The sequence below is a fragment of the Nocardiopsis codii genome, assembly GCF_036327455.1.
Lineage (GTDB): Bacteria > Actinomycetota > Actinomycetes > Streptosporangiales > Streptosporangiaceae > Nocardiopsis > Nocardiopsis codii.
This window is the reverse complement of the sequence record NZ_JAUZMY010000036.1, coordinates 1-56,563: the sequence shown is the minus strand read 5'-3', so window position 1 is coordinate 56,563 and position 56,563 is coordinate 1. Positions and strand designations below refer to the sequence as shown.

51 protein-coding genes and 2 tRNA genes (1 of these 53 cut by a window edge) are annotated in these 56,563 nt (G+C 71.1%); 25 read left to right on the top strand and 28 right to left on the bottom strand.

The window, feature by feature from the left end; all coding sequences use genetic code 11:
* A protein-coding gene (gene yicI, locus Q8791_RS27035) for an alpha-xylosidase (protein WP_330094641.1) crosses the window boundary here: on the top strand, positions 1-1,814 show its 3' portion. It extends 532 nt beyond the left edge of the window; 1,814 of the gene's 2,346 nt are visible here — the last part of the coding sequence; its start codon lies beyond the left edge, outside the window; the stop codon is at positions 1,812-1,814.
* 227 nt (positions 1,815-2,041) lie between these two features.
* On the top strand, positions 2,042-3,241 hold the full coding sequence (locus Q8791_RS27030) for a DUF418 domain-containing protein (protein ID WP_330094640.1): 1,200 nt from the start codon (positions 2,042-2,044) through the stop codon (positions 3,239-3,241).
* A gap of 142 nt (positions 3,242-3,383) precedes the next feature.
* Here the strand turns inward: Q8791_RS27030 and Q8791_RS27025 are convergent, their stop codons facing one another.
* Positions 3,384-4,823, bottom strand: coding sequence for an MFS transporter (locus Q8791_RS27025; RefSeq protein ID WP_330094643.1), 1,440 nt, complete (start codon positions 4,821-4,823; stop codon positions 3,384-3,386).
* Positions 4,824-5,149: 326 nt separating this feature from the next.
* On the opposite strand from Q8791_RS27025, the gene Q8791_RS27020 reads away from it, so the two are divergent.
* Both Q8791_RS27020 and Q8791_RS27015 read left to right on the top strand, forming a co-directional pair.
* Complete coding sequence (locus Q8791_RS27020) at positions 5,150-5,833, top strand: TetR/AcrR family transcriptional regulator (RefSeq protein WP_330094639.1); 684 nt, start codon at positions 5,150-5,152, stop codon at positions 5,831-5,833.
* 1,146 nt (positions 5,834-6,979) lie between these two features.
* Positions 6,980-7,519, top strand: coding sequence for a pyridoxamine 5'-phosphate oxidase family protein (locus Q8791_RS27015; protein ID WP_330094638.1), 540 nt, complete (start codon positions 6,980-6,982; stop codon positions 7,517-7,519).
* 691 nt (positions 7,520-8,210) lie between these two features.
* On the opposite strand, the gene Q8791_RS27010 is transcribed toward Q8791_RS27015, so the two are convergent.
* Both Q8791_RS27010 and Q8791_RS27005 read right to left on the bottom strand, forming a co-directional pair.
* On the bottom strand, positions 8,211-9,473 hold the full coding sequence (locus Q8791_RS27010) for an MFS transporter (RefSeq protein WP_330094637.1): 1,263 nt from the start codon (positions 9,471-9,473) through the stop codon (positions 8,211-8,213).
* Positions 9,474-9,684: 211 nt separating this feature from the next.
* Entirely contained in the window at positions 9,685-10,371 is a 687-nt protein-coding gene (locus Q8791_RS27005; protein WP_330094636.1) for a hypothetical protein, read from the bottom strand.
* 1,345 nt (positions 10,372-11,716) lie between these two features.
* Here Q8791_RS27005 and Q8791_RS27000 point away from each other — a divergent pair.
* Genes Q8791_RS27000 through Q8791_RS26985 form a run of 4 tightly spaced genes read left to right on the top strand, consistent with a single transcriptional unit; the run spans position 11,717 to position 17,892 of the window.
* Positions 11,717-14,392, top strand: a complete 2,676-nt coding sequence (locus tag Q8791_RS27000) for a helix-turn-helix transcriptional regulator (protein WP_330094635.1) — start codon at positions 11,717-11,719, stop codon at positions 14,390-14,392.
* A gap of 3 nt (positions 14,393-14,395) precedes the next feature.
* Positions 14,396-15,274: an alpha/beta fold hydrolase gene (locus Q8791_RS26995; RefSeq protein WP_330094634.1), complete on the top strand. Its 879-nt coding sequence runs from the start codon at positions 14,396-14,398 to the stop codon at positions 15,272-15,274.
* A gap of 9 nt (positions 15,275-15,283) precedes the next feature.
* Positions 15,284-16,051 (top strand): ABC transporter ATP-binding protein, encoded by a 768-nt coding sequence (locus Q8791_RS26990; RefSeq protein WP_330094633.1) that lies wholly within the window; start codon positions 15,284-15,286, stop codon positions 16,049-16,051.
* Complete coding sequence (locus Q8791_RS26985) at positions 16,048-17,892, top strand: hypothetical protein (protein WP_330094632.1); 1,845 nt, start codon at positions 16,048-16,050, stop codon at positions 17,890-17,892. The genes Q8791_RS26990 and Q8791_RS26985 overlap by 4 nt, the downstream gene beginning before the upstream one ends.
* A gap of 261 nt (positions 17,893-18,153) precedes the next feature.
* On the opposite strand, the gene Q8791_RS26980 is transcribed toward Q8791_RS26985, so the two are convergent.
* Positions 18,154-18,513 (bottom strand): hypothetical protein, encoded by a 360-nt coding sequence (locus tag Q8791_RS26980; RefSeq protein WP_330094631.1) that lies wholly within the window; start codon positions 18,511-18,513, stop codon positions 18,154-18,156.
* 287 nt (positions 18,514-18,800) lie between these two features.
* Positions 18,801-19,016, bottom strand: a complete 216-nt coding sequence (locus Q8791_RS26975) for a hypothetical protein (RefSeq protein WP_330094630.1) — start codon at positions 19,014-19,016, stop codon at positions 18,801-18,803.
* Between the two features lie 349 nt (positions 19,017-19,365).
* Between Q8791_RS26975 and Q8791_RS26970 the strand changes: the two genes are divergently transcribed.
* On the top strand, positions 19,366-20,505 hold the full coding sequence (locus Q8791_RS26970; RefSeq protein WP_330094629.1) for a hypothetical protein: 1,140 nt from the start codon (positions 19,366-19,368) through the stop codon (positions 20,503-20,505).
* A gap of 164 nt (positions 20,506-20,669) precedes the next feature.
* Here Q8791_RS26970 and Q8791_RS26965 read toward each other — a convergent pair whose 3' ends face one another.
* Together Q8791_RS26965 and Q8791_RS26960 are read right to left on the bottom strand one after the other, a co-directional pair.
* A complete protein-coding gene (locus Q8791_RS26965) occupies positions 20,670-21,074 on the bottom strand; it encodes a DoxX family protein (RefSeq protein WP_330094628.1) in 405 nt (134 codons plus the stop codon).
* Positions 21,075-21,369: 295 nt separating this feature from the next.
* Positions 21,370-22,419, bottom strand: coding sequence for a flavin-containing monooxygenase (locus Q8791_RS26960; RefSeq protein WP_330094627.1), 1,050 nt, complete (start codon positions 22,417-22,419; stop codon positions 21,370-21,372).
* 790 nt (positions 22,420-23,209) lie between these two features.
* Here Q8791_RS26960 and Q8791_RS26955 point away from each other — a divergent pair.
* Positions 23,210-24,154: an alpha/beta hydrolase gene (locus tag Q8791_RS26955; RefSeq protein WP_330094626.1), complete on the top strand. Its 945-nt coding sequence runs from the start codon at positions 23,210-23,212 to the stop codon at positions 24,152-24,154.
* A gap of 121 nt (positions 24,155-24,275) precedes the next feature.
* Here the strand turns inward: Q8791_RS26955 and Q8791_RS26950 are convergent, their stop codons facing one another.
* Positions 24,276-24,398, bottom strand: a complete 123-nt coding sequence (locus Q8791_RS26950; RefSeq protein ID WP_330094625.1) for a hypothetical protein — start codon at positions 24,396-24,398, stop codon at positions 24,276-24,278.
* 186 nt (positions 24,399-24,584) lie between these two features.
* Here Q8791_RS26950 and Q8791_RS26945 point away from each other — a divergent pair, with 186 nt between their 5' ends.
* The gene (locus Q8791_RS26945) at positions 24,585-24,827 is read left to right on the top strand and encodes a hypothetical protein (protein ID WP_330094624.1); all 243 of its coding nucleotides are present in this window, start codon (positions 24,585-24,587) and stop codon (positions 24,825-24,827) included.
* 85 nt (positions 24,828-24,912) lie between these two features.
* The gene (locus Q8791_RS26940) at positions 24,913-25,317 is read left to right on the top strand and encodes a DoxX family protein (protein WP_330094623.1); all 405 of its coding nucleotides are present in this window, start codon (positions 24,913-24,915) and stop codon (positions 25,315-25,317) included.
* A 499-nt stretch (positions 25,318-25,816) separates the two neighbouring features.
* On the opposite strand, the gene Q8791_RS26935 is transcribed toward Q8791_RS26940, so the two are convergent.
* From Q8791_RS26935 to Q8791_RS31915, 3 genes are read right to left on the bottom strand one after another with little or no spacing between them, the layout of a single operon-like run.
* Positions 25,817-26,665, bottom strand: coding sequence for an inositol monophosphatase family protein (locus tag Q8791_RS26935; RefSeq protein ID WP_330094622.1), 849 nt, complete (start codon positions 26,663-26,665; stop codon positions 25,817-25,819).
* Positions 26,662-26,823 carry a helix-turn-helix domain-containing protein gene (locus Q8791_RS31920; protein ID WP_330094621.1) on the bottom strand — a complete coding sequence of 54 codons (162 nt, stop codon included), beginning with the start codon at positions 26,821-26,823 and terminating at the stop codon, positions 26,662-26,664. Before Q8791_RS31920 ends, Q8791_RS26935 begins: the two co-directional genes overlap by 4 nt.
* A complete protein-coding gene (locus Q8791_RS31915; RefSeq protein ID WP_330094620.1) occupies positions 26,820-27,128 on the bottom strand; it encodes a recombinase family protein in 309 nt (102 codons plus the stop codon). The genes Q8791_RS31920 and Q8791_RS31915 overlap by 4 nt, the downstream gene beginning before the upstream one ends.
* 455 nt (positions 27,129-27,583) lie before the next feature.
* Between Q8791_RS31915 and Q8791_RS26920 the strand changes: the two genes are divergently transcribed.
* A complete protein-coding gene (locus Q8791_RS26920) occupies positions 27,584-28,072 on the top strand; it encodes a VOC family protein (RefSeq protein WP_330094619.1) in 489 nt (162 codons plus the stop codon).
* 325 nt (positions 28,073-28,397) lie between these two features.
* Here Q8791_RS26920 and Q8791_RS26915 read toward each other — a convergent pair whose 3' ends face one another.
* Together Q8791_RS26915 and Q8791_RS26910 are read right to left on the bottom strand one after the other, a co-directional pair.
* Positions 28,398-28,985 (bottom strand): FG-GAP repeat domain-containing protein, encoded by a 588-nt coding sequence (locus tag Q8791_RS26915; RefSeq protein WP_330094618.1) that lies wholly within the window; start codon positions 28,983-28,985, stop codon positions 28,398-28,400.
* 190 nt (positions 28,986-29,175) lie between these two features.
* Entirely contained in the window at positions 29,176-29,616 is a 441-nt protein-coding gene (locus tag Q8791_RS26910; protein ID WP_330094617.1) for a hypothetical protein, read from the bottom strand.
* Between the two features lie 1,114 nt (positions 29,617-30,730).
* On the opposite strand from Q8791_RS26910, the gene Q8791_RS26905 reads away from it, so the two are divergent.
* The 5 genes from Q8791_RS26905 to Q8791_RS26885 all read left to right on the top strand — a co-directional run bounded on the left by Q8791_RS26905 (position 30,731) and on the right by Q8791_RS26885 (position 36,071).
* Positions 30,731-31,453: a FadR/GntR family transcriptional regulator gene (locus Q8791_RS26905; RefSeq protein ID WP_330094616.1), complete on the top strand. Its 723-nt coding sequence runs from the start codon at positions 30,731-30,733 to the stop codon at positions 31,451-31,453.
* Between the two features lie 119 nt (positions 31,454-31,572).
* A complete protein-coding gene (locus Q8791_RS26900; RefSeq protein WP_330094615.1) occupies positions 31,573-32,469 on the top strand; it encodes an NAD(P)-dependent oxidoreductase in 897 nt (298 codons plus the stop codon).
* 200 nt (positions 32,470-32,669) lie between these two features.
* The gene (locus tag Q8791_RS26895) at positions 32,670-34,109 is read left to right on the top strand and encodes a GntT/GntP/DsdX family permease (protein WP_330094614.1); all 1,440 of its coding nucleotides are present in this window, start codon (positions 32,670-32,672) and stop codon (positions 34,107-34,109) included.
* Positions 34,110-34,218: 109 nt separating this feature from the next.
* Positions 34,219-35,085, top strand: a complete 867-nt coding sequence (locus Q8791_RS26890) for a transketolase (protein WP_330094613.1) — start codon at positions 34,219-34,221, stop codon at positions 35,083-35,085.
* Positions 35,082-36,071: a transketolase family protein gene (locus tag Q8791_RS26885; RefSeq protein WP_330094612.1), complete on the top strand. Its 990-nt coding sequence runs from the start codon at positions 35,082-35,084 to the stop codon at positions 36,069-36,071. The genes Q8791_RS26890 and Q8791_RS26885 overlap by 4 nt, the downstream gene beginning before the upstream one ends.
* 187 nt (positions 36,072-36,258) lie before the next feature.
* On the opposite strand, the gene Q8791_RS26880 is transcribed toward Q8791_RS26885, so the two are convergent.
* Both Q8791_RS26880 and Q8791_RS26875 read right to left on the bottom strand, forming a co-directional pair.
* Positions 36,259-36,543, bottom strand: a complete 285-nt coding sequence (locus Q8791_RS26880; RefSeq protein WP_330094611.1) for a hypothetical protein — start codon at positions 36,541-36,543, stop codon at positions 36,259-36,261.
* A gap of 17 nt (positions 36,544-36,560) precedes the next feature.
* Positions 36,561-36,634, bottom strand: a tRNA-Pro gene (locus Q8791_RS26875).
* Between the two features lie 345 nt (positions 36,635-36,979).
* On the opposite strand from Q8791_RS26875, the gene Q8791_RS26870 reads away from it, so the two are divergent.
* Positions 36,980-37,447: a hemerythrin domain-containing protein gene (locus tag Q8791_RS26870; RefSeq protein WP_330094610.1), complete on the top strand. Its 468-nt coding sequence runs from the start codon at positions 36,980-36,982 to the stop codon at positions 37,445-37,447.
* 35 nt (positions 37,448-37,482) lie between these two features.
* Here Q8791_RS26870 and Q8791_RS26865 read toward each other — a convergent pair whose 3' ends face one another.
* The 9 genes from Q8791_RS26865 to Q8791_RS26825 all read right to left on the bottom strand — a co-directional run bounded on the left by Q8791_RS26865 (position 37,483) and on the right by Q8791_RS26825 (position 46,974).
* On the bottom strand, positions 37,483-38,469 hold the full coding sequence (locus Q8791_RS26865) for an aldo/keto reductase (protein ID WP_330094609.1): 987 nt from the start codon (positions 38,467-38,469) through the stop codon (positions 37,483-37,485).
* 153 nt (positions 38,470-38,622) lie between these two features.
* A complete protein-coding gene (locus tag Q8791_RS26860; RefSeq protein WP_330094608.1) occupies positions 38,623-39,846 on the bottom strand; it encodes an FAD-dependent oxidoreductase in 1,224 nt (407 codons plus the stop codon).
* A gap of 424 nt (positions 39,847-40,270) precedes the next feature.
* Entirely contained in the window at positions 40,271-41,044 is a 774-nt protein-coding gene (locus Q8791_RS26855; RefSeq protein ID WP_330094607.1) for a DUF1932 domain-containing protein, read from the bottom strand.
* A 133-nt stretch (positions 41,045-41,177) separates the two neighbouring features.
* The gene (locus Q8791_RS26850) at positions 41,178-41,945 is read right to left on the bottom strand and encodes an IclR family transcriptional regulator (RefSeq protein ID WP_330094606.1); all 768 of its coding nucleotides are present in this window, start codon (positions 41,943-41,945) and stop codon (positions 41,178-41,180) included.
* A 42-nt stretch (positions 41,946-41,987) separates the two neighbouring features.
* Positions 41,988-42,587, bottom strand: a complete 600-nt coding sequence (locus tag Q8791_RS26845) for an RraA family protein (protein ID WP_330094605.1) — start codon at positions 42,585-42,587, stop codon at positions 41,988-41,990.
* 254 nt (positions 42,588-42,841) lie between these two features.
* Positions 42,842-43,108 carry a hypothetical protein gene (locus tag Q8791_RS26840; protein WP_330094604.1) on the bottom strand — a complete coding sequence of 89 codons (267 nt, stop codon included), beginning with the start codon at positions 43,106-43,108 and terminating at the stop codon, positions 42,842-42,844.
* A gap of 52 nt (positions 43,109-43,160) precedes the next feature.
* The gene (locus Q8791_RS26835; RefSeq protein ID WP_330094603.1) at positions 43,161-44,504 is read right to left on the bottom strand and encodes a TRAP transporter large permease subunit; all 1,344 of its coding nucleotides are present in this window, start codon (positions 44,502-44,504) and stop codon (positions 43,161-43,163) included.
* Between the two features lie 413 nt (positions 44,505-44,917).
* The gene (locus Q8791_RS26830; RefSeq protein WP_330094602.1) at positions 44,918-45,790 is read right to left on the bottom strand and encodes an HpcH/HpaI aldolase/citrate lyase family protein; all 873 of its coding nucleotides are present in this window, start codon (positions 45,788-45,790) and stop codon (positions 44,918-44,920) included.
* Positions 45,790-46,974: a CaiB/BaiF CoA transferase family protein gene (locus Q8791_RS26825; protein WP_330094601.1), complete on the bottom strand. Its 1,185-nt coding sequence runs from the start codon at positions 46,972-46,974 to the stop codon at positions 45,790-45,792. The genes Q8791_RS26830 and Q8791_RS26825 overlap by 1 nt, the downstream gene beginning before the upstream one ends.
* Before the next feature lie 351 nt (positions 46,975-47,325).
* Here Q8791_RS26825 and Q8791_RS26820 point away from each other — a divergent pair, with 351 nt between their 5' ends.
* Positions 47,326-48,027 (top strand): GntR family transcriptional regulator, encoded by a 702-nt coding sequence (locus Q8791_RS26820; RefSeq protein WP_330094600.1) that lies wholly within the window; start codon positions 47,326-47,328, stop codon positions 48,025-48,027.
* A gap of 179 nt (positions 48,028-48,206) precedes the next feature.
* Here the strand turns inward: Q8791_RS26820 and Q8791_RS26815 are convergent, their stop codons facing one another.
* Both Q8791_RS26815 and Q8791_RS26810 read right to left on the bottom strand, forming a co-directional pair.
* Positions 48,207-48,560, bottom strand: a complete 354-nt coding sequence (locus tag Q8791_RS26815) for a cupin domain-containing protein (RefSeq protein WP_330094599.1) — start codon at positions 48,558-48,560, stop codon at positions 48,207-48,209.
* A 5-nt stretch (positions 48,561-48,565) separates the two neighbouring features.
* Positions 48,566-48,907: a YciI family protein gene (locus tag Q8791_RS26810; RefSeq protein ID WP_330094598.1), complete on the bottom strand. Its 342-nt coding sequence runs from the start codon at positions 48,905-48,907 to the stop codon at positions 48,566-48,568.
* 74 nt (positions 48,908-48,981) lie between these two features.
* On the opposite strand from Q8791_RS26810, the gene Q8791_RS26805 reads away from it, so the two are divergent.
* Positions 48,982-49,971 carry an ArsR/SmtB family transcription factor gene (locus tag Q8791_RS26805; protein ID WP_330094597.1) on the top strand — a complete coding sequence of 330 codons (990 nt, stop codon included), beginning with the start codon at positions 48,982-48,984 and terminating at the stop codon, positions 49,969-49,971.
* Between the two features lie 360 nt (positions 49,972-50,331).
* Here Q8791_RS26805 and Q8791_RS26800 read toward each other — a convergent pair whose 3' ends face one another.
* Positions 50,332-51,171 carry a helix-turn-helix transcriptional regulator gene (locus Q8791_RS26800; protein WP_330094596.1) on the bottom strand — a complete coding sequence of 280 codons (840 nt, stop codon included), beginning with the start codon at positions 51,169-51,171 and terminating at the stop codon, positions 50,332-50,334.
* 473 nt (positions 51,172-51,644) lie between these two features.
* Between Q8791_RS26800 and Q8791_RS26795 the strand changes: the two genes are divergently transcribed.
* From Q8791_RS26795 to Q8791_RS26785, 3 genes are all read left to right on the top strand, one after another.
* A complete protein-coding gene (locus Q8791_RS26795; protein ID WP_330094595.1) occupies positions 51,645-52,589 on the top strand; it encodes an SDR family oxidoreductase in 945 nt (314 codons plus the stop codon).
* 31 nt (positions 52,590-52,620) lie between these two features.
* The gene (locus tag Q8791_RS26790) at positions 52,621-53,982 is read left to right on the top strand and encodes an MFS transporter (RefSeq protein WP_330094594.1); all 1,362 of its coding nucleotides are present in this window, start codon (positions 52,621-52,623) and stop codon (positions 53,980-53,982) included.
* A gap of 135 nt (positions 53,983-54,117) precedes the next feature.
* Positions 54,118-55,299: an oxygenase MpaB family protein gene (locus tag Q8791_RS26785; RefSeq protein ID WP_330094593.1), complete on the top strand. Its 1,182-nt coding sequence runs from the start codon at positions 54,118-54,120 to the stop codon at positions 55,297-55,299.
* A 151-nt stretch (positions 55,300-55,450) separates the two neighbouring features.
* Here Q8791_RS26785 and Q8791_RS26780 read toward each other — a convergent pair.
* A tRNA-Pro gene (locus Q8791_RS26780) sits at positions 55,451-55,524 on the bottom strand.
* A gap of 199 nt (positions 55,525-55,723) precedes the next feature.
* Here Q8791_RS26780 and Q8791_RS26775 point away from each other — a divergent pair.
* On the top strand, positions 55,724-56,563 hold an 840-nt coding region (locus tag Q8791_RS26775; RefSeq protein WP_330094592.1), incomplete at its 3' end, for a helix-turn-helix domain-containing protein.

The following is a 56,563-nucleotide window of genomic DNA, read 5'->3' as shown; positions in this document are numbered from 1 at the left end:
TGGACATCTGGCAGGCCGACGGCGGCACGAACAGCGAGCAGGCCTACAAGAACGTCCCGTTCTACCTGACCAACCGGAACTACGGGGTGTTCGTGGCGCACTCCGGGCCGGTGTCGTTCGAGGTCGGCTCGGAGTCCGTGGGTCGTGTGCAGTTCAGCGTCGAGGACCACTCCCTGACGTACTACGTCGTCCACGGGGCGAACCCCAAGGAGGTCCTGGCCAGGTACACCGCGCTCACCGGCCGCCCCGCGCTGCCCCCGGAGTGGTCGTTCGGCCTGTGGCTGTCCACGTCGTTCACCACCTCCTACGACGAGGCCACGGTGAACCGGTTCGTCGACGGCATGGCGGAGCGGGGCGTACCCCTCAGCGTGTTCCACTTCGACTGCTTCTGGATGCGCGAGTTCCACTGGTGCGACTTCGAGTGGGATCCGGAGGTGTTCCCGGACCCCGTGGGCATGCTCTCCCGGCTCAAGGCCCGGGGGCTGCGGACCTCGGTCTGGATCAACCCCTACATCGCCCAGCGGTCGGCCCTGTTCGAGGAGGGCGCGAGGCTGGGGCACCTGGTCCGGCGGCCGGACGGGACCGTCTGGCAGTGGGACATGTGGCAGGCGGGGATGGCGCTGGTCGACTTCACGTCCCCCGGCGCCCGGGAGTGGTACGCGGGCAAGCTCAAACCCCTGCTCGACATGGGGGTGGACTGCTTCAAGACCGACTTCGGCGAACGGGTCCCCACCGACGTCGTGTGGTCGGACGGCTCCGACCCGCACGGCATGCACAACTACTACACGCAGCTGTACAACGCGACGGTGTTCGACCTGCTGCTCCGTGAGCGGGGCGAGGGCGAGGCGGTCCTCTTCGCGCGCTCCGCCACGGCGGGCGGCCAGGCGTTCCCCGTGCACTGGGGAGGGGACTGCGCCTCGACGTTCGAGGCCGTCGCGGAGAGCCTGCGCGGCGGACTGTCGCTGGGCCTGTCGGGGTTCGGCTTCTGGAGCCACGACATCGGCGGCTTCGAGGGCACCCCCGACCCGGCGCTGTTCAAGCGCTGGCTCGCGTTCGGCCTGCTCTCCTCCCACAGCAGGCTGCACGGCAGCCGCTCCTACCGGGTCCCGTGGGAGTTCGACGAGGAGTCCACCGACGTGGCCCGCGCGTTCACCCGGCTGAAGTGCGCGCTCATGCCCTACCTGTTCGGGGCGGCCGTGCAGGCGCACCGGGAGGGCACGCCCGTGATGCGCGCGATGCTGCTGGAGTTCCCCGACGACCCCACCTGCCACCACCTCGACACGCAGTACATGCTGGGCGACGACCTCCTCGTCGCCCCCGTGCTGAGCCCGGACGGCTCCGTCGAGTACTACGTGCCCGAGGGCGAGTGGACCCGCCTGCTGACGGGCGAGACCGTGCGGGGCCCGGGGTGGCGCCGCGAGGTCCACGGCTTCGACTCCCTGCCGCTGCTGGTCCGGCCGCACGCGGTCCTCCCTGTCGGTTCGGTGGACGACCGCCCCGACTACGACTACACGGACGGCCTGACCCTGCGCGTGTACGGGGCCGGGGGCCCAGCCCTGGCCGCCGACGGCCCCGCCGTCGTGACCGTGCCCGCCGCCGACGGTTCCGCCGCCGCGGTCTTCCGGATCTCGCGTTCGGAGGACGCGGTCACCGTGGAGGCCGACCCCGCTCCGGCGCGGGGGTGGAAGGTCCTCCTGGTGGGCGTGGACGGCGCCGAACCCGCCGACTCCTCCACCGTGACCGCCGACGGGGAGGGCGGCACCCTCGCGTCGGCCCCCGCGGGAGCCGCCCGGCTGAGCCTGCGCCTGCCCTGACCGGCGGCGGTGTCGTCCCGGGGCGGTCCGAGTCGGACCGCCCCGAGCGGCGCCGGGCAGCCCGGGCTTCCCCGTGCCCGCGGCAGCGGTTCCGCGCCGCCGGTCCGCCGTCGGGACGGAAGGTGTCGGTTCGCCCTGGTTCGTGCCACTCTTCAGACGCCCGTTCAGGGCCCCGCCGGGAAACCGTCATGCGCGCCCGGCGTCCGCCTTCCCCCCGGAGACTCCCCATGTCCCCCTCTCCCGATGCCGCACGCGCCCACACGGGCCTGGACCCGTCCCGGCGCTCCCTCGCCCCCGACCTGGCCCGGGGCATGATGCTCCTGGTCATCGCCACCGTGCACGCCCACCTGTTCCGGCAGATGGTGACCGGCGGCGACGCCTTCACCCTGGACGACACCCTGGACGTGGCCGTCACCGGATTCATGGTGCTGGTGGCCGAGAGCCGCGGGTACCCGCTGTTCGCGGCCCTGTTCGGCTACGGCCTGGCGCAGATCCACCGCCACCGCACCGGCGAAGGCCACCCCTGGCCGCGGGTCCGCACTCTGCTGCGCCGGCGAGGCCGGTGGATGCTCCTCATCGGCTTCCTGCACACCCTGCTGCTGTTCCAGGGCGACATCATCGGCGTCTACGGGTTGATCGCCGTGTGCTTCGTGTTCCTGCTCGGCGCGAGCGACCGGCGCCTGCTCTCCCACGGTTTCGCGTGGATGGCGGTGGGCGGGCTCGCGTACTCGGTCCTGGACTTCGTCTTCGCCCGGCTGCGGCAGGAGACACCGGTCCTCGGCCAGGAGGTGACTCTCGCCCAGGAGCTGCTCACACGGTCCACCGGCTGGCTCCCCTCGCTCGTGCTCATGGTGACGGTCTCGGTGTTCCCCGTGGCCGTGGGCGTGTGGGCGGCGCGCCGGCGCCTCCTGGAACGGCCGGAGGAGCACCTGCCCCTGCTGCGCCGGGTCGCCCTCGTGGGCGTGCCCGTGGCCGTGCTGGGCGGCGTCCCCTACCTGGCGGTGGTGCTGGAGGTCGCCGACTTCGGTGCGGCGGCGCAGATCGGCGCCCGGTGGCTGCACATCCTGTCCGGCTACGCCGGAGGGTTCGGGTACGCGGCGCTCATCGCCCTCGCGGCGGTGCGCATCGGCGGGCGGCGCGGTCCGGTGGTCCGGGCGCTGGTGGCCACCGGACAGCGCTCCATGACCTGCTACCTGCTCCAGTCGGTGGCGTGGGCGGTGCTGTTCCTGCCCTTCACTCTGGACCTGGCCGGGCGCCTGTCGGACGCGGCCTCCGTCGCCGTCGGCGCGGGGGTGTGGCTGGCCACGGTGGTCCTGGCCGACCTCATGCGCCGCGCGGGCCTGCGCGGCCCCTTCGAGGTGCTGATCCGGCGTCTCACCTACGGCCGCCCGCGACGGGAGCCGGACTCCGCGGGCCTGCCCTCCTGAGAGGAGGGCGGGCCGGGCGCCGCTGCGGGGCGTGCTAACACAGGGCCGCCCCGCCGCCGGATCCGCGACGGGCGGGGGAACCAGGGCCCCGAACCGACGGGCCCCACCGGGAAACCGTCACCGGCGGCCGGGGCGGGTGCGGTCAGGTGCCGCGAGTGGCCGAGGCGCTGACGGGCGGCGCGGAGCCGGGCTCGGGCTCCGTCCCGGTCGGTTCGTCCTCGGAGGCCTTCCGGTGCCGGGGCAGGAAGGCGGCGATGGCGAACGCGGTGAGGGCGGCGAGCCCGCCGATGCCCAGGACCAGGGTGAACGCCCCCTGCGACGGGAGATCCTGGCCGCCCACCGGCAAGGTCATGCTGGTCAGGACCATGCCGGTGACGGCGCTGGCCACCGAGGTGCCGATGGAGCGCATGAGGGTGTTGAGGCTGTTGGCCGCCGCGGTCTCGGACCGGGGCACCGACGCCATGACCAGGGCGGGCATGGCTCCGTAGGCCAGGCCCACGCCCGCGCCGATGACGGTGGAGGCGATCATGAGCTGCCAGATACCGGACATGAGCAGCAGGCTCAGGCCGTAGCCGATCGCGACCAGCAGGGCGCCGCACATCAGGGTCGTCTTGGGTCCCATGGCACGGGACAGCCGCGCCGAGAGCGGCGCCATCACCATCATGACCAGGCCGTTCGGAGCCATCACCAGTCCTGCGACCAGGATCGTCTGCCCGAATCCGAAACCGGTCGCCTCGGGGAGCTGGAGCAGCTGCGGGACGACCAGGGACATGGCGAACATCGAGAACCCGAACACCAGGGACGCGGTGTTGGTGAGCAGGACCTGGCGGCGCGCGCTGGTGCGCAGGTCGACCAGGGGGTGGGGGGCACGCAGCTCCCACCAGCCCCACACCAGGAGCACCACGGCCGCGGCGGCGAGCATGGTCCCGGGGATACCGCTGCTCCAGCCCCAGTCCGAGCCCTTGGACACGGCCAGGAGGAGCAGGAGCAGGGCCACGGACAGCCCCGCCGAGCCCAGGAGGTCGAACCTGCCGCCCGCCCGGACCCCCGAGTCCGGGACGAGCGAGCGGACCAGAACGGCGGCGACGGCGGCCAGGGCGGCGGCGACCCAGAACAACGTGTGCCAGTCCGCGGTCTGGGCGAGGAACGCGGCCGCGGGGAGGCCGAGGGCACCGCCCACGCCCAGCGACGCGCTCATGACGGCGGTGGCCCCGCCGAGGCGTTCGGAGGGCAGCTCGTCGCGCATGATGCTGATGCCCAGGGGGATGACCCCGGCCGCCAGCCCCTGCAGGGCCCGGCCCACGACCATCGGCACCAGGCTGGTGGCCACGGCGCAGAACACGGACCCGACCACGAGGACCGCCAGGCTGAACACCAGCATGCGGCGCTTGCCGTACATGTCGCCCAGGCGGCCGACGGTGGGTGTGGCGACCGCGGCGGCGAGCAGCGTCGCGGTGATCGCCCACGCCGTGTCCCCGGGAGTCGCTCCCAGCAGGCCGGGCAGGACCGGCACGAGCGGGATGACCAGGGTCTGCATGAGCGAGACGACGATCCCGCTGAACGCCAGGACGCAGACGATCACGTTCGGTCGGACGGGCGGGCGCGCGGTGGGCGGCGCGTCGGATGGTCCGGTGTGGGCATGGGTCATCGAGCAGGAACCCCCGTCTTGGAACGCACGAAAGCGCCGACTTTTAAGTCAGGCGCATGAATGAGGCTAACAGTACGCACCGGACCTGTTCCACGCCCGACGTGGGTGAGGGAGGCCATAGTGCCGGGGACGCCGCCGATCCTCCCCGCTCCTTCCGGGCACGGGAGCGACCGCCCCGCAGGGGGCCGGTCCGGGGAACGGGCCCCGACGAGGGCGACACGGGTGAGCCGCCACGGGCGGGGATCGGTACGGTGGTGCGCATGAGCGGCAGGGTGGCGAGGTCGGACCGGGTGGCGGCGACGAGGGAGACGATCCTGTCGGCGGCGGAACGGTTGTTCGCGGAGCACGGTGTGGCCGGGGTGTCCAACCGCCAGATCAGCCAGGAGGCGGGTCAGGGGAACAACACCGCGGTCACCTACCACTTCGGGTCCAAGGACGGGCTGGTGCGGGCGATCGTGCGCCGGCACACCGAGCGGCTGGAGGACCTGCGGCGCCGGATGGTGGCTCGGGTGGACGGATCCACCGAGGTCAGGGACTGGGTGGGGTGCATGGTCGAGCCCTTGGCCCAACACCTCGCCGAGTTGGGCACGCCCTCCTGGTACGGGCGCTTCAGCGCCCAGGCCCTGGAAGACCCCGCCTACCGCGAGATCGTGTCCAGCGAGGCCCTCGACTCCCCGTCGCTGGTCCGCACCGGCGAGGAGCTGCGCAGGTGCCTGCCCGACCTTCCCGCGCCGGTGCGCCGCGAACGCCAGGACATGGCCCGCACACTCATCGTGCACACGATCGCCGCACGGGAGCGCACCCTCGCCGAGGGCGGCACCACCCCGAGGAGCTCCTGGCAGCAGGCCGCGACCGGGTTGACCGACGCCCTCACCGGCCTGTGGCTCGCCCCCGTCACCGACCCCTCACCGCTACAGGAAGCCGTGCGCCCCGGCCCCCGCTGAACACCCTGCCGCCCGCCGCGCCGCCGGGCGTCGTCCCCCGCCCCGACCGCGAGCAGCGCACCGCAGCCCTCTCCCCCGGGAACGAAAGAAGGGCGTCCGCTCACGCGAACGCCCTTCCTCTGTTGGGACGGCGGGATTTGAACCCACGACCCCTTGGCCCCCAGGCAAGCTGAACCAAGCCGCAGGGGACCTGCACACCTGTCTTGCCGGTGACGAAATCCCTCCTCCGCACCTGTCACGGTCTTCGACCTCTGAGCCCTTCCTCTGTTCAGGACGGAGTGAGGTGAGATGGGCCATGGCCTAGGAAGACGAGACCAAGGAAGAGCCAAAAACCGACCGGTCTATCCGCGGGACCACCAAGCTCGTGGTCTGCGGCCCTCCCCGACCACACCCCAGCGCGGCGACACCCCGCAGAACCAGGGCGAAGGCCCCGATCCCGACCGCCCCCGCGACGAAAACACCCCACACCGCACCGGCGAAGGAGACCGGGACGAGTCACGTCCAGGCCAGGAAGCCCCGGAACCACAGAGGCGTTCCGACCAGGATGGTGAGGGCGTCCAGGGTGCGGGGCGCTGGGGGCGGGCCAGGTGTTCGCGCACCACCACGGGGCGCCCCGACCCGCGCAGGGCGAAGAAGGCGTCCACGGCGGCCAGGCGGTTGTTGATGGTGGCCGCACCCAGATCGGTGGCCGAAGCCAACCGGTCGGTGAAGACGGCGAGTTCGGCCGCGAGGTCCTCGGGAAGGCCGAGGGTGTGGCGGGGCCGCCCGGTCCGTGTGTTTCCAGAAGTCGTTCGGAGGGCTGCTGACGGCCAGGGGTCGTGTTTCCAGAAGTCACCCCGGCAGTCCACTTCCGGACATGCCCGTTTCCAGAAGTACGACATCCGTCCGTAGGGGAGCTGTGTCTTGAGCGCGGGTTTTCGTTCCGACGTTCCTCAACCCCCGGTACGTAGAGGGCATGGGTAAGCGCACCGATATGGGCAGGGAGGCTGCCGCGAGGATCCAGTCGGCTGCGGCGCGCGATCCGGAGTCGCCGACCGCTGAGTCTGGGCCCGAGCGCGGCGAACTTCGGCGGGCGCGGATGTCGACGCCCGGTCGGCGACTGCGCACTGAGCCGACACTGTCGGTGGGAGCCGATTAACTAGCCGAATGTTCGAAACTCCCGACGAGCTCCACAGCCTCCAAGTCCTGCTCGACACGTCTTTGGCTGGCTCCAGCAGCCACCTCAAATCGATCATCCGTCCAGGTGAAAGCACCTTGGACGCCGAGCAGGTTGTCCGAGTCTGCCAAGGCATGTGCACCCTGGCCATCGCCACAGTCACCCGGCGCGGGGAGCCACGCATCAGCGGCGTCGACGGGCACCTCCTGCACGGCCGTTGGATCGTCGGCACCCACCGCCAAGCCGCTAAAGCCCGTCATCTCGCGGCGCGGCCCGGCATCAGCGCGACCTTCATGCGCGGCGAGCAGCTCGGCATTTTCACGCATGGACACGCCGTTCCGCTGAACCCCGAGGGGACGAGCAGCGACCCGACTTGGCCGAGCGTCCGTGACTACCTCGTCAACCACTACGACGGCGACGGCGACGATCCGTTCTGGGACGAGAACGTGTGGTATCGCATCGACCCCAGCTGGATGGTCGCCTACAGCGCCGACCCCGTCGGGCTTCTCGACCGACAACCGTCAGTCTGAAGAGAGCTCGCGCGGGTCCACCTCAGGCCGTCACTCCGGGGGCGAGTCGAGGTCGACATCTTCACGTTCACCGTTTCCATGCGGCTGGGCGTCTTCGCCAGCAGCACCGACAGTCCGCCGGCGAACGGCTCGACGTAGTAGGCGTGTCGGTAAGGAGCGTGTCAGCAAGTGGCAACTAACCCGCGAGTAGCTTCGGGGTCGCCGTCGACCGCCCCGAAGTCCCGGTCGACCGGAGCCGCTGAGCGTGTTCGGCCGCCCCGCCCCCGACCCGCTTCCCGTGACACTCGGCGACTTCCGGGTCGGGAGCAGGGTGAAGCCAGGCCCGGGCTCCCGAAGCTACGGCGAGGGGCAAGGTAGCCGGGTCGAGGAGGATCGGGGGCTTGAGGAACAAGGGAACAGGATCGTGCGCCACTGGCTCCAGCGGGCCGGTATCGCGGATAACCACCGGGGGCCATCCAGCACTTGGCTCGAAGAACCGCTGCTCGGAACAGCGGCGGGGCGGCGCTGCCGCAGATAACCACGGGCTACCGGCGGTCAGAACCGTGCGATATCAGGACAAACCACTCCAGAGCGCTAGGCCACTCGAAAGCTTCGGATTGGCCCATTGCCCCTTTCCGGCGTACTTGGTTCGCCCCCCTGGGAACGTTCATCCGGTCACCGAGGCAGAGAACACCGACGATGGCGAGGTCAATCACTTGCAGGTTTCGGGTCGGTCAAGCGCACGCAGGCCACCGGAGAAATGCGTCGCGATCGCGAGAACGGCCATCACGCAGGCAAACACGGCCGTGGCAGCCGTGGGGCCGAACGCCGAGGCCAGCAGGCCAGCACCGAGCGGGCCGAGCCACTGGACCGACGTCGCCGCGACGTTCATCGCGCTCTGCACCCGGCCCATCAACTCATCCGGGATGATCTCCATCTCATAGGTGGCGAGGACGACGTTGAGCGGCGAGATGAGGAACATCATCACGGCGAGGAGCGCGCCGACCGACCACGTGCCTGGGACAAAGCCCATGCACAGGGCCACGGCTGCGATCATCCAGGACACGGCGATGACCAGCCGCCGCCGGGGGAAGCGCTTGGCGATCCAGGTGGACATCAGCGCTCCGGCGAGGCCGCCGATGGCGCCCACCGAGCTCACCGCGCCCACCACCGCGGCGCTGCCGCCGCGGCTGTCGACCAGCACGATCACGAGCAGCACCACGCCGGTGTAGCAGGTGGCGACCAGCGAGACCCACAGCGCGGAAAAGCGCAGGTAGGCGTTGTCGCGGATGAACTTCAGGCCGACGCCGATGATCGCCAGGATCGATTCCCGCGGGTCGGTGTCGTCGCGGTCCGGGCCCAGCGGGCGCCGGATGAGCAGCGTGCCGATCACGCTGCCCAGGAACGACAGCGCCTCGATGAGGAACGGCACCCAGCGCATGATGCCGAACAGGAAACCGCCGACGGCGGGCCCGACCAGCTTGATCGTCATGACCCGGGACTCGTACAGGCCCCACGCGGTCGACATCTGCTCGGTCGGCACCAGGCGGCGCATAGCGGCCAGCTGCGCCCCCTGGGTCATCCCGTTGGCCAGCCCCTGCACGAACCCGACCACGGCCAGGTGGCCGACCGCCACCTGGTCCGCCATGACGGCGACCACGACGGTGCTCACTGCCGCGGACTGCGCGAGCGGCCCTGTGATCATGAGGGCCCGCCGGGAGAACCGGTCGGCGAGCGCGCCGCCGAACAGCATCGTCACCAGGCTGCCGATGATGACGGCGGCCTGGACGATCCCGGCACCGGCCACCGATCCGGTGACCGCGAGCACCAGCAGCGGATAGGCGACGACGGACAGCGCTGTGCCGAAATCGGCGAACGTGTCACCGATCCACCAGCCGGTATAGTCCCGATTGCGGAACAACAACCCTTTGGGCCGCTCCCGCTCGTTCGGAGCAGTCTCGGCTGCGTCCTTCACGAATCCTCCAGATTCACTTAGCGGAGGTCAGAAACAGGGGCATGGCCACCTCTTGGCCACCGGTGTGGCCACGGGTGCGGGGACAGGGCCGCCCCGGGGCGGCCACGGCCCGGCCACCGGCCGTGGCGGGGTGGCCAGGAGTGGGGGGCGGCGGGGGCGGGGGTTTCGAGGGCGAAGAGGACTGAGCGGCCGGGGCAGCCGGAAGGGTTGATCAGCCGCTGACCGTGCGCAGAAAGTGATCGGCATCTTCCGGCTCGCCGAGTCGGCCCAACTCCAGCCAGGAACCGTCGGCGAACGCGAGCCGGAAGGTGGCATACCCGCGCGGCTGGCCCGCCTCACCGTCGATCCGGGCTTGGTCGAGGGTGAACTCCGTGACGGTCCGGAAATCGTCGGCCTTGGTCGGCGACAGCCGACGGCGAGGGGACGCTGCCACGCAGATGCGGTCGCGGGTCAGCATGACCAGGCGCTTAGGGCTGGGCGAGTACCCGTACCAACGCAGCAGCAGCTGGCCGGCGGTCAGGTTCCAGTCCCCGTCGAAGACCCCGTTGGTCGGGTCCTGCCCGCGATCCCTCTCACGAGAGCGGTCACGGCCGGAACGCTGTGTGTCGGGTGGACGCGGCTGTCCGGTCTGACCGTCACGGCTCCGTCCCGACAGCCGTTGGTCAAGTCTACGGCCGAGACTGTCCAGCAAGATCATCGGTACGACCACGAAGAAGAACACCACAGCTCCGGCGTACCACAACCAGTGGTGGCGCGATTTCAGGCGCCCTTTGCCTGCAGCACGGTGAACGTCCTTGGGCGGTGCGGGGACGGGCTTGTGGATCTCACACCAGACCAAGGCCACGGGTTCCTCGCCCAGAATCTTCCGCGCCCGCCGCTGCACCTTGCCCTTCGCCATGCCAAGATCCTAGTGCTGGCCTTCTACCAGTGGGCGGTGGGCGGGCAGTTGGTGGCTGAAGCCCCTCTCCCTCAGCAAGACCGGCCGACGTCGCCGTCCGGGTTGTCGTTCGCGTCGAGCCGGTCGAGTGCAGCCGGGATCGCGGCGGTTCCAACGACCTACGCCCACGGCGAGGCCGACCAGAGGGTCGAGTGGCTGTCGGCGGCATCCTACCGACGCAGGCGGGACGTCGAGGTCCGCGGATATGACGTCACCGGGTTGTCGAGGCCGCTGGATTTCGCGGAACGCGGCCTACTCCGACTTGATGGTCCGCACCGGCATGCGGATCTCCGAGCAGTCAGCGGTGACTGGCGTGGAGTTGCCAGCGGGGCCAGGGACTGCTGCTGGATTTCGCAGGTTCTGGCTGCCGGAGGCGATTGCGAAGGGCAGGTCGGCCCGCTGGGTCAACGTTCCCGGCTCGGTGGTGAGGGACCTGACCGACCACCGCAACGTCGACCGCGCCGAGGTGATCGCCGATCCAGACCGTCCGCTGATCGCCACCCGCCCCGGCGACCGGGCGCCCCGCCGAGGACTCCCCCTACGTGGTCCCGACCCCCTCCCGCGCCGCGGAGCTGGAGCGACTCCTGGCCCAGCCCGGACCCCTGTGGGGCGACCCCGCCGACGTCATCGTGCACCGACCCACACATGCGGGAGGTTCCCGCATGTCCTTTGACCTGGACACAAAGCCAGCTCTGTGACGTTGTAGCTATGTAACAAGCCACCAAGCCAAAGAGTTAACGTCCTGGCTTGGTGGCTTCGTGGTGAGACGACGCCTCTGGCCACCATGGCCAACCCCGCCCCGGACACGAGGGGCGCGTCCCGAACATGACCAAAACTTCAGCACTGGACTTTTGGCCATGGCCGCGAGCGCGGCCGCCGACCCCGGACACGCCCCCGCCGAGGGGCCGCCCGGCGCCCTCGTGTCCGGGCCAGCGTGGCCACCAATCCGGACATGGCCAAGCCCGTGTCCGTCGGTGGCCACGCTGCGGTGGCCATGTCCAATCCCATGACCGGGGTGGACTGACCAGCAATGACTCTCCACGTAGCCAGAAAGTTGACTACCTGGCTATGTGACTTTGTGGCTTTACCCAGAGCTGCGCATGTCCCATTCGGCGAGGACGGCCCGCAGCTTCTCGGCATCTGAGGACGCGGGGAGATCCCGGTGCCGGGTGTGTCGTACGTCGCCCAGCAGGTGAAGGTGTCTGCGGAGGAGTGGGCCGTGTACGACTGGTCGGGGCGGGCGATCAAGCGGCTATCCCGCCAATGAGGGCCGTACGCCGGCCGTCCCCCTTTAGAGTGGGTTTCTGTGCTTTACGGAAGATCTGCGCACATCAGCGCACTCGACGAGGTGATCGCCCAGGCCCGCCAGGGCCGCGGTGGGGCGGTGGTTCTCCGCGGTGAGGCCGGCGCCGGCAAGACCGCCCTGCTCGACGCGGCGGTCGCGCGGGGTGGGGCGATGGGGGTGCTGCGGACCTGCGGTGTCGAGTCCGAGGCCGACCTGGCGTTCGCTGCGCTGCACCAGCTGCTGCGGCCGGTGGCCGGATTGCTCGACGCGCTGCCGGGGCCGCAGCGCGACGCCGCGCGAGCGGCCCTGGGGCACGTCGCCGACGGTGCGGGCGACCGCTTCCTCCTGGGCGCCGGCGTGCTGTCGTTACTGGTCGAGGCCGCCGGCCCGGAGGGCCTGCTCTGCGTGGTCGACGACTTCCAATGGGTCGACCGGGCCTCGGCCGACGCGCTGCTGTTCGCCGCCAGGCGGCTGGGCACCGAACGGGTCGCGATGTTGTTCGCCGTCCGCGGCGACGCCCCCGTCGAGAGCGTGCCGTCGACGGTGGGCGTGGGCGGCCTGTCCGAGGAGGCCGCGGCCGAGCTGTTGGAGTCCAGGCACGGGCTGCCGGCCGGCCCGGTGAGAGGGGAACTCATCACCCTGACCGGGGCGAACCCCCTGGCCCTGGACGAGATCGCCGCCCGGCTGACGCCCGCGCAACTCGCCGGCCGCGAACCGCTGCCCGACCCGCTGCCCGGCGGCGCCCGACTCTTCGGCGACCGGGTGACCGGGTTGTCAGCCCCCGCCCGGCTGGTCGCCCTGATCGCCGCCGTCGAGAGCGACATCGAGGTGGTCCTGCGTGCCGCCGAACAGCTGGCGGACAGGGAGGCGGGGGCCGCGGCGACGGCCTTCGCCGAGCTGGAGGAGAGCGGTCTGGCCGAGGTGTCGGGCACCGGCGTGCGCTTTCGTCACCCGCTCGTGCGATCCGCGATCCACGAGTCGGCAGCTCCCGCCGAGGTCCGCCACGTACACGCCGTCCTGGCGGAGCTGACCGCGGGCGACCGCAGGGCCTGGCACCTGGCCGGAGCAGCCCTGGGCCAGGACGAGTCGGTCGCCCTCTCGCTGGCGGAGGCCGCCGAGCGGTCTCGCGACCGCGGCGGGTACGGCGCCGCCGCCTCCGCCTTGACAAGGGCCGCCGAGCTGACCCCCGAACCGCGCGCCCGCGCCGTCCGGCTGAAGGGCGCCGCCGTGGCAGCCTGGCTCGCCGGCCGCCCGGGACAGGCCGAATCGCTGCTGGCCCAGGCACGCGAAGGGGCCGACGGCAACATCGCGCTCGCGATGGAGATCGCCCACCTCCGGGGCCGGTTCGAACTGAACTCGGGCAACGCGGCCGAGGCCGTGCGGATCCTGGCGGCGGGCGACAGCCTCGACATGCTGGCCGACGCCGTGGAGGCGGCCTCCTACGTCGGCGACACGGCGGCCATCGTCGAGCTCGGCCGACGGGCGGCGGCGCACCCCGAGGGGTTCTTGCGCGACACGGTGGCCGGTATCGGGCTGACACTGGGCGGCGACGCCGCCGGACCGGGCCTGCTGCGGCGGGCACTGGCGCGCGCCGACGAATCGGAGGATGCGGCGGACTACCTCTGGGCGACGGCCGCGGCCAGCGCTCTGGGCGAGTCGGACCTGGCGACCGAGATGGCTGAGCGGGCCGAGCGAGTGGCCAGGGTGTCGGGGATGACCGGGCAGCTGCCCGTCGTGCTGGAGTTCGTGGCGACCGCCGACCGCCTCGCCGGACGGCTCGCGCGCAGCCAGGCCATCTCCGAGGAGGGCCTGGCGCTGGCACGGGAGGCCGGGTACGAGAACGCGGTGGCCGCGCATTTGGCCAATCTGGCAGTGCTGGCGGCTCTGCGAGGAGAGGAAGAGCCCTGCGAACGGCAGGCCCGCGAGGCGCTGGCCATCGCCCTGCCGCACCGGGTGGGACTGCACGCCGGGGTGGCCGCGTACGCGCGGGCGATGCTCGAGTTGTGCCTGGGCCGCTACGTGTCGGCGCACGACCGTTTCCGGGCGATCGCGGCGGCGGGGCCGGGCACAGGGCATCCGACCGTGGCTTGGCGGACGGTGCCGGACCGGATCGAGGCCGCGGTGGGCGCGGGCGACGAGGCCGGTGCCCGCGCGGCACTTTCAGCCTACGAGCGATCGACCGAACACGCCACGACGTCCGAATCCCGCGCGCTGCTGGCCCGCTGCCGAGGCCTGGCCGAATCGGCCGAGGACGCCTTCGGCGAGGCGCTGCAGCTGCACACCAACCCGTTCGAGGCGGCCAGGACGGCCCTGCTGCTGGGTGAGCGTCTGCGCCGCGCGCAACGACCGGGCCAGGCACGAGCGCACCTGCGGATGGCACGGGAGGTTTTCGAGCAGGCCGGCGCCCGGCCGTGGGCGCGGCGCGCGCAGGAAGAGCTGCGGGCGGCGGGAGAGAACGGCAGCGTCCCGCCCCCCGGTGTGCTCGACGCGCTGACCCCGCAGGAACTGCGCATCGCGGGCCTGGTCGCCGACGGGTTGTCGAGCAAGCAGATCGCCGCCCGGCTCTTCCTGAGCCCGCGTACGGTCGAGTACCACCTGTACAAGATCTATCCGAAGCTGGGCATCGGCTCCCGTACGGATCTGGCGCGGCTAGTAGTTCTACGGAAGGCCCCCGTGGCCGGGGACGACATGCTGTGAGACATGCAGAACGTGACCATCTGGAGTGAGGAGTTCGGCGCCGAGACGGATGCGCCGATCCTGTTGATCATGGGTTCGATGTCGCAGGGCATCCTGTGGCCGGACGAGTTCGTCGGCCGCCTGGCCGCCGGAGGCCGCCGGGTGATCCGGTACGACCACCGTGACACCGGCATGTCGGGCACCGTCGACTTCGCGACCGCGCCGTACACCTGGAGCGACATCAAGAACGACGTCTACCGCGTGCTGGCGGCCCACGGCCTGGACAGCGCACACCTGGTGGGCCACTCGGCGGGCGGGCTGCTCAGCCAGCTCATCGCCGTGGAGGCGCCGGAGCGGGTGCGGTCGCTGACCGTCATCGCCTCCTCGCCGCTCGGCGGCGGAGAGGGTCGGGTGCTCATGCGGGCCCTGACGGGTCAGCCGCAGCCCGAGGCCGACCTGCCGGAGCCCAAGCCCGAGTTCGTGGAATTCTTCCGCTCACTGATATCCGCCCCGCCCGCCCGGGACCGCCGCGCGCTGATCGACGGCATGATCGCCGAGCAGCGCGTGCTGCACGGCACCGGGCTGCCTTTCGACGAGGACGCGGCGCGCCGCCTGCAGGAACGCGTCTACGAGCGGGCCCGCAACCTGTCCGCGGCGACCAACCACCGGCTGGCCGCAGGAGCCGACCCCGACTTCGAGCCGATGGACGCGCTGCACCGGGTCCAGACTCCAACGCTGGTCGTCGAGGGCAGCCACGAGCCGGTCAAACCGGGACACGGCGCGGTCATCGCAGAGCAGATCCCGGGGGCGCGGCTGATGATCGTGGCGGGCATGGGGCACACGCTGCCGCCGCAGACCCACCCGGAGCTGGCTGACGCGATCCTCGCCCACACGGCCGAGTGAGGAAGTCTGTTGCAGAATCCCTGTGCTCACCCCTGTGTTCCCGCCATCGAAGTGGCGGACCTGACTCAACGCTTCGGCGCCAGGCTCGCCGTCGACCGGCTCAGCCTGAGCATTCCGCCTGGAATGTTCTACGGCATCGTGGGCCCCAACGGCGCCGGCAAGACCACCGCCCTGACTGCCATGTGCGGGCTGCGCCGTCCGACGGCCGGCTCGGTCAGGGTCGCCGGTCACGATCTGCGCACCGCGCGGGAGGCCGCGCTCGCACAGCTCGGCGTCATGATGGACGGGCTGTCCTTGCCCGAACGGCTGACCGCCGGCGAGGTCCTGCGCTACAGCGCGGGGCTGCGCGGCCTGGACGGCGGCTGGCGGTCGCGGGCGGGCGACCTGCTGGAGATCCTCGGACTGGACGCGGTTCCACGCACGCTGATCGTGGAGTACTCCACAGGCATGCGCAAGAAGATCAGTCTTGCGCTGGCGTTGCTGCACCGGCCCCAAGTACTTGTACTGGACGAGCCGTTCGAGGCGATCGACCCGGTCTCGGCCCGCTCCATCGAGCAAGTGCTCACGCAGTACGTCGACGCCGGCGGCACGGTGGTCATGTCGAGCCACATCATGGAATTCGTCGAGCGCCACTGCCGCCGGGTGGCAGTGGTGATGGACGGCCGGGTGCTGCTCGAGGGGCCGGTGGAGCAGGTGGCCGCGGGCTCGACGCTGAACGAGCGGTTCGTCGAGCTGATGGGCGCCGATCCCGTGCGACCGCTGGGGTGGCTCGCGTGACCCGCACTTTGCTCGCGCTCAAGCTGCGCCTGCTACGCAACGGCCCGCACAACGAGCGCGCCTTCAGCCTGGTCACCGGACTGATCCTGGCCGCCCTCGTGATCGCGGGCGCGTTCTTGACCACCCATGGCGTGATCCACGAGGGCTGGATCGCCGTGGCGCTCACGGTGTGGGGTGGCATGTGGCTGTTCGGGCCGCTGGCCCAGCCCCGTCATGATCCGTCGGTCATCTCCCGCGAGTGGTGGCGCGGTTGTCCGCTGCGGCCGTGGCGGCTGGCACGTGCACTGTCGTGGACCGAACTGCTGGGCATCGGCCCGCTGATCACGCTGGCGTGCCTGTCGTCGCTGGTGATGCTGGCCGCGCCGGGCGGTACGGCGGCGGTGACGGCCGCCATCGCCGCGGCCCTGGCCCAGCTGTATCTGCTCATCTGGGCGGGCAAAACGGTGGCGGCACTGGCCGGCTGGCTGCTGCAGACCCGGGCCGGGGTGACGCTGGCGGCCGTACAGACCGCGATCATGCTCGCGCTGTCGTTCGCCGGATGGGTACCAGTGGCGGCCTGGCTGCTGCCACGTCTCGGCGAGGGGGACACAGCCCTGGTCACCCCCACGGCCGGGCGACTGCCCGAGCCGATGATCGACGTGCTCGCCGCCTTGCCCACCGGCTGGGGATACGGCGCGGCGATCGCCGCCCGCGACGGCGGCGGGGCGGGATCAGTACTGCTGCCACTGGCGGCACTGCTGGCCTTGGGCGCCCTAGCACAGCTGTGCTGGATCGCGCTGACGGTTCGCGCCCTGCGCCGGCCGCCTCGCCAGGCGACTTGGAGGCGGCCCGCCGTACCGGGACGTTGGCTGTTCTTGCCGTTCACGACGCCGCAGGTGGCCGCGGTCGTCTCGCGAGAGCTGGCAACGTGGCGGCGTGACCCGGCCCGCAGCGTCGAGCTGCGCAGCGCCTGGCTGACACCGCTGCTGATGGCGCTCATCATCGCCTCCACCGACTGGAGCTGGGCGCTGCCGCTGGCAGGCCCCGCGGCAGCCTTGTTCGGCGCGATGGTCGCGATCAACACCTACGCCCTGGACGGCACGGCCCTGTGGCAGCTCCTCACCACGCCGGGCGCCCTCAAGGCTGACGTGCGCGGGCGGATGGTGGCGTGGGCGCTACTGTTCGGCTTGCCGTCCATCGCGCTGGCGGCCGTGCTGTGGGCTGTGACCGGCTCGTGGTTGGGAGGTGCCGCCGTCGGCGGCGCCATCGCCGCGGCCGCGGCGGGTTGTGCCGGGGCACCGCTGCTCGCCGTCGTGGTGCCGGCTGTGGGCACGGACGCCCGCGATCGCATCTACCCGGGACAGCAAGCGGGCGATCCGACGGGCGGACAGATGACGATCTTCCCAGTGGTCCTGCTGGTCGCGCTCCTGCCCGGCGTATTCGGCGGTTCGTGGTGGGGGAGCGTCCTCGCCGCAGTCCTTCTGGCCGCCGTCGTCCTGGGCGTGTCACCCGCGCTCACCGTGCGCCTGCTCCAGCAACGCGGCACTGGCCTGCTGGACGCGATGATCTCCCGCGACACCGCAGCTCTGCGCTCAGCCGCGGGGACAAGAAGCCCGCTCACCCGACCACTGGAAACTCGCTCTCACAATCGGCCCGGGGGACTCCATGAGCTGCGTCGGCGAGCTGCCAGCCACCGTGAACACTCATGGGCTAACCCCTCCCCGCCGCCAGCGATCGCCGACGTGATCCGCCCCACGACCGACTGCGCGCCACCGAGGCCAGGGGCAGCGCAGCGGGTCGGCGAGGACCCAGTCCCGCCGCACGTGCATTTGGTAGACGCCGAGGTAGACGTCGGGGTGTGAGGAACATCGGAGCAGGATCGTGCGCTAAGCGCTCTTCGCGCAGGTCAACGAGGTGTGGGCTCCTCGCCGTGGCGGCATCGCGGGATCGACCGCAGATAACCCGGGGTTATCTGCGGCAGCGCCGCCCCGCCACTGTTCCGAGCAGCGGTTCTTCGAGCCAAGTGCTGGATGACCCCCGGTGGTTATCCGCGATACCGGCCCGCTGGAGCCCGTGGCGCACGATCCTGTTCCCTTGTTCCTCACGCCCCGGGTGGCGCAGGGTCACTCCAATGAGGACAGGTAGTCCCATGCCGCGATGACGTCGTCGATGCCTGTGACGCCCAAAAATACGCACGCGGCCACGGAGATGCCCGACAGTAGGAGCCAGTACTCCTCCCAGGACATCCTCCCCCGCTGCACCTCTTTGCGGAACACGCCGGCGACCGCCACAAGAGCGGTTGCGGGGCCGAACAGCGTGACCAGGGCGAGCATGACGAGCCACGTTTGATCGTTACCGGAGCTTTCGAGGTACTGGGCGTATCTCGCTGTCAGGGGCAAGCCTGCAACGAGACCCGGGACACACCAGATCATGTCCAGGTCATCGTTGATCCGATCGTCGCTTTCGCTGTCGCGATCCGCCATGGGCTCGGCCTGTCTCAAAGCTCAGTGGTGCTGGGGGAGCACCACGCTACGCACCCGACTGCCACATGGCGCAAAAGTGTCCCCATCCGGCCAGCACCTCACCCACTGCTCGCCCTCCCCGGCGAGACCACGACAGCCCCCCGCGCAACCGAGCTTGAGTTCTAGTAGTCGAAACCACTTCCGGAAACACACGCACCGGTCGGGGCCGCCGAACCACGGGCCTTCCCGATGAACTGGCGGCCGGACGTAACGCGGCCTGCCCCTGCCAACGGATCCGGACCCGGGTTCTAGGTGTGGGGTTCCTCGTCGGACCCGCGGTGCGGACGGTGGGGGCGCAGCAGGGCCAAAACCTGCCGGGCGCGGCGGCGCCGGCGGGCATCGCGCGACCACACGGCCGGGGCGGCCACGAGTAGGACGAGCAGGAGCAGCGGCCAGGTGTCGGCGGTGCCCAGGAGGGCGACCACCAGGTCCAGGGTCGGCTCGGGGAGGGTGTGTGCGGGCATCGGGGGTTCCTCCATCAGGGGTGGGCGGATCGGGATGCGATCAGCCTGAACCCGCTCCGAGGGGGTGTGGACGCGCCCGGACACCGGTGGCCAACAACGGACGAACACTGACAGAACCGGGCGTCTGGAAGCCCGTGCTGGCAGGATGTCTGACAGTTCCGGACACCCGCGAAGCGCCCCCCGCCCCCTCTTCCGCACAGGAGCCGGTGTGCCCCGACCCTGGAAACGCCCCGACCTGCCCCCGGGCCCGCTCGGTGAGCTCAACCGCGCGCTGCACGGGCTGCACCACCGCGCCGGCTGGCCCTCCTCCCGCGAGATCCAGCGGTCCCTGGAGGACAAGGGGGTGCCCATGTCCCACACCAAGGTCCACGACACCCTCACCAAACCGGACCTGCCGACCAAGGGCGCAGCCGAGATGATCACCGAGGTCCTGGCCGAGACGATTCGCGGTGCTGACGTCGAAGCCGAGGTCGCCCGACTGCTGAGGTTGTGGGAGAACGCGGCGCTGGGTGATCAGTCTTGGGGCTCTGCACCCGCCTCGCCTGAGAACCATACGGTCACCGCACCCCCTCCGCCCCAGGAGCTCCCGCCTGCCAAGAAGAAAGACAAAGGCAAGCAGCCACCTGATCAGCGCGACACCAGTCAGCCGAAGCGCAAAAAATCTCGGACGATGTCGCCGAAGGGCGGGCCGACCGAACCGGAGAAGAAGCCGCCTGCGGTCACCGGGCACGAGAAGTCCGAGGTCGAGGGCGCCACACTGGTGATCGGCAACCTCGGCCCTGCCAGGCTGGAGGTTTTCGTCGAAGGCGCCTTGGTCGGGACGACGGCGACAGGCGAGCACGGACTGTTCCCCGTTGAGGCGGGCAAGCGTGCTGTGCAGGTCGGTTCCGGCGGTCGGCGCAGTGCGGCGCGCCGCATCGTATTCAAGCGGGGCGGGAGCGTGCGGGTGGCCTTCGACATGGGTGTCGGAAGCGACGCGGGACCAGAGCCGGTGGAACAAGTGGCGTTCACAGGAGGGCGGGAAAGAAAGGCAATTCTTATGGGAAGCATGGCCGGGGCACCCCTGTTGCTGACCGGAATGGTGGTCATCCCAAACTCCACCGAGCCCGTGGGCGAGCAACTGGCCGGCGTGGTCGCGGTCGTGCTGTTCTTCGCTGCCATTGGTGGGCTGATGGGGGCGTTCTCACCCGATCGCCTCAACCTGAGCGGCAGAGAGCTGGAGTTCGGGGCCGGAAGTCACTTGCAGTCGATCCACTGGAGTGAGCTGGCCCAGGTCAGCCTGGTCGGCGAGGGCAGCGATACCCGACTCGTGGTCTGGCCCCGCAAGGACCACGAGCTGAGGCTGAAACCACCACCGCTGAAGGACTTCCAAGGCGGCAAGGTCGTGTGCAAGGCCGCGGATATCAGCGCGGACGACTTTCAGCGCCTGTATGCCGCACTGCGGTGGTTCGCTCAAGAGCGCTGGGTCGAACAGCTCACCCGTACGTAGGGGTGGTTCTCCCGAAGCTACGGCCAGGGGCAAAGTAACCCCTGAGTAGGCCCGTTGCTCCCGAACGCCCGGCGAGCCGCAAGGTAGCCGAGTCGAGGAGGATTGCTGCAGCCGTTGGCGCCAGACCCCCCTCAGGTCACGGCCCGATCATGAGAGCCCCCGCGTCAGCGACGCACCATCCGGACGAGGGCGGCGGTGTCGTGTCGGCGGAACCAGGCCAACACACAGACGAGGACCAGGGTGACCGCCGGGATGGCGACCAGGTCCGGGGTCACGACGGCGCTCAGGACCGTCGCGCCGATCATCAGCGGGATCTGGCAGAGCAAGGCGAGACCGCACAGCCGGGGAATGAGTAGCGCGATCGCCCCGGCGAGCTCCAGCCAGCCGACGACGACCATGCTGGGGATGCCGAGTCCGATCAGCTCGAATGGCGCGACGGAGAGGGGGTCGGCCATCGCCTTCGGGATGGCGACCAACGCGAACACGACGGCCAGCAGCACCTGTAACGCCCAGAGGGCGACTGTGCCGGCGACGGGTCGGGGTCGGGTTGAGGGTGTCGTCGTGGGCATGTCGGTTCCTGTCGTGGTCGACCGTGTCCCGGTCGGAGGTCGTGAGGTGGCGCAACAAAGTAGAAACCGTGCCGTCGCGGCATACTCAAGCCGAGCACCCCCGTTCGTGGCGGAGCCAGGGGCAACCCTCAGGGCGCCAGACTTCATCGGACGAAGAAATCCTTCATCTGATGAAGGTCCGTTGCCCCTTCCGGCCTTACCTTGTGAGGAATCGCTATTTCATCGGATGCAAGCCTGCCAGTCTCACGCCCTGGAGAGCAGTCGGCCGACAGCCGTCGGCCGGTTTTCTGCGCGGTCAGGGAGTGCCTCCGGCGATGACACCGCGCACGACGCGGTGTGCGTCGCGGCCGACTCCGCGCAGGCTGGCCGAGGAATAGCTGCGCTGGAACTCCAGCCCCACGTACCCCAGTGCCGGAACGGTGGTGGAGACCCCGCCCGAATGCAGGGGACGGCCGTCGGCGTCCAGGGCCCCGGTGCCGTCCAGGAAGTCCAGCGCGGGCCGGTATCCGGTGGCCAGCAGCACCGTGTCGACCTCCTCCTCGGTGCCGTCGGCCCACTCCACGCGGTCTCCTCGCAGGCGGGTGAAGAGCGGTCGGCGGTCCGGGTTGTCGGTGGCGAACGCCGCACGGAAGCGGCCGTCATCGATGACCGGCGTCCGAATCCGCTCCCACAACCGGCCCACCGGGGCGGTGTCCACCCCGGTGACGGCGCCCCACCAGTGGACGTCACGGCCCAGGGGACGCTGGTCCACCCAGGCGATCGGGGCTCGACTGGTGAGGCTCACCCGCGCCGTCCGCGCCAGCTCGGCGGCGATCTCCACACCGGAGTTCCCGGCTCCCACGACCACGATCCGCTGCCCGCGGAAGGGCTCGGGGGTCCGGTACTCGGACGAATGGAGCACGGTTCCGGTGAATCCGTCCAGACCCGGCAGCGGCGGCCGGTGCGGGCACGTGAAGGTCCCCGAGGCCGCGATGAGCGCGCGTGCGCTCCACCGGGTCCCGTCGGCCGTGGTGACGGTGAACCCGCCGCCGTCGCGTTCGACGCGTGTCACCTTCTGCCCGAAGCGGAAGTCGGCGTCCAGCCGGTCGGCGTAGTCGCGCAGGTAGGTCGTGACCTCGTCCCGGTGAGGGTAGGTCGCGCCGCCGCCGGGCATCGCCCGGCCCGGGAGGGAGGCGTAGGGGGAGGGCGAGAACAGGGTCAGGCTCTCGTAGTAGTGCTGCCACGAGCCTCCTGCCGTGTCCGCTGCCTCCAGGACCAGCGGGCGGACGCGGTGGCGGTTGGCGGCGTGGACGGCGGCCAATCCCGCCTCTCCGGCGCCGATGACGATCACGGGGGTCTCGGACATGGGGTCCTCTTTCTTCTTTCTGCGGGGCGGGATGCCGGGAAGGAAGGTACCAACGCACGCCGGGCCGGGCGCCTTGTCCGGGATGGCGAACACCTGCGCGAGGACTGTGCTCGTGGGCGGCCGCGGTGAAACGCCTCCAGTCGCGCGCCCGACTCCGGCCGACAGGGGGGCGGATCCGGCGGGGGCCGGTGATCGAGTAGTCGGTGTTCTTCCGGCTTGGCCTGCTGCTCCCGAACGCCCGGCAACAGGACCCCGGACCTGCGTGCCGGGGCCAGTGCATGCTCAGGGAGCGGGCGCACCACGGCGCCCCGGAAGGAGACCCGATGTTCGCACCCCCCGCCCCACCCCTGGTCTTCACCCCCGCGGCCAAGGGCGGGCCTGGGATCGGAGGTCGGCTCCCCGACGGCACCGGGGACAACGGTGAGCCCGTCCCGGCCCCGAGCCCGAGCGGTCCGCGCCAGCCCCGGGCAAGGACGAGGACTGAGACGGCCGAGCCCCCACCCAAGGTCACGGTGAGATCACGACGACCCCCGCACAACGGAGCGTTGCGCGGGGGCTGTTGTGATCTCTCAGTGACATGAGCGGGGTCTACCGCCAAATCCTGTAGCGATCCTCCTCGACCCGGAATTGCGATTGCATCGGATGCAAGCAGGCCCCGTGAGGAACAACGGAACGAGAACCCGCACTAAGGGCTACTCGCCGGTCACATGTCCTGTTGCCGGGCGTTCGGGAGCAGCAGGCCTTTACGCTCGGGTGTTCCTCAACCTCGCTACCCGACAGGACCAAGCGCATGAAGAGGGATCCCCGTATCGCCTGGCGGCCCGCACTCGCCGCACGGGCGCTCCAACTGACCTACCCCGCGCTGAACCGCTTTCTGCTGCTCCCGCCGGAGGTGGAATTCGCGACCAAGCCGGTCGCCGCGCCTGCGACCGTGCGGATCCCGACCCGCCACGGTGATATCGGCGCCCTGGTCTTCAGCCCCACCTCCGAGGACATCGAGTCACAGCTCGCCGAGGGTCGCAGCCCTCCGGTGCACATGCTGATCCACGGCGGGGGGTTCATCACGCGCTATCCGCTCGGTGAAGGCAACGTCGCACGCTACCTCGCCTCCGAACTGGGCTGCTACGTCGTCATGCCCGACTACCGTGCCGCCCCCCAGGTCTGCCATCCGGTGGCCGGAGAGGAGTGCTACGACGCCTACCTCTGGGTCCGCGGCAGCGGCACAGCCCACGGCTGGGACGGCGACCGGGTCTCCGTCGGCGGGCCCAGCGCCGGCGGGCACCTCTCCCTGGGCGTGGCCCTGACGGCCATCGAGCGCGGGACCCCCTCCCCCGCGGCCCTGTCCGTGGAGTTCGCCCCGGTCGACCTGACGCTGCCGAATGCGCAGCGGACGTCGCCCCGGTCCCGGCCCGTCGTCGGAAAGGCGTTGATGAACCTCGTCATGAACACCTACTTCGCCGGAGCGGCCACCAGCCTCCCGCTGGTCTCACCCGCACTGCACCCGGCACTCGACCGGCTTCCCCCGACCCTGGTCATCACCGCCGAGCACGACACCCTCAGGGACGAGGCCGACCGGTTCGCAGGCGCCCTCGAACGCGCAGGCGTCGAAGTCGTGCACCGCGTGTTCGAGGGCGTCGACCACGGATTCATCTACCACCGGCCGGCCGGACCCGCCCGCGCCGCCATCTCCCTGATGGGCGAGCACCTGGGCGCGGCCTTCCGACGTCCCCGCTGATCGAAGGAGCGGGCCGGGTCGAGGGCGCGGGACCGGTGCGTGCGATCAAGCTGTTGCACCCGCACCTGAGAGCAGGCCCCCACCACGACGCGGGGCCCGGCTCGACACCGGACCCGCGCGCTCACTGCCGCTCCAGCCACTCCTCGAACGTCGTCGGCGCGATGCGCGCACCCTCGCCCGGCAACAGCACATTCCCCGCCATCGACAGGCCGAACACCCCCGACCACGTCGGTACCAACCGCACCACCCGACCGCGCGCCTCGTAGGGGCCCAGGTAGCACGGGGCCCGTTCTGGTGGAGACCGGTGATCGAGTAGTCGGTATTCGCCTCTCCTCGGCCGAGGAGAGGCGCCGCGACATCGTCCGCAAGACCAAGGACGGGCTGGAGGCCGCCCGCCCGCCGGCGCGGCCGCGTCGGCGGGCGGCGCCCCGTGGTCGATGACGACAAGCGCCGCGCGATCCTGGCCAGCCGCGCCGAGGGCCAGGCGCTGCGCCAGATCGCCCGCGGCGTCGGAGTGAACCTGGCCGTCGTGCACGGCGAGGTCAAAGCAGCGGAGAACGACCCCGAACCTCAGTCACTCGGCTCCCTGCTGACCAGGCCATTGCCCCTTTTCAGGCTTATCTTGTTCGCCCCCCTTCGTGATCTCCGCCACGAACGGGGGTGCTCGGCTTGAGTATGCCGCGACGGCACGGTTTCTACTTTGTTGCGCCACCTCACGACCTCCGACCGGGACACGGTCGACCACGACAGGAACCGACATGCCCACGACGACACCCTCAACCCGACCCCGACCCGTCGCCGGCACAGTCGCCCTCTGGGCGTTACAGGTGCTGCTGGCCGTCGTGTTCGCGTTGGTCGCCATCCCGAAGGCGATGGCCGACCCCCTCTCCGTCGCGCCATTCGAGCTGATCGGACTCGGCATCCCCAGCATGGTCGTCGTCGGCTGGCTGGAGCTCGCCGGGGCGATCGCGCTACTCATTCCCCGGCTGTGCGGTCTCGCCTTGCTCTGCCAGATCCCGCTGATGATCGGCGCGACGGTCCTGAGCGCCGTCGTGACCCCGGACCTGGTCGCCATCCCGGCGGCCACCCTGGTCCTCGTCTGTGTGTTGGCCTGGTTCCGCCGACACGACACCGCCGCCCTCGTCCGGATGGTGCGTCGCTGACGCGGGGGCTCTCATGATCGGGCCGTGACCTGAGGGGGGTCTGGCGCCAACGGCTGCAGCAATCCTCCTCGACTCGGCTACCTTGCGGCTCGCCGGGCGTTCGGGAGCAACGGGCCAAACTGCGGAGGTCCGCAGTTTTGACCCGGACGTCCGCCAGAGCGCGCTGGTCCTCCCTCTCAGGCGGGACGGCCCGGGACCGCGCGATGTCCCGGCGAGGACGCCACGGCCACCACCGGACCCGCCGGGTCGGGGTGCTGACCTGCGCGAAGGAAAAACTGCGGACCTCCGCAGTTTTCGACGCAGGGGGCGAGAAGGATTGCCACAGGATGTAGCGGTAGAGCCGTGACCAGCCCCGCGCAATGCCTTGCGCGAACGGGCCGACGGCCGCCGTTCGCGCAATCACTTGGCCTGCTTCTCCCGAAGCTACAGCGAGGGGCAAAGTAACCGTTGAGTAGTTTCGAGGGCGGCTGGCGGACCCCGGCGAAGGCCATGGCCGGTGTCATGTCGCGGTGCGCACCGCGTCCAGGAGTTCGTCGTGGATCCGCGCATTGCTGAACAGTGCGGTACCGGTGTCGAATCGGTCCCGGCCGTCCAGGTCGGTGAAGGCGCCCCCGGCCTCCCGCACGATCGGGACGAGGGGCGCGACGTCCCACGGGCCCCCTCCGACCAGCAGAAAGGCATCCAACTGCCCTGTGGCGACGAGAAGACCGCCATGGCAGGTGCCGGAGCCGGTGGAGGGTTTGGGGGGATCGGACACCGTACTCGCCCTTCCGGTCGGGTCGAGGGCGGGGAGGGTGTTGGCCGCCTGTGCGGCGATCCGGGCGGCGGCCGTTCGGCAGTGTCCCTCGGGCATCCGCTGCGGGGGCGGCCAGATCCCGACCGAGGCCCGGCACAGGCGGTTCTGCCCAGTGACGCTCACCCGGTGCGGAACCCCTGGTGGACCGCAGGTCCAGGCCCCGTGGCCCGAAACGGCCCACCACCGCCGTTGCAGGACCGGCGCGCAGACCAGGCCCAGACCGGCACTGCCCTCGTGGGTGAGTCCGATCAACGTTCCCCACTCCGGCGTGCCGGCCAGGTAGCTGCGCGTACCGTCGATCGCGTCGACGAACCATCGCCGCGGACCGCCACCCGAGGTACCGAACTCCTCGCCCGTGAACGCGTCCTGCGGGCGCATCCGGTCGATGAGAGCGCGCAATTCCCGCTCGATGCGGTGGTCGGCCGAGGTGACGGGGCTGCCGTCCTGCTTGTTCTGGGGACGGAGATCACCGAGGTTCAGATACCGCAGGGAGATCTTTGCGGCGAGGCCGGCCATGTGGTGCGCAAGGTGTAGATCTTCGTCGCTGTTCACGTGGTCCCCTGGAGTTGAGTGCGGCGGCCGCCGGACAGCTCCGGCATGTGCTTGTACAGGGTCGAGCGGGACACGCCGAGCAGGCGGGCGATGGAGGCCACCGAGTTGTCGGGGCGGCTCAGCAGGTCGCGGGCGTGGCGCACCTGCTCGGGGGTCATCGCCGGGGGGCGTCGAGCCCTTCGTGGGTGCCCTCGACGATGAGTTCGCGGATGAACTCGGCCAGGGCGGCGAAGACGTGGAACACGAGCCTGCCGCCGGAGGTGGTGGCCAGTGCCTCGTGCAGGGAACAGAAGCCGATCCCGGCCCGGCGCGGGTCGCCGGCCAGGGTGATGAGGTCCTGAAGCGAGCGGGCGAGCCGGTCGAGCGCGGGGACGACGAGGGTGTCGCCGGAGCGCAGGTAGGCCAGGCACGCCTTCAGCTCCGGCCGCTGCGCGTTCTTCCCGGACTTCTTGTCCGCGAACACCGCACCCGGCCGCCTCCAGAGCACGGAGCTCGCGGTCGAGCTTCTGCTCGCGGGTGGAGACGCGGGCGTAGCCGATCAGCGCCCCGCCACCGGACGCCGGCGCGAGGACGGTACCCGTCCCCCACGTGTGCGAAAAACAGTCCCTCCGGAGTAGATGAACGCCCGGGGTTTCCAACACGTTGTTCCGACACTCCCGGGTCCAGTTTCGAGTCCTCCGGGCACCCCGGAGGGCAGTGTTCGAAAAACGATCGTTAGTCGGACACCGCTGGGGTTGCACGCTCAGTCACGTGCATCACGGAGAGCGCTACCGCCAAAATCCGGACCGATCCTCCCCGGAGGCCCGCTGCCCCTTTCCGGCATATCTTGTCGGGTCCCGCCCTGGGGCCGTCTAGGCCACTGGCTGACCTAGAGCCTTCGTAGCCTCCGCAGGAACAGCACCTACCCAGGGAGAGCCGATGGCCGTCCAACCGATACCGGAGAACTACCGCACCGTCACGCCGTGGATCCTCTTGCACGACACAGCCGGACTCATCGACTACATGAAGCGGGCGTTCGACGCCGCAGAGATCACCCGGGTCGTCGGAGAGGACGGCCGGATCGGGCACGCGGAGGTCCAGATCGGGGACTCGGTCGTCATGGCCTTCGACGCCCCCGCGGACTGGCCGCCCACGCCCGCGTTCCTGCGCCTGTACGTCGAGGACGCCGATGCCCTCCACCGCAGGGCAGTGGAGGCCGGCGGCACGTCCGTGACCGAGGTGACCCACCTCCTCTTCGGCGACCGGATGGGACGGGTACGCGACCCGCTGGGCAACCTCTGGTGGCTCCAGACGCGGGTGGAGGAGGTCGACCCCGAAGAGATGGAACGCCGTCTGGGCGATGCGAAGTGGAGGCAGGCGATGGCCTACGTCCAGGGCGCCGAGTTCTTCCCCGCAAGCCAGACGTAACCCCCGGCTCCGAGGGGCGCCGCAGCCCTTTCGTGGTGATATGTGAAGCTCATCGGTGGTCAGGAACGGGTCCCGGGGAGAAGCCCCGAACGCACGAGTGCCCCGCACCCTGAAGGGGTGTGGGGCACTCGTGCCGTGCTCGGTCCAGGACTGGGGAGAACTCCGGGGCGGGTCCGCGCGGAGGAGGCGTGCAGGTCGAGGCATGCCTGGAGGATAGCCAGACCGGCCTCGGACACGGGGCCGAGTCACGGCGCCCCCGCGCAACGCGGCGTTGCCCAGGGGGCCTCGTGTCCGCCCGTCGCGGGTGCCTGCGCGGGCGTCCGCCTCACGCATCGCAGGCCGGGTGGAATCGGTCCGAGGCCGAGGGGGGAAGATGTCCTTCAGGTCCTGCCCTGGGAAGGTTGTAGCCGGGGAAGTCGAAGTCGGAGAAGCGTTCGTCCTGGTCGCTCAGCCCGCCTTCGACACCGCCCAGCAGGGCGCCCATCCCGTACACGCCATCCCCGTCGTAGTAGTACGAGGCGAGGTCGGGGTGTTCGTCATCGTCGAAGTCGACCACGCGCAGGCCGAACGTGGTCCCCAAGTCCAGTTCGTCGGTGCGTTGCCCGGTCCCCCGGTCCGAGAAGGGGCCCAGGCGCAGTTCGGCCACTCTGGAGGGAACCGGGTCGTCTCCTGCGACGGGGCCGGTGGCCGCGATCGCCAGGTCGAGCCACCCGTCGCCGTCGAAGTCGGCCACCGCCGCCATGACCTCTTCTCCTTCTTCACGTGAGCTTCCGAGCAGGAGGCCCGTTGTACGCGGTTCCGCGAACCCGGATTCCTCACCGAAGGCGATGGCCAGGTCGGTGCCTATGCTTTTGGTGCCGGTGATGCGGTCGAGGTGGCCGTCGTTGTCCACATCGGCGATCAGCCGGCCCATGGAGTCCCAACACGGAGGGAAGGCGCTGGGCCCGGACGGCTCGAGTGGAGCCGGACGGATGCAGCCGGTGAGTGCCAGCCCCAGGCCGGCCGCCGCCCAGAGTCCTCGGTGACCTCGACTGGTGATCATCTCGTGTGCCCGTCCTTGATGGGGTATCGGCCAGAAGGGAAGAGTGTCGCCAAATACCGGGTCACCCGCAAGCAGAGTCTCGGTGAGGACACGGTGAGCTCTTGTGACTCTGGGAGACACCAAGGCTCACCGGACGAACATCCGTCCGTGTCGATAACCGCTCGTTTGTGCGAGGGGTCCGGGCGTCCCACTCGGCGAGCACCCGCTGGAGTTGTCGGGCGACGTCGGTGTCGACCCCGCGGCGGCGGGCGGTGCGGCGCAGGTACGCCTCCGGGCCCTGGACCAACCCCGACCAGGGGAAGGCGATGACCGCGTAGCTGTGTGAGCCGGCCACTCCGACGTGGCTCCAGGCGTCGATGTCGGTGGGCTTGGGCTTGTCGGTTCCCTCGTGGACCGCCCGGATGTGGCCCTCGACGAACTCCTCCTCGAAGGACCGGTGGTCCTTCAGGCACGACCACGGCGTGTGCAGGGCGCACTCGTGGCACGCGAGGGTGCCGATCATGTCCGGGAACCGGCGCTGCCACTCGGTGTCCAGGGGGGAGACGTCATCCTTCGCTAGGCGGGATAGTCGTCATCGTCGAACCGGTCACCGGTGTCGGGACGGGGCAAGTGCGTGTCTTCCCTCTTCGGAACGCACGTCGAGGGCCCCAGCGCCATACGGCGCTGGGGCCCGAGAGTTCAATACCACCTACCGGCTACTGCCGGTCTTGCGTTTCCCGAGGTGAAGCTGGGTCGGGATCGCGGGGATCGCGGTTGTGTGACCGGGGACCACCTTCTTTCAAAGTTGGCTCCTGCGGTACCCGAGCGGCACTTCCCCTCGCTCGGGCGATCCTGATGGCACCTACTCCTCTCGTTCTCACTTCGTGCACTGCTTTCGACTACGGTCCTACCGGCCCCCGGCGCCGTACAACCGTGCGCCGGTCGAGCCCTACCGCGTCCTTCTTCCTGCGTGGCATCCCCAGTCCTGGCGGGATACCGGTACTGCTGTCCTTCTGGCCCCCGACGTCGTACAACCAAGCTCGTCGGCCGAGCCGTCCTGCGTCCTTCTTCCTGCCACGGCATCCCCTGTGCGAGCGGAAGACCGGTCCTGCTGTTACTGCTGCACCTCTGTCCTACCGGCTACCGGTGTCTTGAAGCACGTGCACACCGTCAAGCCGTCCTGCTCTACTTCCTGCGTGGCATCCCCGGTCCTGGCGGGACACCGGTACCGCTGTCCTTCTGGCCCCCGACGTCGTACAACCAAGCTCGTCGGCCGAGCCGTCCTGCTCTCCACCGGCGTATCCGGTGGTCCAGCCGTGTATCTCGGTGGCTACGACAGGAAATGTAGCAGCACCATGAGGCAATGTCTACTCCGGCCGATGCAAGTTTTCGGACCTTGTCGGAGAAGGTTTGCTGGCTGGCTCCCGAGGCGCCGTTGCCTCTTTCCGGCCCATCTTGCCTGCCCCCGATGCGAAGCGGGTCCACTCCCACCCGTGCCGGCGCCAGGGTGGAGCGACGATTCCCACTCCTGGCATCGCGGGGCAACGCGGACGAAATATTGGCCTGACCAATCCCTTGACCTCCTGGATCACCGCCTTGTAGCCTCAGTCACATTGGTCAGGCCAATGGAAGGTGTCATGGACAGCAACTTCGACGCGCTCGTCGACGCCCTCGCCCAGGAGGCGCGGGTCCTGGGTCCGGACGCACGGATCATGACCGAGCGCGCGCTCGCCGAGCGCCTCGGGAACAGCCGCGCCACCGTGCGGGAGAACCTGGGGAGCCTGGAGGTGCTCGGCATGGTCCGGCGCACCCAGGGGGCGGGGACCTACGTCACCAAGCCCGACGCCTCGTTCGTGCGACAGCTCTTCGACCTGATGTCGAAGTTCGGCCACGTCGACCACGCCAGCGTCGAGCGGGCCCGGGAGATGATGGAGATCTCCGTGGTCCAGGAAGCGGCGGACAGGGCCGGCCACCACGACGTCGCCGCACTGCGCGGACACATCGACGACATGGTCCGCGCGACCGCCGCGGGGGACGCCCAGGCCGGGCACGAAGCCGACTACGCCTTCCACAAACGGCTCTTCACCATCGCCGACAACCCGGTCATCGAGCTCTTCGTGGACGGCATCAGCCTCGCCCTCCAGGACGTCCTGGCCAAGAAGCGGGCCCGGGCGCTGAGCGTCGAGGCGGCAGCGCTGCCGGAGGGCTCCGGCTCACCCCGCAGGACCGACACCATCCACACGCCCATCGTCGACGCGATCGAAGCGCACGACCGCAGTGCCGCCGCGGCCGCCATGGTCGAGCACTTCAGCCTGTGGCGCCAGATCACCGAGAGCTCCACCATGACGGACGAGCCCTAGAGGGACCGCAACCCCACGGGACCCCGCGTACCCGGATCCCGATCACCGTGCCCCGCCGGGGGCGGCCCCGAGCTCCGGGACCGCACGGTCCCCACCCCCGAAGGGGAGAAGGAAGACACATGAACGCGACACACGTTCCACAGCCATGCCCGAAAACGACCGTCATGTTCGTCGGCATCGGCGCCATCGGCCTCCCCATGGCCGAGCAGATCGCCCGCGCGGGCCACACCGTCCTCGGGGTCGACCCCTCGCCCCGCCAGCGCGAGGCGGCGGCCGAACTCGGCGTACCCGCCCAGCCCGACTTCTCAGGGATTGAGGAGGCCGACGTCGTCCTCGTCATGGTCGCCACCCCCGAACAGCTGCACCAGGCGGTGTCCGCACCCGGGGCCGCGCTCGACTCCATGCGTCCCGGAGCCGTGCTCGCGGTGATGAGCACCGTCGGCCCGGGCCCGGTCCGTGAAGCGGCGCGCAGGGCCGAGGAGGCCGGGGTCCGCCTGGTGGACGTACCGGTGACCGGCGGCGTGGCCGGCGCCAAACGCGGAGCCCTGACCCTCTTCGCCTCCGGCGACCCGGCCGCGCTCGCCGACTGCTCCGACGTCCTCTCCGCCATGGGCACCGTGCGCGACTGCGGCGCCGAGGTGGGCAGGGGGCAGTCCTACAAGGTGGTCAACCAGCTCCTGTGCTCGGTGCACATCGTGGCCGCCGCCGAGGCTCTCGCGCTGGCCGAGAGGCTGGACCTGGACCCCGCGGAGGTCCTGGAGGCCGTGGGCTCGGGCGCGGGAGCGTCCTGGATGCTGGGCGACCGCGGACCGCGCATGCTCCCGGATGCCGCCGCGGAGGTCACCAGCACCATCGGGATCTTCGTCAAGGACTCCACACTCGTCACCGACACGGCCGACGCCATCGGCTTCTCCGCGCCCCTGGCCCACGCGGCGCGCGCCGCCTACGAGCAGGCCGCCGCGACCGGACTCCTCCACCGGGACGACTCCCAGGTCATCCAGGTCTACCGCGACTGACACCGCGCGTCGCACACGACGCACCGCGCACGCGAGCCTTTCCACCGCCGTGTCGCGCCCCCTCCGCACCGCACCGCAGCTCCCGGGCCCGAGGAAGCCGGTCGGCGGAACCACCAAGCCCGTAGGGGTCACTCGTCATGCCCGGAACCACCCGGCCGTGAACGTGCGGGCCCCACCGATACACGAGAGGGGATCCACTCATGGATGCTCTTGTGCTGACACTGATCGCTCTCGGGTCGATCGCCCTCCTGCTCCTGCTCATCATCCGGTTCCACGTGCCGGCCTTCGTCGCCCTGATCCTGGTCAGCGTCGGAACCGCCCTGGCCACGGGGATGCCCTTCGCCGAGGTCATCCCGACCATCACCGAGGGCCTGGGCGGGACGCTCGGCAGCGTCGCGCTCCTGGTCGGCCTCGGGGCGATGCTGGGGACGATCATCGAGCACTCCGGGGGAGCGGACGCCCTCTCCCGGCGCTTCGTCCGGATCCTGGGGCCCGCCCGGGTGGGGGCCGCCCTGTTGATCGCCTCGTCGGTGATCGCGACGCCCATCTTCTTCGACGTCGCCTTCATCATCCTGGTACCGATCATCTACGCCTTCTCGCGGGCGACCAGGCTGCCCTCGCCCATGACCATCGGTCTGCCGATCGCCGGCCTGATGCTCTTCATCCACGTGGTGGTGCCCCCTCACCCGGGGATCGTCGGCAGCTCGGCGATCCTGAAGGCCGACATGGGCCTGGTCACGCTCCTGGGCTGTGCACTGGTGGTGCCGGTGGGCTTCGTCGCCCACTACACCGCCCGGCTGCTGAACCGGCGCGTCTACACGATGCTTCCGGAGACGCTCGCCCGGTACTCCGAGGGGTCGGCGGCGGACCCCGGCGACGGGGCCGGACCGCACGGCGCCGACGGTTCCGGCCCCGCCGACCAGGGCGGCGGTTCGGTGAAGGCCCCGGCCAGGACGGAACCGCAGGCGCCCCCGGGCACGGGCAGCGTCCTGACGATCATCCTCGTCCCGATCGCCATGATCGGGCTCCAGACCGTCGGCAGCGCTTTCCTCCCCGAGGGTTCGGCCGTACTGGGCCTGCTGACGATGCTCGGCGCCCCGCCGTTCGCCCTGCTCACCGGCTGCCTGCTGGCGGTCTACCTTCTGGGGGTGCGGCGCGGGTGGTCGATGCGCTCCGTCGGCCGGGTCATGGAGGGGGCCCTGGCCCCGGCGGCCATCGTCGTCTTCGTCACGGGGGCCGGCGGAGCCTTCGCCAAGGTCCTCAGCGAGAGCGGTATCGGCGACGCCCTCTCCGGCGGTCTGCTCGGACTGGGCATCCCCCTGCTGCTCCTGGCGTTCGTGCTGGCCGCACTGCTCAGAGCGGCCCAGGGATCGGCGACGGTATCGGCCATCACCACGGCCGGACTGCTGGCGAGCACGGTCTCCGAGGGCGGTTACAGCGCTCTGGAGATCGCCCTGATCAACCTCGCCATCGGCTGCGGCGCGATCTGCCTCTCCCACGTGAACGACTCGGGGTTCTGGATCGTCTCGCGCTACCTCGGACTACAGGTCGCGGACGCGCTGCGCACATGGACCGTGCTGGTCACGGTTCTGGGCACGACCGGTTTCGGCCTGGTCTGCCTCGTCTGGGCACTGGCGTGAGGCCCCACCGACAACCGACCCCCGCGACGCGACCGCCCACCGGACGCTCCTGCGGACCGCCGGACAGGCCCCCGAACCACACCCGAACCACCGAACCAGGAGGACTGAGATGAACCAGACCGCCACGGCACCCGGAGGCGGGGTCGACACGGCCCGGACCGACCGGGTGCGGGCCGCCGCCTACCGGATCAGGCTGAACGCCCTGACCCAGGGCGAAGTACAGGGGCAGGGCTACATCGGCCAGGCCCTGGGAATCGCGGACGTCCTCGCCGCCCTCTACGCCGACCAGCTCGACCTGCGTCCCGAGGACCCCGCATGGGAGGGGCGCGACCGCTTCCTCCTCTCCATCGGCCACTACGCGATCGCCCTGTACGCGGCCCTGGCCGAGGCGGGCGTGATCCCCGTCGAGGAGCTGGACACCTACGCCACCGACGACTCGCGCCTGCCCATGTCGGGCATGTCCACCTACACCCCTGGAATGGAGGTCTCCGGCGGCTCCCTGGGCCACGGGCTCGGCGTCGCCGTGGGAATCGCCCTGGGACTGCGCCGCAAGGACAACCCGGCGCACGTGTACAACCTGCTCTCCGACGGTGAACTCAGCGAGGGTTCCACCTGGGAGGCCGTGCAGGCCTGCGCCCACCACGGCCTGGACAACGTCATCGCGATCGTGGACATGAACCGCCAGGTCGCCGACGGCCCGGCGCAGGAGGTCATGGGCACCGAGCCCGCCGACGAGAAGTTCAGGGTCAACGGCTGGCACGTCCTGCGGGTCGACGGCAACGACGTCGCCAAGGTGCTCGCGGCACTGGACGAGCTCAAGGCCCACCGCGGCCGACCCAAGGCGCTGATCTGCGACACCACCATGGGCAAGGGTGTGCCGATGCTGGAGACCCGGGAGAAGTTGCACTTCATGAGGGTGGCACCGGACGAGTGGCAGACGGCCCGCGAACAGCTCAAGGAAGGGGACAACGCATGAGCGCCACCACCGCCAAGCGGCTCACCTCGGACGCGATGATCGCCTCGATCGCCGACGACGGCGCGCGCACCGCCCAGGCTCCGCTGGGGCACGCGCTGCTCGCCGCGGCGCGGCAGGACCCCCGCATCGTGGGTCTGTCCGCGGACCTGGCCAAGTACACCGACATGCACGTGTTCCGCGACGCCATGCCCGACCGCTTCTACCAGATGGGCATGGCCGAGCAGGTCATGATGGGCACCGCGGCGGGCCTGGCCCAGGAGGGGTTCGTGCCCTTCGCGTCGACCTACTCGGTCTTCGCCACCCGCCGCGCCTACGACTTCCTGTGCCTGGACATCGCCGAACCGCGCCTGAACGTCAACATCGTCGCGGCCCTGCCCGGGCTCACGACCGGTTACGGTCCCAGCCACCAGGCCACGGAGGACGTCGCCCTGCTCCGCGGGATCCCGGGGATGACCATCGTCGACCCCTGCGACTCGGTCGACATCGCCCAGGCCGTCCCCCAGCTCGTCGCGCACGAGGGGCCCACCTACACCCGGATCCTGCGCGGTGCGGTGCCCACGGTGCTGGACGAGTACGACTACGAGTTCCGCCTCGGCAAGGCCTCTCTGCTCCGCGGAGGCTCGGACGTCCTGTTCATCTCCTCGGGGCTGATGACCGAGCGAGCCCTGCGCGTGGCCGCCGAACTGGAGAAGGACCGTATCGGCGCGGCGGTCCTGCACACGCCGACGATCAAGCCGCTGGACGTGGACGCCGTTCTGGCCGAGGTCGCGGCCGACCGGAAGGTCTTCGTGCTGGAGAACCACTCCGTGGTGGGCGGTCTCTTCGAGTCGGTCGCCTCCGCGCTGGTCCAGCGGGGGGTGACCCGCCAGGTGACCCCCATCGGACTGCCGGACGAGTTCCTCGACGCGGGCGCGCTGCCCACGCTCCACGACCGCTACGGGGTCTCGGTCCGACGCATCGGCGAACGCGTGCGGGCCGCGCTGTGACCCCGGAACCCCGCCCCTCTGGCCCCGCTCGCACCGATCAACGGCGGGGCCCCGTTCCCCGGTGGTGTCGCAACCGCCCCCTCCCGAACACAGCCCCCGAATCCCGGACACCCCGAGTCGCAGAACGGCGGCCCACAGCACCGCGCCCGCACCACACCGTCGGCGGCGGCCGCCTCCGTCACCCCGGTCAGCAGCCGGGGGCGGGGACATTGCGCGACTTGCGGGCCTGTCGCCCGGACTTCCGGATGGGCTCCACAGCCTCCTCGGGGGCGTCCACCTCGATGCCGTGGTCGTCGCAGGCGACGAGCAGGCGGCTGTCCACACGGTTGTGCAGGTACCTGCCCTCGTAGAGGCGTACCGGGGTCTCCTCCGCGCGGATCTGCGGGGCCCGGCGGGCCAACAGCCGGTTCAGCCCCACCCTGACCCCACCGAGCACGCAGAAAAGGGCCCACCTGACGGTGGACCCTCTCATGACCTGCTACTTCACTGTCGGGACGGCGGGATTTGAACCCACGACCCCTTGACCCCCAGTCAAGTGCGCTACCAAACTGCGCTACGTCCCGGCCGCTGGGCGGGCACCGTCTCCGGTGTCGCCAACAGGTAAAACTGTAGCGCATCCGGCAGTGCTCTCGAACCGCTGTCCGCCCGCGGAAACCACCGTGGAACCCTCGGAGCGCCCGCCGACGGGACCGGCCGCGGAGGGAGGTCCGGGGAGGGCGGCCCCGGTGCGGGTCCCGGGTGTCCTGGCCCGGCCACACTCCCCGAGGCGCGTGGCGCGAGCCCGGAACGCGTCGGGGCCGCGCGGTACGGTGGGGCGGTTTCGCGCACCGGCGCCCCGCCGATCTCCACCGCACCCACCGCACGACCATCCGTGCGCACCCGTCCCACCGAGCACCTGGAGTGATGCGTTGACCGAGCAGAGAGTCCACGCGTGGGGGCGGGAACTCCGGGCCGTCCACCAGCGCCTGCGCGACGCCCTGGAGGTGGCCCGTGAGGCCGTCGTCGACGGCGGGCGGGCCGAGACCGTCTCCCGCGACCTCCGTCTCTTCTGCCTCGGTTTCTGCACCGCGCTGAACGGCCACCACACGAGTGAGGACTCCGCCCTCTTCCCCCTCATTCTGGAGCGCCGACCCGACCTCGCACCCGTCATCGCGCAGCTCAAGCAGGACCACAGCATGATCGAGCACCTCATCGCCGGGCTTGAGAAGGCCGTGGACTCCGGGAAGGGCGCCGAGGAGCAGCTGCGTCACCTCAACGGCATCGAGGCCGTCATGGAGACCCATTTCCGGTACGAGGAGAAGAAGATCATCGACGTCCTCGACGGCTTCACCGACGAGGGGCTGGACAAGAGTGCCCTGCTGGGCCCCCTCGCCTGAGCCACCGAGGACTCACGAGGCACCGTGTCACCGTGTCAGCCCAGGTCCTCCTGCCTGAGCAACCCCTCGCCGACCAGGTCCGACCAGAGCGCGTCCGGAACCGGGCGCGCGAACAGGTCGGCGTTGCGCGCCGCCTGCTCCGCCGACCTCGCACCCACCAGAACGGTGGCCACCGCCGGATGCCGGGCCGCGAACGCCATTGCCGCGCCCGGCAGGGCCACCCCGTGGCTGCGGGCGACCACGGCGATCCGGGCCGCCCGGGAGCGCACCTCCGCCGACGCCTCCGTGTAGTCGTAGGTCGCGCCCTCGACGGGTTCGTCCGTGGCGAGGACCCCGCTGTTGAACACCCCGGCCGCGATCACCGACACCCCCGCGCGCAGGCAGGCCGGAAGCATCGTGTCCGCCGCCGACGGGTCCAGCAGCGTGTACCGCCCCGCGAGCAGCACCGCGTCCACGTCGGTCTCGGTCGCGAAGCGCTCCAGCATGCGGGCCTGGTTCATGCCCGCCCCGATCGCCCCGACCACCCCCTGGGAACGCAGTTCGTGCAGTGCCGGGTAGGCCTCGTCCACGGCCTGTTCCCAGTGGTCGTCGGGGTCGTGGAGGAGGACCAGGTCGACACGGTCCAGCCCGAGCCGGTCCAGGCTCCCCTCCAGTGACCGCCGCACCCCGTCCGCGCTGAAGTCCCAACGGCGGGTGTACGCGGCGGGCACGTCGAACCCCTGGTCGTCACGTTCCCCGCTCCGGTGCGGGGTGGGCTCCAACAGCCTGCCGACCTTGGTAGACACCGTGTACCCGCCCCGGGGCAGCTCGGCCAGGGCACGGCCCAGCCTTCGCTCGGACAGGCCCAGGCCGTAGTGCGGGGCGGTGTCGAAGTACCGCACACCCGCGTCCCACGCCGCTCGCACAGCGCCGTGGGCGACCTCGTCCGACACCGCCCGGTCCATGCCGTTGCCGATCCCCACGGCGCCGAACCCGAGCGCGCCGACCTCCACCCGCGAGCGTCCCAGCCTGGTCGTCCCCACGCGGTCCCCCTCCCCGGGTGCCCCCGGAAGCTCTCGCACGGCCGCCGCGCGGCCCGTGGTCCTCCACGGTCGTGGACAGCGGGCCCGGCCGTATCCCGCGACCGCCGTCCGGCGTCGCGGAACCGGTACGCCCGCTCCCGTACGTGACCCTGTCTAACCCACGGGCGCCGGATCCGCCACGGGGGCCCGGAGGGCGGCGACCACCTGCCGGGCCACGGTGCGCCCGGCACGGTTGGCCCCGATGGTGCTCGCCTGGGGGCCGAACCCCGCGAGGAACAGGCGGGGGTGGCGCAGCGACCTGCCCTCTTCGACGCGGACCCGGCCGCCGGGCTCGCGCAGGCGCAGCGGGGCCAGGTGGGTGAGCTCGGCCCGGAACCCGGTGGCCCAGATGATGGCGTCCACGGGGGCGAAGGAGCCGTCGGCCCAGCGGACGCCGTCGGGTTCGATCGAGGAGAACATCGGCCGGGCCACGAGGAGCCCCCGGGCCTCCGCCGCGAGGTTCTCCGGGGTGGCGGGCAGACCGGTGCCGCTGACGATGCTCGGGAGCGGCCGACCGGCCCTGGCCGCCTCGTCCGCCCTGCGCACGGCCGTGACGCCGGCGCCCGGGTCGTCGGTGAACTCCACGGGCCGACGGGTGGCCCAGACGGTGGCCGCCGCCACGTCCTCGAGTTCGCGCAGGAACCCGACCGCGGAGGTGCCGCCGCCCACGACGAGGACCCGCAGCCCCCGGAAGTCCTCGGCAGAGCGGTAGTCCGGTGTGGAGACCTGGAGGCCCCGGAACCCTGCCGCGCCCGCGAAGTAGGGCCGGAACGGACGGGCCCAGGTCCCGCCGGCGTTGACGAGGACCCGCGTGCCGATGTCGCCCCGGTCGGTCGCGACGGTGAACCCGCCGTCACCGCTCTCCTGTACGCCGGTGACCTCGACCGGCCTGCGCACGTCCAGCGAGAACGCCTGCTCGTAGCGCCCGTAGTAGTCGGCCACGACCTCCCTGGCCGCCCTCGACCGGTCGGCGGTGGCGAAGCTCAGACCGAGCTCCTTCATGCCGGGCAGGTCGTCGACCTTGTGTGCCGTGTCCAGTCGCAGCGACTCCCACCGGTGCTGCCAGGCGCCGCCGGCTCCCGGCCCCCGGTCCACGACGACCAGGTCCGAACCCGGGGCGAGTCCGAGGCGCCTCAGGTGCCAGGCCACCGACAGTCCGGCCTGGCCCGCACCCACGACGACCACGTCGGCGGAGCCCGGCAGCACCGGAGCCGGCCCGGATCCGCCGAGCCCTCCGGGATCGGGACCGGCGCCGTCGGGGGCGCCGTCCACCGACCCGGCTCTCCCCGGTCCCGCGCCGGGTGTGACGTTCGCGCCGTGTGTCTTCCCGCCTGTCATCGCCGCCCCTCCGTCGTCCGCTCTCCCGGGGCAACACCGGCGGGCGGGGGTTCATGCCGGGGCACCCGTACGCACTTCGGTGTGCGCGACCCCGGCGGTGCCCGGATGGAGGCGGCCCGGGGCAGGGGCCGGGAGGGCCCCGCACGGGCCGGTACGGCACCCCCGCGCCGCCTCCGAGGGCGGAGCCCCGGAGGACCCGCTCTTCGGGCGCACCACCGCGCGGGACTGCCGGCGGTGGCGCGGTCACCGCGCTCCCGGCCTCTCCTCGGGCCCTGCCGCATGTCAGCGGCAGGGCCCGCGGCGCGTCCCCGCCCGCGCGTGCACTTCGCCCCCCGGGAGGACCGGCCCCACGGACCCGATCGCGGGCACCGTCAAGGACCCGTCGCTCGCGGGGATGGTGCCGCGGGCGGAGACGGAGGAGGGCTCAGCCCTGACGGCCGTTGGCCTCGAGCCTGCGCAGGGTCTGCTCGGACGCCTTGGCCATTTCGTTGGGGACTCCGAGCGAGTCGAGGTAGGCGGCCGTGGAGTTCACCTCCTGCGCGCGTCGCGCCGCGTGCTTGACCGTTCCGTTCAGGAACCGGTCCACCAGCTCCTCGCCGCCGGTGAGCTGGGCCGCGACCTGCTCCCGTACCCAGGCCTCGACCCCGGCGGCCCGGCCCGCCACGACCGCTTCGCACACGACCGAGGCGAGCGGTTTCATCAGGGTGCTGCGCAGGAGCTTGCGCGCGGTGGCCTCTCCGGGCGCACCGGCCAGTACCTCGACGTGGGCTCCGAGGGGGCCGCAGACGCGTTCGACCAGCGCCGCTCCCGCTCCGCTCGCGATGAGGTCGGTGGTCGCGCCGCCGATGTTCATCGGGCCGAGAATCGCGACGTCGGCGAACCGGGCCCCGGTCTCCTCGACCGTGGCGCCCATGGTCCGCATGGCCTCGGGGGTCGCGGAGGTGCAGTCGGCGTAGACGATCCCCTCTCCCAACGAGTCGAGCACGCTCTCGGCGACGGCGGGGCCGACGCTCGCGGAGGTGAGCACGAGGACCAGTTCCGCGCCTTCCACGGCGGCGGTCGCGGAACCTGCTCGTTCGATCCCTTGCGGGGTGGGGGCCGGTCCCGGGTCGTATCCGGTGACGGTGTGGCCCTGGTCGGTGAGGGCGGAGGCGTAGATGCTCCCGGCCTCACCCAGTCCGATGACGGTGATGCGCATGTCGACCTTCCGGTGAGTTGGAGGACACGACGGCCGAGGGGACCGGCACAGGGGTGTGCGGCCCGGCGTCTCCGACCGTCGTCGATTCACGGGCGACGGTCTCGCGACACCGGGTGGGAAAGGACCGCAGGTGTCACGAGTAGGGGTGGCGCCCGCTCAGTGCGTGGGCTGCTCGCTGCAGTTCGGGGACGGACTGCTGGAGGCGTTCATCCGAGGTGTGTTCGGAGGGACCGGAGACGGAGAGCACTCCCAGGACGTCGCCGGCGGGGTTGGTGACGACGGCTCCCGCCGCCGCGACGGCCACGTTGCGCTCGCCCGTGGTGAGGCTGTACCCCTCCTTCCGGATCCGGTCCAGGTCCTGGCGCAGGTGTTCGGCGTCGATGGGCTTGCCGGAGGCCATCACGTACCCCTCCGACATCGCGATGACGGCCTCCTGCTCGTCCTCGGGCAGGTGGGCCGTGATGGCCTTGCCCGAGCCGATGTACAGGGGCAGCCAGCTGCCGATGGGGACCTGGTAGTGGAGCTGGGGGTTGCCGTCCACGCGTACGGAGAGGACCCGTTCGAAGCTGCTGCGCACGTACAGGGAGGACGTGAGGCCGGTGACGGCGGTCAGCCGCTGCATGATGGGACGGGCCTGCTGGCTGAGCTGGTCGTTGACGAGGAACCCGTGGGCCAGGCGCAGGACCCCCACACCCAGCCGGTAGGTCTGGTTCTCCGCCACGACGATGCCCCGCCGTTGGAGTACGGCCAGCGAGCGGAGCACTGTCGCCGGGTGCAGGTCCACCTGGCGGCAGAGGTCGACCAAGCGCAGTGGTGCGTCGCTGCGTTCCAGGGCTTCCAGGACGTCGAAAGCGCGCTCGACGCTGCGTACGGTCGGCTGTCCTGAAGACTCGTCGGCCACCGCGGAACTCCTCAGTCATCGCCCCTGAATGTCTCGCAAATGCTACAGCGCGGCGATCTGCGAGCGGGCCCGTGCTTCGCTCGCGGCCTTCTCCTCCGCGGCGGCGACGATCTCCTCCAGCCGGTGCCTCTGGATGACGGCGACGCCGTCGTCGTCCCCGACGATGACGTCCCCGGGGTTGACCACGACCCTGCCGACGGAGACCGGCACCTGGAGGTGGCCGGGTCCGTTGCGGTAGGGGCCCGCGGGTGTGACCGCCCTGGCCCAGGTGGGGAAGGCGAGCTCCTCGAGGTCGGCGGCGTCGCGGATGGCGCCGTCCACCACGAACCCGGCCAGCCCCCTGGCCTGTGCGCGCCGGGCCATGAGGTCGCCGAGCAGTGCCCGGTGGGTCGCGGCCTGGCCGTCGATGACGAGCACGTCACCGGGCTGGGCCGTGTCGATGGCCTCGTGGATGTACTTGTTGTCGCCTCCGGCGGTCATGACCGTGAAGGCCGGACCCACCACCCTGGCGCCCTTCCACACGGCGGAGACGGCCGCCTCGAGCACGTAGAGGCGGTCGAGGACGTCGCCGACGTTGGGCGCGGGCAGGTCGGAGAGCCGGCGGTACAGGTCCTCGGGGAGAGGTGTGTTCCGGATCGTCATGGGGCTCCTCGACAGTCGGTGATGTTGCATCCTTCGAGATTATCTTTCATCTAATGAAGTGAGTTGTCAATAGATGAAAAATCCGTGTCCGAGGTCTGTAGTCGCACGTCGGGGCACACCTGTGGCCTGCGCACCGAAAACGGACGCACCGGCCGCGCCAGGGGCGGACCCGTGATCGGGTGCCCCTGTCACGGCCGGTGCGCCGGAGGGCTCGCCGTCCGCACTCCCGTGCCGGACAGCGGTGAGGAGGAGGGTCAGGAACTCTGCTCCCCCGATCCGCCCTCACGCAGGTAGGACCCCAGGAACGCGATGACGCCGAAGGTCGAGGCCAGGCTCACCGCGGGAACGAGGAGGTAGTGCGACGCCGCGCTGACCAGGGCGGGCTGGACCAGCACGGTGCCGAGCAGCTGCCCGAGCACGAGGGCGCTCGCTACCAGGAAGAACAATCCGAACGTCAGGACGAACAGGAACTGGGTGACCTTCAGCGCGCGTGCGCGCAGGGTCGGGCGGGGCTCGGACATCGACGCTCCTTTCTGTCACGGCGGCCGGGGAGGTCCGCCCTAGGGAGAGGACTCAGACAACGAACACGGGGAGGACTCCCCAGCCGACGAGACACGCCAGCAGGACGATGGGCACCAGGTAGAAGGCGATCAGCGGCAGGAAGGTCTTCTCCGCCTTGACGCCCACGATTCCCGAGGCGATGAAGATCGGCGCGGAGGGAGGCGACGACCCCTCGGTGGAGGCGGCGATCAGGGGGACGGTGACGGCCAGCACCGGGTCCACGCCGACCGCGACCAGGCTGAGGAAGGAGATCTGGCCCACCGCGGTGAGCGCGGCCGTCGAGGTCAGCGGGATCGCGACGACGGTGATGAGGACGACCGTCAGGGCGACCATGAGGAAGGGCCCGGCGTTGAAGTAGGCGAGCACCTGCTCCACGTCGTCCGCGAGCCCGAGGTCGGAGAGGACGCCGCTCGCCGCCATCGCGAAGATGAGGAGGGCGCCGATGGTGCCGAGCCGCGGCATCGCCCCCAGGACGAACTCGTACCACTGCCGGCCTCCGCGCGGCAGCTCACGCCGTCCGACGACGGCCGCGATGAGGATGATCAGGATCGGGATCCACGTGATGAGCGAGATGTCGCCGAGCGCGTCGCCGAGGCGCCCGTCCTCGGACAGCCATGCCGAGAGCGGCCCGGTGGTCACCACGATGGGGATGAGGGCGCCGAGGTAGATCAGCGTCGAGGTCCATCCGGCACGCCACACCAGGCCGAGCGGCTGGCGCGCCTCGTCCCCGATGGCCCTGACCCGGTCGACCCGCACGAACACGGCCGCGACGACGAGCCTGTGCAGGATCTGGTAGAGCCCGCTGACAAGCAGGGCGAGGTAGACGCTGCCGGTCGAGACGGCGGTGCCGGCGAAGCCGAGCATGATGACCATGGACGAGCTCGGGGGCAGCGCCGCGCCCATCCCCCCGTTGCCGGCGAGAATCGTGGCCGCCCTGGCCCGGCTGAAGCCGTTGCGGACCATCCAGGGACCGGTGACCGACCCCGTGGAGGCGACGTTGCCGGAGTTGGAGCCCGACAGCGCCCCCATCACGCCCGAGGCGATGATGTCCACGAACGCCGGCCCGCCGCGCAGCCGGCCCAGTGCCGCGTTGAGGATGTCCAGGATCCTCTTGATGATCCCGGTCCGGTCGATCATGTACGCCATGAACACGAAGGCGAGCGCGGCGTAGATGACCTCGTTCTCAGTGGTCTTGACCAACCCCGACACCAGGGCGTTGAAGAAGTCGCCGCCGGCGAACAGACAGGTCGCGAGGAAGCCGAGGAGCATCGCCTCGCCCATGTTCCTTTTGAAGACGGCGCTCCACACGATGATGACCGCGATGAACGCGGCCAAGGCCAGGAGTGCAGAGGGCATGGGGTCCTCCCGTGCTCAGAAATGGGATGCGCGGCGCCCCGGGGCGGAGGTCCTCGGGCGCGACCGCTGGAACGGATTCGGCGGGATCGGCCGGGTCTTTCGGCTTGCGACTCGACCGCCGACGGCACTCACTCGAATGAAAACAAATTTCAAAGAGTGAAGCTCTTGTGCGCTTGATGAAGTGTGACTCACGTTACCGAGAACGTCAAGAGGCTCCGGACCCCGTCCTGACCAGCACTCGGACCGATCGCGCCGCACCGCAGGCACGCCAGAGGAACGCCCGGCCCCACGGGCGTCGTCGTTCTGGTGTGCTTCAAGGGCGCCGCACGCCCCGGCCGGACGCGGCGCCCCCGTGCGGGGCCGGGGGACGGTTCACCGCCCCCTCCCCCGCCGGACACCGCGCCCGGCGGCGATCAGACGCTCTCCCGCTCCCCCAGGCTCTCGGCCAGGGCGAGGGTGCGCAGGGCGGAGACCACCACGGGCGCGTCGACGAACCTTCCGTCGGCCAGGGCGATCGCTCCGCCTCCCCGGGCGGCCCCCTCCCCCGCCGCCGCGGCGGCCTCCGCGATCTCCCGGGCTCGCACGACCTCCTCGCCGGAGGGGGTGAACGCCCGGCGGATGACCGGGACCTGGCGGGGATGGATCGCCGACCGGCCGAACATGCCCAGGGACCGCCCCTGCACGCACGAGGCGTGGAGCCCGTCGCTGTCGGCGATGTCGATGTAGGCCGCCATGCCCGGCGGTTGCAGCCCGGCCGCCGCCGAGGCGACGACGATCCGCATCCGCAACCACGAGAAGGCGGTGTCCCCGCTGATACGCAGCTCGGCGGTCAGATCCGCCTCGCCGAGGGCGAGCGACCGCACCGCGGGGTGGGCTGCCAGCTCGGGAGCGTTCTGCACGCCGGCCGCGGATTCCAGGAGGCAGTCCACGGGGACGCCGCCCAACCGCTCGACCACACGGTCCACATCGGCGGGGGTCTCCACCTTGGGCACCCGCACACCGTCCGGTCGCGTCCCCGCGAGCGCCTCCAGGTCCCGCGCACCATGGGGGCTGTGCGGCGCGTTGACCCGCACGTACACCCGCGGCCCCCGGGGCCCGGTGGGCGTCGACCGGTGCAGGAACTCGAGCACGTGATCCCGAGCGGCGTCCTTGGCGTCCGGGAGGACCGCGTCCTCCAGGTCCAGGATGACGGCGTCCGCGCCGCTCTCCACCGCCTTGGAGAATCGTTCCGGGCGGTCGCCCGGAACGTAGAGCGAGGCCACCACGGGCGCCTGCACGCTCTCCATCAGATCACCCCCGCGTCACGCAGGGTCGCCCGGTCGTCCGCCCCGTAGCCCAGCGACTCCAGGACCTCGTCGTTGTCGTGGCCCTTGCTCCGCCCCGCCCACCGGATCTCCCCCGGGGTGTCCGACATGCGGAACGGCACGTTGTGCACCGCCACCGACCCGAGTTCCTCGTCCGGAAGGTGCACGACCGTGCCCAGCGCCTCGTACTGGGGGTCGGTGGCGATGTCGCGCACGTCGTAGATGGGGGCGATCGCCGCCTGGGCCTTCTCGAACTCCGCGACGACCTCGTCGGCGTCGCGGGCGGCGATCCACGTGCCCACGGCCTCGTCGAGTTCGTCCGCGTGCTCGAACCGGGTCCGCCCGGAGGCGAACCAGGGCTCGTCCACCAGGTCCTCGCGGCCGACCAGGCGCATCACGCGCTCGGCGATCGACTGCGCGCTGGTCGAGATGGCGAGCCAGCGGCCGTCGCGGGTGCGGTAGGTGTTGCGGGGAGCGTTGCTGGAGGACCTGTTCCCGGTCCGCTGGGGCACGGCGCCGGTCGCGTGGAAGGCGGTGACCTGGGGGCCCAGCACCGTGAGGATCGGTTCGATGATCGCCAGGTCGATAATCTGGCCGCGCCCGGTCTGCTCCCGGGAGTGGACGGCCACCATGATCGCGTAGGCGACCGCCAGTGCCGCGATCCCGTCGGCCAGGGCCAGCGGGGGGAGCGTGGGCGGCCCCTCCGGTTCGCCGGTCATGGCGGCGAATCCGCTCATCGCCTCGGCCAGGGTCCCGAAGCCCGGGCGGTGGGCCATCGGCCCCTTCTGCCCGAACCCGGTGACGCGGGCGATGATCAGGCGCGGGTTCTCCTCGAGCAGGCGCTCCGGGGAGAGGTTCCACCGTTCGAGCGTGCCGGGACGGAAGTTCTCGACGAGCACGTCGGTCTCGGCCAGCATCTTCAGCGCGACCTCCTGGCCCTGCGGCCGGGACAGGTCCAGGGTCATCGTGCGCTTGTTGCGGGCCAGCATCTTCCACCACAGGCCGATGCCGTCCTTGGTGGGGCCGTGGCCTCGTGCGGGATCTCCCCTGAGGGGGTGCTCGATCTTGATGACGTCGGCACCGAAGTCGGCCAGGTACGTGGCCGCCATCGGACCGGCGAACAGCGTGGCCGCGTCGACGACGCGCAGGTTTCCGAGGGATCTCATAGATTGCAACTTATAAGATATATGAAAATGCACAAGGGTTACATCGGCACAACCTGGCCCGACACCGCGACGCCCCGGGGAAGCACGCGGGCAGTCGCACCGTCGTGACCTGCGTTTCCACGCATCGCCGACGGCGACGCGCCGCGCCTCGTCCGCTTCCCCGATGGCGCGGCGGCCTGCCGTGATGACCGGTAGGCCCCACCCGTGCCGGGGCGAGCGCCGCGAACCGGGCTCTCCCGGTCGCCCGACGCGTGCCGGGAGCGTCCCGCCGAGTTCCCGGATCGGGCCGGAGCACGAGAGGACGGCCTAAGCTTGAGCCCGTCAACCCTGTGGTGAATCGGAGGTCCGTTCGTGTCCGTCCCCGGTAACGGAAACCAGGGAGGGCCCCTCCCCACCGGGGGGCCTCCCCGCAGCAAGGCCGAGTACGTGCACGAGACCCTGCGCCAGGAGATCGTCAACGGCGTGCACCCGCCGGGCGGCTCCATCAACCAGGAGGAACTCGCCACCAGGCTCGGAGTGTCGATCACCCCGGTGCGCGAGGCGCTGCGCCGCCTGGAGAGCGACGGCCTGATCACCTACCGGACACACCGTGGCGCCACCGTCTCCGGGCTCGGCGCGGAGGCGGCCGTGGAGCTGCGCATGCTGCGCGCGGTGGTGGAGGGCCTGACCGCCCGGCTGGCCGCCCAGCGCATCACCCGGGACCAACTCGCGGAGCTCACCGCCGTCCACGAGCGGATGCTCGCCCTGGACCGGAACCAGGACCAGGACGCCCAGGCCCTGGCCGAGGACAGCCGCGTCTTCCACCAGCTGGTCGCCGACATCGGCGGCCCCGCCTTCCTCAGCGGACACGTGCAGGCGATCCGCAGGAACAACCCCATCCCGGAACTGGTGTCGCGCTGGAAGGACCCCGCCAAGGTGCGCGTGTACCTGGAGGCGCACAGCCGGCTCCTCCAGGCCCTGGCGGAGGGCGACGGCGCCACCGCCGAACGCGTCATGGCCGAGCACATCCAGCTCTCAGCCGAATCCGGGACGGCGGTCGGGGCGGGTCACTGAGCGGTGGACCCCGCTTCGGCGGGGATGATCTCGGCACCCGCCCCCTGGCTGTCATCGGTGCGACGAGCGGCATGCGTGTGAGCCCCGTCGACAGCGCGCACAGGGCTGTCCCCCCGCCGGACCGGGGTGCGGCGGCGCGGTGCCACGCGCGCCGCCGCCGGGCCTGTGGAGGAGGCGGTTCAGTCCCGCCACTCCTGGATCATCGTGTCCGAGGCGTGCACGCACATCAGGCGCAGCCGCCCGGTGCCGGTGTTCCTGAACCCGTGCCACACGTGGGGCTGGACGACGGCGGTGTCGCCCGTCCTGGCGACGATCCGCTCGTCCCCCATCGTGATGGTCGCCTCCCCCTCCAGGACCGTCCACGTCTCCGTGTACGGGTGCCGGTGCAGACCGGGCCCCTGGCCGGGGTCGTTGTCCACCAGGAAGAAGGAGATGCCCGAACCGTGCCGGTACCCCTCGAACCGCAGGGTTCGGGAGTCCCCGACCAGCAGTTCCTCGGCGGGAACGACCGCCGGTGTCGTCACGTCACCCATCACTCTCACCCCTCGAACTCGAACTCGACGACCGGCCGCACCTCGACGGAGCCGTACGCGGCGGTCGGGATCCTCGCCGCCCACTCCAGTGCGGTGTCCATGTCGGCCACGTCCAGGAGGTAGTACCCGGCGAGCATGGGACCCGACGTCGGCGCACCCTCGGTCACGGTGCTCTCACCGTCGCGGACACTGACCGTGAGGGCCTTGTCGCGCATGTGGAACCCCGCCTCGTCGACGAGGAGCCCGGCCTCGCGGACCTGGCCGTCGAAGGCCATCCAGTCGGCGACCTCCTCCTCGACGGGGCCGGCCGTGCTCGGGTCGTAGTGGTACAGAAGAGCGAACTTCACGGTTCCTCCTGGAGGGCCTTGTTCCGATGCCTTCACTCTGGCGGAGCAACCCCCGGCGCCTCTACTGTTTCGATATGGGTCGAAACCTGGTCCGGTTCCGGATCGGAGCCACGGACATCTCCTCCATCAGGTTCGGAATCTCCCCCGGCCACGAGCTGTGCCACGCGGTCCGCGTGCTCCAGAACCCGCCGAGCCATCCCCTCCAGTGGGGCTGGCTCCGCTCGGTGCGGTCGGCTCTGCCGCGCGGGCCGTTCGGGGTGCTGCGGACGGTGATCGGCCCGGACGGCTACTTCCCCGACTTCCTCACCTCGACCCCGTCGTGGGACATGAGCCCGGCCGACGAGGTCGAACGCCTGCGCCGGGTTCCGGCCGAGTCCGTGCGCGCGGACCTCACGAAGGTGCTCGCACGCTCGGACGGCCCCCGGTACCGCGTGGTCGCCGACATGTTCGACCATCCGGAGAGGACCCGCGCCCAGGTGGCGGACGCCTGGGAGTCGGTCTGGGAGTCGCTGCTGGCCCCGCACTGGACACAGGTCCGGCGGCTCATCACCGCCGACATCGACCTGCGTGTGCGCCGTGTGGCCGTGGACGGGGTCGCCGCGATGGTCGGCTCCCTGCACCGGTCCGTCGCGTGGCACCGCGACGCCATCGAGATCGAGATGCGCAAGCACAGCGAGGAGGTCGACTGCGAGGGCAGCGGGGTGGTGCTCGTGCCCTCCGTCATGAGCACGCCGCGCTGTGCCGTGCTCACGGAGCCGCCCGCGCAGCCGACGCTGTTCTACCCCGTGCACGGGCTCTCCGCGTCGTGGACGCAGGAACGGTCGGCGGTCGAGGCGTCCCTGGTGGAACTGCTCGGTTCGGGCCGCGCACGTGCCCTCCTGTCGCTGGACGGCCCCCGGTCGACCTCGGAGGTCGCCGACGCGTGTTCGACGGCCGTGTCCACGGCGTCCCACCACCTGACGATCCTGCGCAACGCCCAACTGGTCCACAGCCGGCGCGACGGGACGAGGATGCTGCACGCCCGCACGCCGCTGGGCGAGGCCCTCCTCGGGGCGGACGGCTGACCCGCCCCCGCCCCGCCAGGCTCCGGTCCTACGGGCCCGGCTTCCTGACCGCGGGGCACGGCACACGACAGGAAACCGCCGCTCGACCACACCGCCCTCCCCCTCGGAGGGCCGCTCCTCGGAGGAACAGATGATTCTCGCCACGGGCTCCACCGGCAGTATCCGCGCGCCCCGGACCTTCGACGAGTTCCTGGTCGCACGGGCCCAGAACGCCGGCGGGCCTCCCACCGCGGCCTCCGCCGTGGGGTCCTCCGAGCTGCCATGCCCCGATCGGGAACTTCTCCCGCCCCTGGCGGACCACGCCCCCGGAAACCTCCACCGCCAGGGCACGGATGCCCCGAGGGTGGGAATCCCCGGCTCTCAGCGGAGTGTCTGGGGTCCGATGACCGACAGCATCTGCAGCTTCTCGTAGCTCTCGGTGCCGGGGATGGCGGTGTAGACCCTCAGCAGGTGGGCCTGGCCCGGGTCGACCAGCCGCTGGCAGGTCAGCTCCAGCCCGCCGACCTCGGGGTGGACGAAGTGTTTGACGTCGTGGGGGCGTATCCCGATCTCCTGGTCGCCCCACACCCGCCGGAACTCCTCGCTGCGGTCCAGCAGCAGTTCGGACAGGTGGGCGGCGCGGGACCGCGGACCGCGGAGGGTGACGAGCCCACGCAGTCCCGAGACGTACATCCGGGTCAGGAGCGGGTGTTCTTCCGGCGCGTAGATCTCTCGGGCGGCCGGGTCGGTGAACCACCGGTACCCCGCGCTGCGGGCAGGCCCCGTGTAACGCGTCGTGTCCCCGGTCAGCGCGACGCCCATCGGGGACTGCCGCAGGGTCTCGCCGAGCTCGGTGACGATCTCGGCGGGTGTGTCGTCCAGGCGGTCGAGCACGCGCAGGAGCCCGGGGCTGATGTGGTCGCCGGACGCGGCCCTGGGGGGCGGGTGGTGACCGGCGAGGCGGAACAGGTGGTCGCGCTCGTCGAGTGACATGTGCAGCCCCTGGGCGATCGAGGCGAGCATCCGGTGCGACGGCTGGGCACCGCGCTCCCGCTCCAGACGGGAGTAGTAGTCGGTCGACATGTGGCACAGCGAGGCGACTTCCTCGCGCCGTAGCCCGCTGGTCCTGCGGCGCTGCCCGCGCGGCAGACCGACGTCCTCCGGTTGGAGTGCCTGACGCCGGCTGCGGAGGAACTCCGCCAGCCCGGTGCGATCGATCACGTCGCCTCTTCCTCTGCCTGTCGGGTGCTGCTTCGTTTCTACCGCCCGCGGACGGAAGCAGCCACGCCCCGCCGATCCCCCCGTACGGCGCGCAGAGGCGACCTGGCGAGCCTCGGATCGGAAGGTCCTGGATAGGTCAGCGACCTCCGTCGAGGATCGGTACCGAAGGCCGGAGCGGCCCCCGGCAAGGCGATCGCACCGCGAGACGCGGCGTCGGACACGGTCACGGCGGTCGGCCGCTCGACGGACGGGGCGGCGCGCGACACCGGTGGCGCAGTCGCGGCGGCCGGAGGAGCACGACCGGGACTCCGACCGACTCCCGCTCCCCGCGGGCGGCGCGGCTCGATGGCCTCCACCGGGCCCCTGCCTGGCCCGCCCGCGCCGGAACCGCCCACGGGGGCCGAGGGATCCGGGTCGCTCCGGCGACGCGGGGCCGACCCCGCACACAGCCACGACATGAAGGAGCACCACCAATGACACGTCGATCCTTCGACATCACCGTGCCCGACCTGACCGGGAAGCGCGCCGTCGTCACCGGCGCGAGTGACGGGATGGGCCTGGGGATCGCCGCGCGGCTGGCCGCCGCGGGCGCCGAGGTGATCATGCCCGTCCGCAACCCGCGCAAGGGCGAGGACGCGGTCGCCGGCATCCGGCAGGCGGCGCCCGGCGCGAACGTCTCACTGCGCAGCCTCGACCTGTCCTCCCTCGACTCGGTCGCGGCCCTCGGTGACGCCCTGCGCGAGGAGGGCCTGCCGATCCACATCCTGGTCAACAACGCCGGCGTGATGAGGCCGCCGAACCGGCAGACCACGGCCGACGGGTTCGAGCTGCAGTTCGGCACCAACCACCTCGGCCACTTCGCCCTGGTGGGCAGCGTCCTTCCGCTGCTGCGCGCCGGCCGGGCGCGGGTGACCTCGCAGATCAGTGTCGCCGCGCGCCGCGGCGCCATCAACTGGGAGGACCTGAACTGGGAGCGCTCCTACGACGGGATGCGCGCGTACAGCCAGTCCAAGATCGCGTTCGGTCTGTTCGGCCTCGAACTGGACCGCCGCAGCGAGGCCCACGGGTGGGGCATCACCAGCAACCTCTCCCACCCCGGGGTCGCCCCCACGAGCCTCCTGGCCGCACGTCCCGAACTCGGCCGCAGCGAGGACACCCCGCATATCCGTCGGATCCGGGCCCTGTCCGCCCGCGGCATCCTGCTGGGCACCGTCGAGACGGCGAAGCTGCCCGCGCTGATGGCCGCGACCGGCCGCGAAGCCGAGCGCGGCGTGCTCTACAGCCCCCGCGGGCTGGGGAACCTGGGTGGCCCGCCGGCCGCGCAGCGGCTGTACCCGTCTCTGCGCAGCGCCACGGAAGCCGCGCGCGTCTGGCAGGCCTCCGAGGAACTGACCAAGACCTTCTTCCCCACCGCCTGACCGTCGCTGGCACGACCACGCAGGAGACCGCATGAGCACTGTCCTCCCACGCACGTCGACACCCAGGAACCCCTGGTGGGTGATCGTCGGCAGCGGCACCGCCAACGCCGTCGGCCCCCAGATGTACCTGGCCACCATCGGCCTGTTCGTCCTGCCCATCGTCGAGGAGACCGGCTTCGGCCGGACGGTCGTCACCGGGGCGTTCTCGGTCGCGGCGGTCGGGATGGCGATCGGGCTGATCGTCGTCGCGCAGCTCGTGGACCGCTTCGCCGCGCGTTACATCCTCGTGCCGGGGTTCGTGCTGTTCGCGGCCTCGATGGCGCTGATCGGGCTGGTACCGCCGGTCGAGTGGGTCTACCTCGTCCCGTGCTTCTTCGTGGGGTTCTTCGGGGCCGGGACGGCCTTGCCCGCCACCAGGGCGGTGGTGAGCTGGTTCGACAACAACCGCGCCCTCGCCGTCGGAGTGGTGACGGGCATCATCGGCCTGGGCACGGCCCTGGCCCCGCTGCTGGCCGGAGCGCTCATCGAGAGCGTCGGATGGCGGCTGACGTACGGCTTCATGGCCCTGGTCTCGGCCCTCGTGTCGGTCACGATGGTCACCCTGTTCGTGCGCGCCCGCGCCGAACGGCACGTCCGCGGACGACTCGTCCAGGAGACCCGGGTGGAGGGCCGTGACGTCAGCCTCGAACTCCCCGGTCTGACGGTCCGCGAGGCGTTCCGCACCCGCCAGTTCTGGGGGATCGCGCTCGGGCTGGGCCTGGTCGGGGTCGTCGTCTACGGCCTCCAGGTCCACCTCGTGCCGATGATGACCGACCGCGGCCTGTCCAACGAGCAGGCGGCCTCACTGCTGGTGGTCTTCGGGCTGGCCTCGCTCGTGGGCCGGGTGCTCGGCGGTGTCCTCCTCGACCGCGTGCACGCGTCCGTCATCGGTCCGATCGTGATGGTCGCCCCCATCGCGGGCATGTTCTTCCTGGAGCCGCCGTTCGGCGCCGCCGCGGCCGCGGTCGCCTTCATCGGCATCGCCTTCGGCATCGAGGGCGATCTGCTCGCCCTGCTCATCACCCGCTACCTGGGCACACGCTACTTCGGGCGCATCCTGGGCGTGGTCCAGGCCGCGTTCCTCCTGGGCACCGCGTCCGGCCCGCTCCTCCTCGGCCTGGGGTACGACCTGCTGGGGTCCTATGACCCCGTCATCCCCGTCCTGATGGTCGTCCTCGTCGTCGGCGCGATCCTCATCGGGACCCTGGGCCGCTACGTCCACCCCGCGGTCAACGGCTTCGACCGTCTCGCCGCGAGCGACGAGCTCGCCGCCTCCGAGGTGCTGAGCGACATCGCCGAGAGCGGCGGCGCCCACGGCTCGTCGGGGAGACCGAGAGTCGGGGCCTCCAGCTGACCGGCTCGGGCCGGGGCGCCCCCGGGGCGGCGTCGGCCCGGGGAGCGCAGTCCCATCCCGTCCGCCCGGGTCAGAACCTGGGGAGTCATCCCCGGGTCCGGCGGACGGTCAACACCAGTCCTCCGAGGAGACATCATGACCGAGCAGAGCCGGTGGCCGACGGAACGGGCTGGGCGGACGACCGTCCTGGCCCAGTTCGGCCAGGCCCGTACCGACCTGATGCACTGGGCGCTGACCACCGGCGACGTGCTCGCGGACGCGGTCGTCGCCGAAATGCACCAGATCGGGATGAAGCAGGCCAGACCCATGCTGAGCAGGGGCATCCGTGAGGGCCTGGCCTCCCTCACCGATCCGCCTCCGGCACTGGAGGCGCTGCTGCGCCAGGTCGAGAGCGTGCCCGGTTACGCGGACGACTCCCTGTTCGACCGGGGTCCCCTGGCCTTCCACACCTCGCCGCTGCCCGTGCACATCATCACGCTCAACGCGGGCGCCCTGATCCGGGTCTACGAGTCGCCGTCGATCTCCAAGGTGCTGACGACGACGGGGCGGCTGGTCGACTCCGCGCAACGGCGCATCCAGGAGACCGGGGCGTGGCTCGCGCAGGTCATGCTGCCCGGCAGCCTTCGAGTCGGGCATCCGGGCTATGTGGCGACCCTGGAGGTGCGGATGCTGCACGCGCACATGCGCAGACTCGCGCTGGACCGCGGCTACGACAGTTCGGCGGACGGCTGTCCGATCAACCAGGTCGACCTGGGACGGACATGGATGGACTTCACCCTGACCGCCTACACGGCCGAGGCACTTCTGGGGTTCGGTCTGAGCAACCGCGAACTGGCCGACCTGTACCGCTACTGGTGGTACGTCGCCCATCTGCTGGGGATCGACGCGCGTCTGGTCGAGGGGATCGCGGGCAACGAGGCCGCCGCACGCCTCGACGCCGTGTTCCAGACCGTGACCGGACCGGTCACGGAGGACTCCGCCGTGCTGGCGGACGCGACTCTGGCATCGGCGGCGTCGAGGCTGCACGAGGCGTTGAAGGCCCCGCGCGTACTGGCACGGCCGGCGCTGAACGCGATCGCCCGCCGGATCCACGGCGACAGCATGTGCCAGGACCTGCGCATCCCCCCGGCTCCGATCGCCGACGCGTGGCTGAGCCCGGTGCTGTCCGGGTTCGCACTGGCGCGTGACCGCCGCCGCCGCGATCCCCGGCGGTGGCAGGCCGCGATCGACCAGAACCTGACGGTCGCCCGCGGCCTTCTGGCCAGGCCCGACCGGCCGACGGCCTACCAGCGCGGCTCCACCGGATCCGACGACTGAGGGAGCGCGAGCATGCCCGAGAACCCTCGCCCACGACCGCCACGCGGGCGGACGGCCCACACGCCCCGTCTCTCCTCCACTCCCACCCCGCCTGGAACGCAAAAAGAGGCCCACCCGAAAGTGGACCTCTCAATGACCTGCTACTTCGCTGTCGGGACGGCGGGATTTGAACCCACGACCCCTTGACCCCCAGTCAAGTGCGCTACCAAACTGCGCTACGTCCCGGCCGCTCGGCGAGCGCCGTCTCCGGCGTCGCCAACGGAGAAGACTCTACCGCATCCGCCGGGACGCCCGCACCACGCTCCGCCGCACCCGGCCCGCCCACCCGACGGTCCCGCCGTGGGCCCCGACCCGGCCGCGCCACGCGCCGGAGTGGGCAAGATCGGTCAGGCGCACACGGAGGCGCCGCGCACATACTGGACACATGACCGAGTCCACCTCAGGACGGGACCGTCTCCGGGAACTGCTCGACGCCGTCCTGGACGAGGAGAACCCCCGCCTCACCGACATGGCGGGACACGCGTTCACCTCCCCGTTCCACTTCACCCGCCGTATGACCCGCGACACCGGGGAGTCCCCGGTCGCCCTCCGCCGCCGGGTCCTCCTCGAACGCGCCGCCTGGCAGATCGGCCAGGGCAGCAGCGTGACCGACGCGGCGTTCGGGGCGGGCTACCAGTCCGTCGAGGGGTTCATCCGCGCCTTCGGGCGCGCGTACGGGCACCCGCCCGGCGCCACGACGCCGGGGAGCGGCACCTGGCTGCCCGCGCCGAACGGCATCCACTTCCACCCGCCGATCCACCTGTGGATCGAAGAGAAGCCGAAGAAGGACACCGGCATGGACGTCCTCGCCCTCCAGATCCACCACGACGTCGACGACACCGCCCACCTGCTGCGCCTCGCCGCGTCGCTCCCCGACGGGGCGTACCGGGAGGTGCACGCCCCCGGGCGGACCGTCCTGGACTGGGACGGCCCCGAGGAGTCGATCGCGGCCGTCCTCGAACACCTGGTCAGGGCGAAGGAGGTGTGGCTCGCCTCGATCGAGGCGGCCGACCTCCCCGGACAGGGCGCGGACGACCCGGAGTCGCTCCTGGCGCGGCACCGGGACGCCGGGAGCCGGTGGATCGCGGCCGTCAACGACATCGGCCGCCGCGGGGCCTGGGGCGACCGCCTGGTGGACGCCCTGTGCGATCCCCCGGAGAGCTTCGTCCTCGGCAGCGTCGTCGCCCACGTCCTGACGTTCTCCGCCCACCGCAGGCAGCTCGTC

What these genes read in the sequence shown, in the direction of transcription:
- Q8791_RS27030 (WP_330094640.1), top strand. Translation starts at nt 2,042, where the DNA reads ATGTCCCCCTCTCCCGATGCCGCACGCGCCCACACGGGCCTGGACCCG.
- Q8791_RS27020 (WP_330094639.1), top strand. Translation starts at nt 5,150, where the DNA reads ATGAGCGGCAGGGTGGCGAGGTCGGACCGGGTGGCGGCGACGAGGGAG.
- Q8791_RS27015 (WP_330094638.1), top strand. Translation starts at nt 6,980, where the DNA reads ATGTTCGAAACTCCCGACGAGCTCCACAGCCTCCAAGTCCTGCTCGAC.
- Q8791_RS27005 (WP_330094636.1), bottom strand. Translation starts at nt 10,371, where the DNA reads ATGGCGAAGGGCAAGGTGCAGCGGCGGGCGCGGAAGATTCTGGGCGAG.
- Q8791_RS26995 (WP_330094634.1), top strand. Translation starts at nt 14,396, where the DNA reads ATGCAGAACGTGACCATCTGGAGTGAGGAGTTCGGCGCCGAGACGGAT.
- Q8791_RS26980 (WP_330094631.1), bottom strand. Translation starts at nt 18,513, where the DNA reads ATGGCGGATCGCGACAGCGAAAGCGACGATCGGATCAACGATGACCTG.
- Q8791_RS26975 (WP_330094630.1), bottom strand. Translation starts at nt 19,016, where the DNA reads ATGCCCGCACACACCCTCCCCGAGCCGACCCTGGACCTGGTGGTCGCC.
- Q8791_RS26970 (WP_330094629.1), top strand. Translation starts at nt 19,366, where the DNA reads ATGTCCCACACCAAGGTCCACGACACCCTCACCAAACCGGACCTGCCG.
- Q8791_RS26965 (WP_330094628.1), bottom strand. Translation starts at nt 21,074, where the DNA reads ATGCCCACGACGACACCCTCAACCCGACCCCGACCCGTCGCCGGCACA.
- Q8791_RS26960 (WP_330094627.1), bottom strand. Translation starts at nt 22,419, where the DNA reads ATGTCCGAGACCCCCGTGATCGTCATCGGCGCCGGAGAGGCGGGATTG.
- Q8791_RS26955 (WP_330094626.1), top strand. Translation starts at nt 23,210, where the DNA reads ATGAAGAGGGATCCCCGTATCGCCTGGCGGCCCGCACTCGCCGCACGG.
- Q8791_RS26940 (WP_330094623.1), top strand. Translation starts at nt 24,913, where the DNA reads ATGCCCACGACGACACCCTCAACCCGACCCCGACCCGTCGCCGGCACA.
- Q8791_RS31920 (WP_330094621.1), bottom strand. Translation starts at nt 26,823, where the DNA reads ATGACCCCCGAGCAGGTGCGCCACGCCCGCGACCTGCTGAGCCGCCCC.
- Q8791_RS26920 (WP_330094619.1), top strand. Translation starts at nt 27,584, where the DNA reads ATGGCCGTCCAACCGATACCGGAGAACTACCGCACCGTCACGCCGTGG.
- Q8791_RS26915 (WP_330094618.1), bottom strand. Translation starts at nt 28,985, where the DNA reads ATGGGCCGGCTGATCGCCGATGTGGACAACGACGGCCACCTCGACCGC.
- Q8791_RS26910 (WP_330094617.1), bottom strand. Translation starts at nt 29,616, where the DNA reads ATGATCGGCACCCTCGCGTGCCACGAGTGCGCCCTGCACACGCCGTGG.
- Q8791_RS26905 (WP_330094616.1), top strand. Translation starts at nt 30,731, where the DNA reads ATGGACAGCAACTTCGACGCGCTCGTCGACGCCCTCGCCCAGGAGGCG.
- Q8791_RS26900 (WP_330094615.1), top strand. Translation starts at nt 31,573, where the DNA reads ATGAACGCGACACACGTTCCACAGCCATGCCCGAAAACGACCGTCATG.
- Q8791_RS26895 (WP_330094614.1), top strand. Translation starts at nt 32,670, where the DNA reads ATGGATGCTCTTGTGCTGACACTGATCGCTCTCGGGTCGATCGCCCTC.
- Q8791_RS26890 (WP_330094613.1), top strand. Translation starts at nt 34,219, where the DNA reads ATGAACCAGACCGCCACGGCACCCGGAGGCGGGGTCGACACGGCCCGG.
- Q8791_RS26885 (WP_330094612.1), top strand. Translation starts at nt 35,082, where the DNA reads ATGAGCGCCACCACCGCCAAGCGGCTCACCTCGGACGCGATGATCGCC.
- Q8791_RS26880 (WP_330094611.1), bottom strand. Translation starts at nt 36,543, where the DNA reads ATGAGAGGGTCCACCGTCAGGTGGGCCCTTTTCTGCGTGCTCGGTGGG.
- Q8791_RS26860 (WP_330094608.1), bottom strand. Translation starts at nt 39,846, where the DNA reads ATGACAGGCGGGAAGACACACGGCGCGAACGTCACACCCGGCGCGGGA.
- Q8791_RS26855 (WP_330094607.1), bottom strand. Translation starts at nt 41,044, where the DNA reads ATGCGCATCACCGTCATCGGACTGGGTGAGGCCGGGAGCATCTACGCC.
- Q8791_RS26845 (WP_330094605.1), bottom strand. Translation starts at nt 42,587, where the DNA reads ATGACGATCCGGAACACACCTCTCCCCGAGGACCTGTACCGCCGGCTC.
- Q8791_RS26840 (WP_330094604.1), bottom strand. Translation starts at nt 43,108, where the DNA reads ATGTCCGAGCCCCGCCCGACCCTGCGCGCACGCGCGCTGAAGGTCACC.
- Q8791_RS26835 (WP_330094603.1), bottom strand. Translation starts at nt 44,504, where the DNA reads ATGCCCTCTGCACTCCTGGCCTTGGCCGCGTTCATCGCGGTCATCATC.
- Q8791_RS26830 (WP_330094602.1), bottom strand. Translation starts at nt 45,790, where the DNA reads ATGGAGAGCGTGCAGGCGCCCGTGGTGGCCTCGCTCTACGTTCCGGGC.
- Q8791_RS26825 (WP_330094601.1), bottom strand. Translation starts at nt 46,974, where the DNA reads ATGAGATCCCTCGGAAACCTGCGCGTCGTCGACGCGGCCACGCTGTTC.
- Q8791_RS26815 (WP_330094599.1), bottom strand. Translation starts at nt 48,560, where the DNA reads ATGGGTGACGTGACGACACCGGCGGTCGTTCCCGCCGAGGAACTGCTG.
- Q8791_RS26805 (WP_330094597.1), top strand. Translation starts at nt 48,982, where the DNA reads ATGGGTCGAAACCTGGTCCGGTTCCGGATCGGAGCCACGGACATCTCC.
- Q8791_RS26795 (WP_330094595.1), top strand. Translation starts at nt 51,645, where the DNA reads ATGACACGTCGATCCTTCGACATCACCGTGCCCGACCTGACCGGGAAG.
- Q8791_RS26790 (WP_330094594.1), top strand. Translation starts at nt 52,621, where the DNA reads ATGAGCACTGTCCTCCCACGCACGTCGACACCCAGGAACCCCTGGTGG.
- Q8791_RS26785 (WP_330094593.1), top strand. Translation starts at nt 54,118, where the DNA reads ATGACCGAGCAGAGCCGGTGGCCGACGGAACGGGCTGGGCGGACGACC.